Raw genomic sequence first — 57362 nt, 5'->3', positions numbered from 1 at the left:
CGACTGCCCCTTCGCATCGACCGCAGCGAGATTGCCCGCCATGGCCTGAGCGTGCACCATACCCTGAGCTGCGATCAGTTTGACGCCCGCTTCTATGGGGAGCAGCTGACCCGGGACACCCTGCTGCAGCTGCTGGACGAGGCTGATGAATTTGGGGCCAGTTCCCTCGAGATCATGTGCCACCCCTCCTTCATCGATCTGGAGATGCAGGGCAGCTCCTATTGCCAGCCCCGCCTCAACGAGCTCGCCATCCTGACCGACCCGGCCCTGTCGCCACTCATCGCCCAGCGGGGCTATCGCCTCGCCAGTTATCGGGAGTGGCACACTGAGTCATAAACAGGGCTGCCAGCATGAGGGAATGCAGGAAAAGGAAACGGCGGGGGAGCCTGATGGTCCCCCCGCCGCGTTTATGATGAAATCGGTCAATTTGGCTGCTGCATCACTTTTGAGCAGGGTAATTCCTTGTATATTCATTCATTTGCTGCGAAGCAAACCTGCCCGGACGGGACGTGTTCGCCCTTTGCGTGACAGGGTACCGTCACCCTCCTGGGTCATTGTTTACATGGACAATCTGCACGGACAAGGTGCACCGACAACGCGCACGGAGAATGCCAGATGAAACTAGCCCCCATCGCCATCGCCCTGCTGGCCGCCAGCTCGGCTTATGCCGTCAGCCCCGCCAAACCCACCGCCCAGACCATCTACCTCGGGGGCGATATCGTCACCGTCAATGACGCGGCGCCGACGGCCGAGGCGCTGGCCATCAAGAATGGCCGCATTCTGGCGCTGGGCAGCGAGGCCGACATCCTCAAGCTGCGCGACGAGGCGACCCGGGTGATCGATTTGCAGGGCAAGACCCTGATCCCGGGCTTTATCGATGGCCATGGCCACGTCTTCAACACCGGCATCCAGGCGCTCTCGGCCAACCTGCTGGCCCCGCCCGATGGCGCCGTGACCCGCATAGCGGAGCTGCAGCAGGGGCTGCGCGACTGGGCCGCCAAACCGCAAAACAAGGCGCACGGGATTATTTTGGGATTTGGCTATGACGACTCCCAGCTCAAGGAAAAACGCCACCCCACCCGTCAGGAGCTGGATGCGGTATCAGAGGATCTGCCGGTGATCATCATCCACCAGTCGGGCCACCTCGCCACCCTCAACAGCAAGGCGCTGGCGCTGGCCGGCTTCAGCCCGGACAGCAAGGATCCGGAAGGGGGCAAGATCCGCCGTGAAGCGGACGGCAAGACTCCGAACGGTGTGCTGGAGGAGACCGCCTTCTTCGGCGCCTTGCTGCCGATGTTCGCCAAGCTGAACAACCAGGAGAACGAGGCAATCTTCAAGGCGGGCATGGCGCTCTACGCCAGCTTCGGTTACACCACGGCCCAGGAGGGGCGCGCCTCCTCGTCCGCCGTCAAGACCATGTACCAGCTGGCCCAGAAAGAGAAGCTGCCCCTCGATGTGGCGGCCTATCCCGATATCCAGATCGCGCGGGATGTCATCGCACCGCCCTACTATGCCCAGCAGTACATGAACGGCTTTCGGGTCGCAGGGGCCAAACTCAATCTCGATGGCTCCCCCCAGGGCAAGACCGCCTGGCTGACCCAGCCCTATTTCATCCCGCCAGCAGGACAAGAGGCCGGCTACAAGGGCTACCCCAGCATGAGCGACGAGCAGGCCGCCCATTACATCGAACTGGCCCAGCGCAACGGCTGGCAGCTGCTCACCCACGTCAACGGGGATGCCGCCATCGATCAGCTGATCAAGGGGGTGGAGGCCAGCGAGAAACTACATGGCAAGCCGGATCGCGGCTTCGTCGCCATCCATGCCCAGACCGCCCGCAAGGATCAGGTCGCATCGTTCCAGCGGCTCGGCATCTTCCCCTCCTTTTTCCCGATGCACACCTTCTACTGGGGGGACTGGCACAGTGACTCCGTGCTCGGCAAGGAGCGGGCGCAGCATATCTCCCCCACCGGATGGGCGCGGGAGCTGGGGATGATCTTCACCTCCCACCACGACTCGCCGGTGGCGCTGCCTGACTCCATGCGGGTCTATTATGCGACCGTCAACCGGGTCAGTCGCACCGGCCGCCCCATCGGACCGGATCAGCGAGTCTCCGCGCTGGAAGGATTGAAAGCCCAGACCCTGTGGGCGGCAACCCAATACAAGGAGGAGCGCAGCAAGGGATCTCTCGAGGTGGGCAAGCTGGCGGACATGGTGGTGCTCTCGGCCAACCCGCTCAAGGTCAAACCCGAGACCCTGGCCGATATCCGGGTCGAGGAGACAATCAAAGAGGGGGTTCCCGTCTACCAACGTGACGCGCAGAGCGCCGGCACCTCGCAAGGCTGCGCGGACTCGGCACGCTGTAGCGCCGTGGCTACCACGGCAATGGTGGCGGCCGGTATGCTGCATCACCAGCCGCACTGAGTGCAGATTGGCCTGACGCTCTGGCGCGTCGGGCCACCTTGCCCCGAATCGCAGATATGAAAAAGCCCGGTCGAATCATCGACCGGGCTTTTTCATCAATATGGCGGAGGAGGTGGGATTTGAACCCACGGATGGTCGCCCATCGCCGGTTTTCAAGACCGGTGCATTCAGCCGCTCTGCCACCCCTCCGAACGGCGTGCATACTACGTCAAGCCCTTGTTCATATGCAATACATATTTGTTTTGGGATAGTAGGAGGCAATGAGCTGGGGTGTCGCTTGAAATCAGCACTCGTCATCCCAACCTTCAGTGCATACAATGCGATGAACGAAGCGGAATTTGCCGCTTCACCCGGAAATCAAGAGGACACCAAGATGGATACCCGTTCTATCTACACAGGCACCCAAAGTGCCGTACGCGATACCAACAAGGTACTGCGTAACACCTATATGCTGCTTTCCCTGACTCTGGGCTTCTCTGCCGTGGTGGCGGGGGTCGCAACCGTGATGAACATGCCGCCCCTGCACTGGGCCATCTTCCTCATCGGCGTTTACGGTCTGATGTTCCTGACCGAGAAGAACCGCAACAACGGCATGGGTCTGGTGTTCACCTTCGCCCTGACCGGTCTGCTGGGCTACAGCCTGGGCCCCATCATCAACATGTACATGAACAACGGCGGCGGCGAGATCGTGATGACCGCGCTGGGCGGCACCGCGCTGACCTTCTTCGGCCTCTCAGCCTATGCCCTGACCACCAAGCGTGATCTCTCCTTTATCGGCGGCATGCTGTTCGTCGGTTTCTGGGTACTGCTGGTGGCCATGGTCGCCAACATCTTCCTGCAGATGAGCGCCCTGAGCCTGGCCCTGTCCGCCATGTTCATGCTGTTCTCCTCCGGCGCCATCCTGCTGACCACCCAGCAGATCGTGCGCGGCGGCGAGACCAACTACATCTCCGCCACCGTGACCCTGTATGTCTCCATCTACAACATATTCCTGAGCCTGCTGAGCCTGCTGGGCGGCAACCGCAACTGATAGATGTCGATGATGAACAAGACCCCGCTTCGGCGGGGTTTTTATTGGCGCACGATTCTGTCAGGATAAGTTGCAGATCAAGGAGATGAAGCCAAGTGGCCCTGATCCAAATCAGGGCCATGCCGATCCTGGCGGGTTACCATCCCGCACTCGTTTCGTTAAAGGGTTGTTCTCACTTCCATGCCGATGGACTTTTCCGGCCTGCTGCGCCGCCTGTTGACCGACAGCCATATCTACTTCGCCCTCAAGGTGTTGCTGGCCATCCTCGGCCTGCTCGCCTTCACCCTGGCGACCGGCGACATCCAGCTCACCGTGCTGCTCTCCCTCGGGGTAGTGGCGGGAGCCATCGCCGAAACCGACGACAGCCTGTGGGGCCGGGTGAAGAATTTGGGGATGACCCTGCTCTGCTTCCTGTTTGCCTCATTGTGCGTGCAGTACCTCTACCCCACTCCCTGGCTGTTTGCCATCGGGCTGGCGAGCTCCACCTTTATCTTCGTGATGGTGGGGGCGCTCGGTGCCCGCTACGCCACCATCAGCTTCGGCACCCTGCTGATTGCCATCTACACCATGCTGGGGGCCGCCCATGCACCGAGCCTCTTCTACCAGCCACTGGCGCTCGGCGCCGGCGCCCTCTGGTACGGGCTGGTGTCGCTGCTCTGGCTCTGGCTGCTGCCCTACAAGACGCTGCACGAGCAGCTGGCCCAGAGCTACTTCGCCCTTGGCCGCTACTTGCTGGAAAAATCCCGCTTCTTCCCGGCGGACGAGCACGGCGCCCAGGCCATTCGCCACAATCTGGCCCAGCTCAACATCAACCTGGTGAGCGCGCTCAACCTCACCAAGTCGGCCCTCAATGCGCGCCTTTCCCCGCGCCATCCGGCAAGCCCGGAGCTCGCCAGCCTGCTGCGCCTCTACCTGCTGGCGCTGGAAATTCACGAGCGGGCCACCTCCAGCCACTACCCCTACAGCCGGCTGGAAGCCGAGCTCAAGCAGGGCATAGTGCTGGACGGTTTTCAGGAGGTCTTTTTGCAGCTCTCGGAGGCGTGCCAGCGGCTCGGCTACGCCATCCTGGTGCACAAGCCCTATGCCCACAACAAGCGCATCCACTGGACCCTGGAGGCCCTTGGCGATCAGCTGGAATTCACCCACCTCAAGCAGCACTACCCGAAAACCCTGCTGACGCCGATGAAGTTTTTGCGCCGCAACCTGGCCAGCATCAACCAGCTGCTGGGCAGCGCCGAGGGGCTGCAAAACCCGGATCAGGCGCCCCAGAGCCTGCCGCCGCTGGCAAGCCCCCCTCGCCTGCCATTTCTGGCCCAGCTCAAACAGCACTTCACCCTGCACTCCATGGTGTTTCGCCATGCCCTGCGACTCTCGCTGGGGCTGGTGATCGGCTACGGCATACTGCAGGCCTTTGACATGGACAAGGGCTACTGGATCTTGCTCACCGTGCTGTTTGTCTGCCAGCCGAGCTACAGCGCCACCCGCCGCCGGCTGGTGCAGCGGATGCTCGGCACCTTCGCCGGTATTCTGGTGGGGATCCCGGTGCTCTGGCTCTTCCCCGAGCTGCACGTGCAGCTGGTGGTGATGGGGCTCGCGGCCTTCCTCTTCTTCACCCAGGTGCGCAACAACTACAGCGCCGCCGTCTGCTTTATCACTCTCTACGTGCTGATGGCGTTCAACCTGCTGGACGGCATCGGCTTTGCCATCCTGGGACCGCGCCTGCTCGATACCCTGCTCGGCTGCCTTATCGCCTACGCCCTGGTGGCCTGGCTCTGGCCGGACTGGCAATACAAGCGCCTGCCGACCCTGATTGCCAACTCGCTGTCGGCCAATGCCCGCTACCTCTCGGCGGTGCTGGCCAGCCTCAAGCCGCAGCGGGATGAATCCATCGACTACCGGGTGGCGCGCAAGAGCGCCCATCTCGCGGACAGCGAGCTGGCCACCGCCTGGCAGAGCATGCTGGTGGAGCCGCAAAAGCGCCGCCGCTTCCTCGATCTCTGCTTTACCCTCACCTGGCGCAACCACGCCCTGCTCTCCTACATCTCGGCGCTCGGGGCTCATCGCGACAAGCTGGAGGCCATCAGCGGGCTCGATGAGATGCGCCACCATATCTGCCACACCCTGGAGCAGGCGGCAGGTCATCTGGCGGGCACCCCCTCCAGCTCCCTTGGCGGCCAGCGCCTGCTGATCACCCCGGATGAAGCGCAGGAGTGCAGCGAGGAACAGCTGATGCTGACCCAGCAGCTCAACCTCATCAGCGAGCTGGCGGATCAGCTGCTGAACCTTGCCAACGAGAGCCGGTTGCTCACCGGGGATCAAGGCGCTACCATGCCCGCCCAATCCCGATAGCCCCATTAGCGAGGAGCCCCCATGTCTGCCGACAAACATCAGCTGAAATTCAAAGGCCAACTCATCGAGACCGATGCCAAGGGCTATCTGCTCAACAGCAACGACTGGAGCGAGGAGCTGGCGCTGGTGTTGGCTGCGCAGGAGGGGATCGTGCTGGAGGAGCCGCACTGGGAAGTGGTGCGCTTCGTGCGCGCCTTCTATCTGGAGTTCAACACCTCCCCGGCCATCCGCGCGCTGGTCAAGGCGATGGAAAAACAGTACGGCCCCGAGAAGGGCAACAGCCGCTACCTCTACAAGCTGTTCCCGGAAGGACCCGCCAAGCAGGCAACCAAGATTGGCGGCCTGCCCAAGCCAGTAAAATGCATCTGATCCCCTGATGTGCAGGCCCCACGACGGGCGGCCCGAGGAATAGCGACAGGCGGCAGGGGCAACCCTGCCGCCTGTTTTCATCTCAGCCGGCGCGCCCCGTCACCTCTTCTAGCCAGCCGACCAGCCGCTGCCAGGATTTGGCATCCGCCTCCTGGTGATAGCGCTCTCCGCCAAACACGCTAAAAGCGTGGGGCGCCCCGCTGTAAGTGGTCATCTCGTGGCGCACACCCGCCTTTTCCAGCTGCTCGGCCAGGCTCGCAAACTCCTGCAGCGAGACGGACGCATCCGCCGAGCCATGCAGGATAAGCAACGCGGCCCGGGTCTTGCCGTAATCCTGATCCGGCGGCGTGGCCAGACCGCCATGTACGCTCACCACCCCGGCAAGCGGGCTGCCGCTTCGCGCCATCTCAAGGGCCGCGGCACCGCCAAAGCAGTAACCCAGCACCACCACGGGCCCCTCCCCCAGCGCCTGCCTGGCCGCCGTGAGTCCACCTTCCAGCAATTGGCGCATGCGGGCGCGATCCTGATAGAGGGCCCCGGTCGCCTCACGGCGCGCCTCTATCGTTGCGGGCCTGACGCCCTTGCCAAACAGATCGACCGCGAAGACGTTGTAACCGAGCTTGCCCAGCATCTTGCTGCGCTTTATCTCATAATCGGTGAGCCCGTCCCAGTCGTGGATCAGCAAAATAATCGGCCCCCCGTCGCGCCCCCTGGTCTGGTAGCCTTCAAAGTCGCTTCCGGCGACCTGATAGGTCAGACTGGCGGCCCAGAGCGGGGCGGCCAGCAGCGCCGCCATCAGTGCACAGATCCCTTTCATCCCTTCTCTCCCTTTCATTGCGTGGTAATAGGCCGCCGGGCGCCCAATAAAAAAGCTGCCCGCAGGCAGCCCAAGTATGAACGACACCGTCATTTGCACCGGATTGAGGGATGGTTACTCCCCCGCCAGGGCCACCAGTCGCTCCGCCAGCCGGTGGCTGTGCAGGTAGCTCTCAATCAGCGCTCCGTCGGCCCGCCCCGCCTCAATCTGCCGATACCAGTGAGCCAGCATGGCGACAAAGCCCCGGCTCGCTAGCACCGACTGCCAGTCGTTTGGGACCAGCGCCTGCGCCGTCTTGTCGCGGGCGACGATGCCGCGGGTGCAGTTTTCCAAATGAAGCGACAAGTTGTCGCCGTAAGCGTCGATACGCTCCTCGGTGATGCCGGCGCTGCGGTTCATGCTGCCGCTGATGGCGCGATCGCCGCTTTGCCAGGCCACGCTCACCCCGGCCAGCTGGCTGGCATCGGTTGGGCTGCGCCTTAGCACGGCATGTAGCTCCCCGTCCGGCACGCCGCCATAGAAGCAGAGGCCGTCGAGCACATGGATAAAGTCGTCGAACAGAAAATCCCGTGCTCGCCCGGGCAGAACAAATCTGTGTTTCTGCCAGTTGAGTTCGGTGAGCGGCTGGGCGCGGGTAGGCGCCATGGCCGGCAGATAGCGGCGGTTAAAACCGGTAAACAACGCACAGTTTTGCGCGATGGCCAGATTGGCGAGTTTTTCTGCCTCGGCCAGGTTGTCGCACAAGGGTTTGTCGACAAAGGTGGGGATGCCGGCGCGCAGGCATTGCTGGGCAAGCTCGCGATGGACCGCAGTGGCGGCGTGGATCATCACTCCATCGGGACGGCTGGCCAGCATGGCCGTCACCTCGGTAAAGCACTCGGCGACCCGGTACTGGCGGGCCAGCTTCTCCAATACAACCGGATTGCGGGTGCAGAGCAGCGGGGTGATCCGCTCGTCGCTCGCGAGCAGCGGCAGATAGGCTTTCTGGGCGATATCGCCAAGACCAATCAGGGCAATGCGCATTGCAACTCCTTGTCATCAACACTGTGGTGGGCAAGGTAGCACGCCCTCACTCTCGAAGGTATAAGCCAGCGCCTGTGCCCAAGGCGCGGGTAGCGCGATAACAATAAATAATCAGGGCGACCTCTGTCGCCCTGATTATTAGTTCTGTGGTGATGGCTTATGGCTTTGACTGCTTGCCGGCATCGATCCGCTTGCCGATCATGGCCCCCAGTTCGGAGCCAACCACGGCACTGACCATGGCCAGGATCATCGGAACCAGCTCAAACCCGACCTGCGGCCCGAACAGCACGGGCACCAGCATATTGAAGCCGATAATCCCGAATACCAGCCCAAGCCCGCTACCGATCTTCTCGCTTCTGGATTTGCTTTTTACTGCCATCTCACTACTCCTGTGCCGGGGTCGTATCGGTTCTATGTCGCTTATGTGCCGTTTTTTTGCCCGGCGTTATGCCGGAAAAAATGGCTGTGATGCGCTCGGAGACGCCATCAGCTTTCCCTCTGTTAATCGGCCGCCAAGATAGCAAAACCGCCCCCGCCTGGCTGCCTTTATCGATTGCTTCCAAGCGCTTTGATGATTCAGCTCAAAAAACGAGGCTTTTCTGATGGTTACATCACTTTTGTGCTCGCATCAGCAACCTCGCTTGGCTTAACATCCCCATATGGTGCCTATTAATCGGTAATGGGTAACTACCCTGCTGGTTAAGTGAGCATTTTGGAAGCTGTAATCCACGGGCGGTAGCGTGGTTTTGTTGGTTGGTGCTGAGCGCAGCGAAGCCCAACAGGCGAGAATTAGCACCCTACCAAAACGGGACAATCGTGGATGGAATTGATCAGCTCATCAAAATTAAAGACCTATTATCGCGGTAAACGTTGGGCTTCACTTCGCTCAGCGCCAACCTACGATTTTTAGCCCAACATACGGGATGATATTGCTTCTGGTACGGAATAAGGGAATAGCCACCTGATAAACATTGGATGGTTCGGTAACATTGGCGTCGCGCTAAACGTTGAGCTTCACTCTGCCCAGTCACAACCTCCACAAACGGAGGTTGGCGCTAAACCTGTAAAGCCTAACATACGAGATTGGGCTATGAGGAAATTGAATGAGAACAAAGATCAAGGACATCGCCAAGGGGGACCTGTACGCCCTTCTGTCCGCCTGCACCAAGGAAGACTTGGATCCTCTGGTGATCTGCATCACCGAAAAGCTCTCAAACTTACTGGACATCAACGAAGACTACAAGCGACACAGTCCCGACCACACCAAGTACCACAGGCTCATCGCAGACGAAATTCGACTGTTCGGCGGGAACACGCTCCGGAACCTGATGCGCGGCGGAGAAGGGCCCTCTTATGACGAGGTGGTCCTCGACGTCTGCAAGAAACTCGACGTTCCGTGCCGCGATGGCGAGACAGTCAGGAACGAGAGTAACCTGCTGACCATCTTCCTAGACCGACAATGGAAAGCGCTTAGTGAGGAGGAACGAGAGATACTCATCGCGGAGGCTCGTGCCGATGCAGCCAAAGGAACCAATATCAATGCGAAAAACGTCATCCGGGAAGGCGGCACTCTGCTGATGGCACGGTTAGCTCTCGGCCCAATCGGGTGGGGTGCGGCGGTCTTCAGCATCGCAGATCCCGCCTTCTCAGTGACGGTTCCTTGCGTCCTGCACATCGCGTACCTACGCAAGAAGCACCTGGAGGTCACAAGCCCGGCTCGGGTGCATCAGACTGTTGCTAATACGGCACCAGCAGTCCAGTCTCTGGTTCGTTCGGACGCGCTCGTCATCGGGACGTCTGAAGAAGCCCCGGTGCTGTCGCTAGCACGCATCCCGAAGCCGAAGGTGGTTGAATGGAACCCTGCTGACGGTGACGATGGCATTAGCAGGCTCAATTCTCTCCTCCAGGGAGTACCAAGCCTAGCGACGGCTGGCGAGGTCGCGACAGGTAAATATATGGAGGTCGTGATCAACGGGCCGCTACTGAAGGCCAAGGGGCAGGATGGCTACAGGCTCATAACAATGATCGATGGTAAGCCCAGCCACGGCACCCTTATGGATCCCGACAAACTTTCCACAATCGTAAACGCATCGGCCTTGCTCCAGGTGGCATCGGTGGTAGTTGCACAGAAACACTTGGCGGACATCAGCAGGAAGCTCTCCGAGATAAAAATGAGCGTCGAAAGGATCCTTGACTTTCAGAAGAACGAGCGCTGCTCTGTTATAAAGGGCGCTACTCGCTACTTCGAGCAGGTGGCACAGGCAGTCCTCTCTGGTGAGCTATCCGAAAGCGTTCGGAGCCAGATTGAGCACCATGAAGCCCAACTGATCCAGGTCCAAGAGCACCTTATGGCCGACATCCGACACGAGAACCAGGCAATCCTGAACGTGAAAGACGAGACTATGTTCGGGTCGAAGGGCATGGAAGATGCTATCCGCGGGCACCAGAATCTCCTGAATGACCTGTACCAGCAGTTGCTGCTCTGCATCCGAGCAAGAGCTTGCGGTTTGCAGCTCCTGGCCGCCTATCCAGGTGAGGACCGCCTGAAGGAGACCAGGAAGCGGAGCATCGAGGAGGCCATAGAGGAGCTGGTGGAAGGCGGCGATCTGCTTTCCAGCACCGACGCATTCATGCGACGGAAGGTGAAGTCTATGTCGGCGCTCTGGAACAAGAACCTCACCGTGAACGAACGTAAGCTCTCGCTCTTGGAATGGAACGACCGGCTGGTGGCTGAAGTCTCACAATGCAAAGAACAGATCGCCAAGGATCTACGGGCTGTGGAAGCAGTCATTGCCAAGCAACTCCAACCTGTGACTATGTTGGTGAAGATCGAGAATGAGCAGATCGTGGCCACTTGCCCGGTGTAGTCAGCCGTATCAATGGTACATATACTGCCCGTCTATAGTTAAAAACATTAAATATAAATAAAAACATATAGTTATCGATACCAACCGCTATCTTGAGCGACTGCTTCCTCCTGCCAACATACGAGATACAAATAAAACAAGGGCGACCATCTGGTCGCCCTTGTTATTTCTGGCCCTTCCCAAGCACGGAAATATCAGCGAGCCGGTCGCTTGGCTGCCCCGCCTTTTACGGCAGGCTTGCCGCCTTGAGCAGCGGGTTTAGCCCCCGGCTTGGCGGAGCCTGCGCGGGTCGGGGCCTTGCCCTTGTGGGCGGGTTTGCCGGCCGGTTTACTCTGCCTAGCCCCCTGCGTGACAGACTTGTCGTTACCAGCCCCTTTCTGCAATTGGGAGCCGACCGGTTTACCATTGCCTGCCTTGCCGCCAGCAGCCTTATTGCCAGCCCCATTACCACGCTGGTGACTGATGTTGCTATGGCGAGTCAGGGCCGGTTTCATCCCTTTACCTGAGGCTGCGCGCTCGTTGCGACCTTCCGGCGGCACCAGGCAGTCGGGGCCGTTGCCGATGAGGTGGCCCTTGCCCATCTCCAGCAGGGCCTCGCGGATCATGGGCCAGCCGGCCGGATCGTGATAGCGCAGCAGCGCCTTGTGCAGGCGACGGCGACGCTCCCCTTTCACCACGAACACGTCCCCGCCCTGGCGACTCACCTTGTTTAACGGGTTTTTCTCCGTGTAATACATGGTGGTGGCGTTGGCGAGCGGCGACGGGTAGAAGTTCTGCACCTGATCGAGCTTGAAGCGGTTGGATTTGATCCAGAGCGCCATGTTCACCATGTCTTCATCCGTGGTGCCCGGGTGGGCGGAGATAAAGTAGGGGATCAGGTACTGCTGCCTGCCCGCCTCCTTGGAATACTTGTCGAACAGCTCCTTGAAGCTGTAGTAGCTGCCCATGCCCGGCTTCATCATCTTGGAGAGCGGGCCCTCTTCGGTGTGTTCCGGCGCGATCTTGAGGTAGCCGCCCACGTGGTACTTGGCCAGCTCCTTGATGTAGCGCGGATCTTCCACCGCGATGTCGTAGCGCACGCCGGAGGCGATCAGGATCTTCTTGATGCCCTTGAGGTCGCGCGCCTTGCGGTAGAGGTTGATGGTCGGGCTGTGGTCCGTGTCCATGTGCGGGCAGATGGTCGGCCAGACGCAGGAGGCGCGGCGGCAGGTCTGCTCGGCCTTGGGGCTCTTGCAACGCAGCTTGTACATGTTGGCGGTGGGGCCGCCGAGATCCGAGATAACGCCGGTAAAGCCCGGCACCTTGTCGCGGATCTCTTCGATTTCTTTCAGAATTGACTCTTCCGAGCGGCTCTGGATGATGCGCCCCTCGTGCTCGGTGATGGAGCAGAAGGAGCAGCCGCCGAAGCAGCCGCGCATGATGTTGACCGAGGTCTTGATCATGTCGTAGGCCGGGATCTTCTCCTTGCCATAGGCCGGGTGCGGCACCCGCTGGTACGGCAGGCCGAACACCCCGTCCATCTCGTCGGTTTCGAGGGGGAAGGCGGGCGGGTTGACCCAGATGATGCGATCGCCGTGGGCCTGGGAGAGCGCACGGGCGCAGCCCGGGTTGGTCTCGTGGTGCAGGATGCGCGAGGCGTGGGCGTAGAGCACCTTGTCCTCTTTCACCCGCTCGAACGCCGGCAGCTTGACGTAGGTCTTCTCCCACGGCTTTTGCTTTGGCGGCTGCACCAGGATGGGCTTGGCCTCTTGTTCACTTGGCGCTGAGCCCTCGTCGTCGCTGCAGGGAGCCCCTTCCATATAGGGATTGGGGATGGGGTCGATGCGGCCAATCTGGTCGAGCTTGCTGGAATCCACCCCGCGCCAGCCCGGCAGCGGTTCGCGGCGAATGACGGCGGTGCCGCGAATATCCTGCATGGTGTCGATGGTCTCGCCGCCTGCGATGCGGTGAGCCACCTCGATCAGCGGCCGCTCGGCGTTGCCGTAGATGAGGATGTCGGCCTTGGCGTCGATCAGGATGGAGCGACGGATGGTCTCGGACCAGTAGTCGTAGTGAGCGATGCGGCGCAGGGATGCCTCGATGCCGCCGATGACCACCGGCACCTCTTTATAGGCCTCTTTGCAGCGCTGGGTATAGACCAGGGTGGCGCGGTCCGGCCGCTTGCCGCCCACGTCCCCCGGGGTGTAGGCGTCGTCGTGGCGCAATTTTTTGTCGGCGGTGTAGCGGTTGATCATGGAGTCCATGTTGCCCGCGGTCACCCCGTAGAAGAGGTTCGGCTTGCCCAGGCGCATGAAGTCATCCTTCGATGACCAGTCCGGCTGGGCGATGATGCCGACCCGAAAGCCCTGGGATTCAAGCATGCGGCCAATCACCGCCATGCCGAAGCTCGGGTGATCCACGTAGGCGTCGCCTGTCACCAGCACGATGTCACAGCTGTCCCAGCCGAGCTTGTCCATCTCCGCGCGGGACATGGGCAGGAAGGGCGCCGTGCCATAGCACTCGGCCCAGTAGCGGGGATAGGAGAAAAGGTTGGGTACCGGCTGCATTTTAACCACCTGGAACAATTCGGGTCGCGCATTATACCGATTGCTGCCAAGGGGAGCGATGGCTTTTTGCCCCCATAAGTCGCGCGGGATAAGGGGCTTCACGATGAAAAAGGGCACCCGCAGGCGCCCTTTTGATGATGGAGGCTGGCAACTTATGCAGCCGGGGGTTGCTGCTCCTTTCCCCCCCTGACAGCCAGTGCCTCGTCCACCTGGCGATCCCGCGCCCCCGTCATGCCGGCGTGGCGGGCGATCAGATGGTAGATGGCGGGCACCACCAGCAGGGTGACCAGGGTCGCCAGGGAGAGGCCAAAGAAGACCACAGTCCCCACCGCCATCCGGCTCTCGTAACCCGCCCCCATGGAGAGCATCAGGGGCACGGCGCCGATAATGGCGGTAAGCGAGGTCATCAGGATGGGGCGCAGACGGCGCACCGAGCCTGCGATGATCGCCTGCTCGAACGACTCACCCCGCTGGCGCAGCTGGTTGATGAACTCGACGATGAGGATGCCGTTCTTGGTCACCATGCCGATCAGCATGATCATGCCGATCTGGCTGTAGATGCTCATCTCCTGCCCCGTCAGCCAGAGCCCCAGCAGGCCGCCGAAGATGCCGAGCGGCACCGTCATCATCACCACCGCCGGGGTCAGGGTGCTCTCGAACTGGGCCACCAGCACCAGATAGACCACCAGCAGGGCGAGGCCGAACACCAGCGCCATCTCCCCCTGATTGTCGCGATAATCCTTGGAGTCGCCGGCGTAATCCACCGTCATGCCGGTGGGCAGATGGGTGTTGGCCCAGCCATCGAGAAAGTCGAGCGCCTCCCCCAGGGTGTGATCCGGGTGCACGTCCGCAGTCAGGGTGATCGCCTTTTGCCGCTGGTAGTGGTTGAGGCGGTTGGCGGTGGCTACCTGCTTGACGGTGGCCAGGGTCGAGAGGCTCACCATCTCGCCGTTCGCAGCCTTGAGATAGATGCGGCCAAGATCCGAGACGCCGTTGAACTCCTGCTGGTTGCCGCGCAGGTAGACGTCATACTCCTCGCCCCGGTCCACATAGGTGGTCTTGCTCACCCCGCCCAGCAAGGCCTGCAAGGTGCTCGCCACGGTGGAGACCGGAATGCCGAGCTGGCTGGCGCTGTCGCGATCTATGGTCACCCGAAGCTCCGGGGTCTTCTCGGCGTAGTCGAGATCCGGCGTCAGCATCAGGCCGTTGCCCTGGGCTGCCTGTTGCAGCGCCAGCCCCTGCTGGTAGAGCTCGTCATAGTCGTTGCCCTGCAGCACGAACTGCACCGGCGCGGTGGAGCCGCCGCGAAAACCCGGCTGGAAGGTGCGGATCATCACGTCGGGAATGCCCGCCAGCTTGCCCCCCAGGGAGCGGGAGAACTCGGTGGCGGTGACGTCGCGCTCGGCCCAGTCGGCGAGCTGGATGATCACCATGCCGGTCTGATCGCCGCCGCGACCAAAGGCCGGGGTGCTGAAGCTCATGGCCTGCACCAGCCCCTTGCCCAACATGGGCATGATGGCCGCCTCCACCTGCTGCATGTTGCGCTTCATCCGCTCGATACTGGTCCCCTCTGCCCCCTTGACGAACACATAGACCACGCCTCTGTCCTCGGTGGGGGTCAGACTGGTGGGCAGCTGCTGGAACAGGGCGCCGATGCCGCCCAGGCAGAGCAGCAGTACCAGCGGCGTCCAGCGGGAGCGGCGCAGCACGGCGCCGAGCAGGGTGCGATAGTGCCCCTCCACCCAGCCGAGGCCGCGATCGAGGGCCGCAGTCAGGGCGTTGGGCCTGTCCAGCGGACGCATCAACCAGGAGCCCATGGCCGGGGTCAGGGTGAGCGCCACCAGGGAGGAGCAGAGCACGGCGAGCGACAGGAGGATGGCAAACTCGGTAAAGAGCCTGCCCACCATGCCATCCATAAAGGCGATGGGCACAAACACCATCACCAGCACGGCGGTGGTGGCGATGACCGCAAAGCCCACCTCGCGGGTGCCGTGCCAGGCGGCCAGCAAGGGAGATTCCCCCCGCTGCAGATGGTGGTGGATGTTCTCCACCACCACGATGGCGTCATCCACCACCAGACCGATGGCGAGAATGAGCGCCAGCAAGGTGATGAGGTTGATGGAAAACCCGAAATACCAGGCGCCGATAAACGCCGAGATGAGCGATACAGGCACAGTCACCGCCGGAATAAGGGTGGTGCGCCCCTGGCCGAGGAAGAGATAGAGCACGGCCACCACCAGCACGGCGCAGATGGCCAGGGTCTCGTACACCTCGTCGATGGCCTGCTTGATGAAGATGGTGGAGTCATAGTCCACCTCGAGCACGGCTCCCTCCGGCAAAAAGCGTTGCATTTCGCCCAGCTTTTTCTCTATGCCTTGCGCCACCGCCAGCGGGTTGGCGGTGGATTGGGCGACTATGCCTATCCCCAAGCTCTCGCGGCCATTGCGCTGGTAGGCACTGTCTTCGTTCTTTGCCCCCACCTCGACATCGGCGATATCCGCCAGATAGATGCTCTGGCCGTTGCTGGCGGTGGTGATCTGCAGGTTCTGGAAATCTTCGGCGCTGTGGTAGAGACGGGCAATCTGCACCGACATGGTCATGCTGTTGTTGCGAATTTCCCCGCCCGGCAGCTCGATATTCTCCCGCTTGAGGGCATCCTCCACGTCTGCCATCGTGATACCGCGGGCCGCCATGTCGGCGGGGCGTAGCCGCACATACATCACCTGGGTGAGATCGCCGGAGAGCATCACCTCGCTCACCCCGTCCACCAGGCTCAAGGGATCGACCAGGATCCGGTTGGCGTAGTCGGTCATGGCGGTGCGGTCCATCTGGCTGCTGCTGAAGTTGAGCCAGACCGCCACATCGCCGTTGCCGCTGTCCTTGGTCACCAGGGGCTCGTCTACCTCATCGGGCAGCCGCGGCCGGGCGCGGGAAAGAGCATCGCGCACGTCCGAGATCCCCTCCACCATGTTCCAGCCGAGCTTGAACTCGACGGTGATCATGGAGCGCCCCTTGCGGGTCACCGAGTTGATGTTCTTGATACCGCTGATGCCGGAGAGCTGATCCTCAATGGGCTTGGTGACCTGGCTCTCCATCACCGAGGGGGCCGCCCCCTCATAGGTGGTGGTGATGGAGACGGAAGGGGTCTGCACGTCCGGCATCTCCCGCACCGTCAATTTGGAGAATGCCACCAGACCGAACACGGTGAGCAAGGCGCTGAGCACGACCGCCACCAGCGGGCGGCGGACCGAAATATCCGAGAGCCACATCAGCCATTGACCTCCGCCAGATCGTGCACCAGCACCCCATCGCGCAGGTTGACCAACCCCTCGACCACGATGCGATCGCCGATCTTGAGCCCCTCGGTGACCCAGACGGTCTCCCCTTCGGTTTCACCCAGCACCACGGGTATCCGCTTGACCCGACCATCGGCCTCGAGACGATAGACAAAGCGCTGCTCACCCACGTACTCCACCGACTGGGCGGGGATCAAGGTCAGCTGGCGGGCCGGCAGGGCCAGCACCACATTGAGCAGCATGCCGGGACGCAGCTGGCCATTGGCGTTGGGGATCATCACCCGCGCCTTGATGTTCTGGCTGTCGTTGGAAACCCGGCTGTCCAGGGTGGTGAGGGTGCCGGCAAAGTGCTGATCCGGCCAGGCGCTGCTGGTGGCGGTCACCGCCATGCCGGGGTGCAGCAGGGAGAGGTAGCGCTCCGGCACCGCCAGATCGAGGCGCAGCTTATCCACTTCATCCAGATGAAGCAGGTTGTCGCCGCTGTTGACCAGGGCCCCTTCGCTGAGATCGATAAGACTCACCCGGCCTGCAAACGGGGCCTGCAGGGTACGAAGGGATAGCTCGTAACGGGCGGCATCGAGCCGCGCCTTCGCCTGATCGACCGCGGCCTGCTGCCCCTCCAGCTCGGACTGGGTCACGGCGCCGCGGGCCACCAGCTTGCGCATCTCATTCAGTTTGCGGGTCTCGTCGCGCAGGCTCGCGCTCTGCTCGGCCAGTTCCGCCTGCTGCTTGCCCGAGTCCAGCGCGATCAGGGTCTCGCCCCTGGCCACCGTCTGACCTGATTGCACCGCTATGTTGACGATGCGACCCGTGACCTCCGGGCTGATGATAACGGAGCGGTTGGCGGCGAGTTTACCCACCAGCTTGAGGGTCGGCTCCGCCAGACTCTGGGTCACGGTCTGGGTACGGATATTGATTTGTCTGGCGGGTGCCTTGGCGGCAGGCTCACTGTGGCGATACGCCCAGACGGCGGCCACCACGACACAAAGAAGTCCCAGGCTGAGCCAGATACGCATTTTCATCGAACGATCCATGGAGAGTAGAAGGAAAGAGATTCCGGATAGGGGCCATTTTAGCCCCTGACTATGCCGTGACTATGAGCAAATGTGACAAAACGTAACAAAAAGGGAGGAAGATCATCGTGTTGGTGATTAAATGATTAATTCCTCAACAGATTGGCATAAAATGGAGGCTCTCCATTACCAACAGGTGTGGACACCTTGTTCCTATCGACGTTGTTTGATCGCCGCTTCTTCTCCCCTTTCACCTGGCCCTTGCTGGCGCTGGCCGCATTGCTCATCATCCTGGCTCTGCGCCAGTCGCTCAGGCAGATAGAGGATGTCTACCAGAGCGACACCCTCAACAGCGCCATCCATCTGCGGGATCAATTCAGGCAGAGCCAGGTGTTTCTGGAGGCGATGCACGGCCAGGCCGAGGAGCGGCTGCGCAGCACACCCCAGTCAGCCCTGACCCGCCAGCTCTATCACTATATCGAAGCACTACCGGACCAGGGGTTGGCGCTTGACCATCGACCACTCGAGTTGCCCCGGAAGCTGGTAGGCAACCTGACCGGCGCAGGTCCCTTGCCACCACCGGGGAGCAAACGGGAAGCCAGACTGCATCTGGCCCTGAGTCTCTCGCCCCTGCTTTCCACCGCGAGCCGGGAGTTTGACAATGAGATAGCCTGGGTCTACTTCACCGGAGTGGACCACTTTATCTACCTCTATCCCTGGGTCCCCTCCAGCCGGTTTCGCTTCTCTCCCTCGCTCTACCAGAGCACCTATTGGCAGGATGCCCTGGCAGCCCATAACCCGGAGCGGGGCACCATTATCTCGCGCCCGTTCAACGACCTCGCAGGGAAAGGCCAGCTCATCACATTGTCACGCCCTCTCTATCAGGAGGGGCATCTGGTGGGGATGCTCAGCATGGATATCCAGCTCTCGCGCTTGCATCAGCAGCTTGACGAGCTGATCCCGGAACTCGGGGACTACATGCTGGTCAACCAGTATCGCCAGGTGCTGGCCAGCAGCGCGGCAAACGCGGTCGCGCCCGCCGATCTGACTCCCTCCTCGAGCTACCTGTGGCAGCAGGGCACTTTGCGCCTGATCCTGGCCATTCCGGACACCCCCTTGCGGCTGATCCACACCATTTCCCTCTGGCCCCTGCTGCAGGCCATGATCTGTCAGTCGGCCCCCACCCTGCTGGCCATCCTCTTCATGCTGCTGGCGGCGCTCTCCAATCTCAGGGCCAGGCGGCTCAACCAGCGACTCAACTACCTCTCCTGCCACGACAATCTGACCGGGGCCTTCAACCGTCATTACCTGGCGCAGCTGGAGCAGCAAAACACCCTGACGCCGGCGCAGCAGACCGGTTTTCTGATGTTCGATGCGGATCACTTCAAACGGGTCAACGACACCTTCGGCCATGCTGTCGGCGACGCCGTGCTGATCCACCTGGTGCGACTGTGCCAGGGGCAGCTCAGGCGCGAGGATTGCCTGATCCGTTGGGGCGGCGAGGAGTTTCTGGTGCTGATCGCCCAAAGCGACGGTGTCCTGCTAGCCGAGGTTGCCGAGCGCCTGCGCGCCGTCGTCGCCGGGCATGACTGGGGCGCCATCGCTCCCGGTCTTGCCGTCACCATCAGTCTGGGCCACCACGCCTGTTGCGAGGACATCCCCCACCACGAGGCCGTGCGCCGCGCCGATGTGGCGCTCTATCAGGCCAAGGCCAACGGTCGCAACCGCAGTGAAAGATGGCAGAGTGACGCCTGCGAACACACGGGGTAAGCTGGTGTTCCAACCCCTTTCAGGAGGAAAGTCGTGCCACGAAAACCCCGCATAGGGCTCGCGCTGGGGAGCGGAGCCGCCAGAGGATGGGCCCATATCGGCGTCATCCGTGCCCTTGAACGCCTCGGCATCAAGCCGGATCTCATCGCAGGTTGCTCCATCGGCAGCTTTGTGGGGGGAGCCTACGCCGCCGGCGAGCTGGATCGGCTGGAGGCCTGGGTGCGCGACTTTACCCGGCTGCAGGTAGTGAGCCTGCTCGATCCCGCCCTCTCCGGCGGCTTGTTTCGCGGCGAGAAGGTGTTTGGCATCGCCGCCAACTACCTGGGTAACCCGGATCTGGAAGACCTTCCCCTCCCCTTCGCCTGCGTCGCCACCGAACTCGATACCGGCCGCGAGGTCTGGCTGCAGCAGGGGTCGCTGCGCCAGGCGGTACGCGCCTCCTGCGGCATGCCGGGGATCCTGACCCCGACCCGGGTCAACGATCACTGGCTGGTGGATGGCGCCGTGGTCAACCCCGTGCCCATCTCCCTGGCGCGCGCCATGGGGGCCGAGGTGGTGATTGCGGTCAACCTCAATACCGACATGCACCAACCCTGGACCGACCAACCGGATCAGGTCAGCAACGGCGGCCTGCTCAGCCAGTGGCTCAACCGGGGCGAGAGCACACCCGCCACCCCGGGCATGTGGAGCGTGATGACGGGCTCCATCAACATCATGCAGGAGCGTATCACCCGGGCCCGGATGGCGGGGGATCCGCCGGAGATCCAGCTCTGCCCGCGCCTTGGCAGCTTCTCCATCATGGATTTTCATCGCGCCGTCGATGCCATCAACGAAGGGGAGGCCTGCGTCGAGCGCAGCCTGGATCAGCTCAAAGACGAACTGGGGCGACTCGGGGTGCTCTAATCATCCTCCGACACACAAGCAAAACAGAAAGAGCGCCTTGCGGCGCTCTTTTGCTATTCGGCTCAGCGAAACCTAGAAGAGTCCCAGCCCCTTGAGCATCACGATCAGGATCAGCAACGGCGATACGTAACGGATGATAAAGAAGAGCGGCTTGAGGATGGGCAGTGCCAGCTCGCCGCCATTGGTCAGGGCCTCTCTCATCCGCTCCTCGCCCCACACCCAGCCAACGAACAGGCAGAGGAAGATGCCCCCCAGCGGCATCAGGACGTTGGAGGAGAGGTAGTCGAACAGATCGAAGAAGGTTTTGCCGGCGATCTGCACGTCCGCCATGGTGCTGTTGGAGAGCGCACAGGTGGACCCCACCACCCCCAGCACCAGCAGGTTGATCAGGGTGGCCCGGCGGCGGCTCATGCCAAAGCGCTCGGAGAGCACCGAGACCGGCACCTCCAGGATGGAGAGCATGGCACCGGTGGCCGCGATGGCGGAGAGCACGAAGAAGAGCACCATGAACAGATGGCCAAACGGGATGCTGGCAAAGACCGCCGGTATGGTGATGAACAGCAGGGAAGGGCCGGCGGTCGGTTCAAAACCAAAGGCAAAGACTGCCGGGAAGATGGCGATGCCGGCCAGCATGGAGACGAACAGATCGGCGCACATCACCCGAAACGCGGTCGCGGGGATGTTCTGATCCGCCCGAAAGTAGCTGCCATAGGTCATCATGGTGCCCATGCCGATAGAGAGCTTGAAGAAGGCCAGCCCCATGGCGGTCAGCACCACGGCACCGGTGATCTTGGAAAAGTCCGGGGAGAACAGGAAAGAGAGCCCTTCGCTCGCCCCCGGCAGGGTCAGGCTGCGAATGCCGATCACCAGCAGCAGGATGAAGAGCACCGGCATCAGCTTCTTGGTCACCGCCTCAATCCCCTTGGAGACCCCCATCAGCAGTATGCCCCCCATCAGGATCAGCACCAGCCACTGCCACAGCAGACTCTGCAGCGGATTGGTGATGAGCGCCGTGAACGCAGCGCCGGTGACTTCCGGGTTGGTCGAGAGGATGGAGCCGTCGATCGCCTTGAAGATGTAGGCAAAGACCCAGGCCGCCACTTCGGAGTAGAACGACATGATAAGGAAGGCGGCCAGCACGCCCATGGCCGCGATCAGCCACCAGGGTTGCCCCTTGGGGGCCAGTTTGGTCAGGGTGCTGACCGCATCTGACTTGCCTTTGCGACCCAGCATGATCTCGGAGATCATCACCGGCAGCCCCACCAGCAGGGTGGCGATCACATACACCAGCAGAAAACCGGCGCCACCGTTTTCACCGGTCAGATAGGGAAATTTCCAGATATTGCCGAGACCAACGGCAGAGCCTAGGGTCGCGGCCAGCACGCCGAATTTGCTGGTAAAGCCGTCTCTGGCCTTGGGGGTGGTTTGACTCATTATTGTCTCACTCTCTGTCGCATCATGCGGGGTAGCGGATTAAAGGGTAGGAAGTTTCTGAGGTTTGTAATTGATTGCCAATATTTTTCAGGGGAAAGCGCTATCTGGAGCACGATTTGCGCTACATCCGGTTATCAACCCTGTTTTCCAGACAAAAAAATGCCGCCCGATGGCGGCATTTTCTGTCACAGTGACACTCACGCCTTGGCGAGGTCGTCCGGTCCGATCTGGCCGATTTCGGCGACTTTTTTGTCAGCCAGCAGCCAGAGGGTGAACTTGTGCAGCTCGGGGTGGTGAGCCAGGGCAACCAGGAAGGCGCCACCAACTTCACGATAACCCAGCTCGTAGTTCTTCAGGGTTGTGGGGGGAACACCCAGCAAATCAGCAAATTTAGGACGGCTCAAACCGACTGCTTCACGGATCTGACGGATCTTCTTGCCAACAGTGACGATATTTGAATTCATATTGTTCCATACTCCGTTTGGCGGATGTACTCCGCCTTTTATTTTTCGCGACGACTCGTAGTCAAGTGTATCAGTTTTGTACGGACTCGTTATGGTCGAGTCTCTATCTTTATGAGCGCCTTTCGGCGACAACCCTTGCTATCAACGGGGATGGTAATCGCTCAGCCGCCTCAGGTAAACAGTCTCGAAAAGAAACCCTTATTGTTGGCAACAGAATTGCTCGTATAATTCGCCAGCTACCCATAAAGAGGAATTAGTATGGCGTTTCCCGGCATTATTTCCCGCCTGCACACCGTCCCGAACGTATCCCAACTGCAACAACAACTGACCCAGGGTGAACAGTATCGCGCCGAAGCCTTCTGGCTCCCTTCGGCATTGCAGCATCATGCCAACGAGGTACTGGCCCAGCTGTCAAACAAATGCAGCCTCTATCTGGAACAGGATGAACCGACCCTTTCCCTGCGTAGCCACGATGGTGGTCAGGACAGTCATGGTCGTCTGCTCACCCGCAACGGTCAGGTTCTCGGGCTGGCCGTGACCCCTGGCGATGGCGGCCTGGTCCCCGTCTCCGGCATGCCGGACATGGCCACCTGGCTGGAGGCAGGTCACCTTCATTTCATCTGTCCGGCGGCGGTCCAACCGGTGGCTCGGGCCATTCTCAACATCTGGCCACTGGACCCTTATCTGGCGCGTCATTTTCTGACGAGCTTCATTCCGCTGTTACAAAGCGCAACAGAGGTCGATTATCTCGCCGTTTTTGCCGCTAGGGAAAATCAGGCCAACCCGCATTCCGACTGGGTTCAGGCCTATATGAGACTGGAAAAAAAGCTGCACCGTGCCTACCTGGATCACTAATTAATCAGCATAAACAGCCAGTTATCCCTTCCTGATAATTTTGTATTCGGTGCATTTGTGAGCTTGATCATGTTTTAAAAACGGCATAGAGTGCGCCTCGTCATCGGAATGACACCTGCTGCCTGGTCGCGGTTTTCACCTTTGCGTGCCCGACCAAGTTGCTCGACACACCAGGAGAGTGTGCAACCCGGAATCTGCCGGGTCATCTGCCAGACTCGACGCCAGCCGTTCGGCGGAGCCTGCAGCTTACATAAATGACAAAGTGCGAAGCATGTGAATAACGTGCGCTCTCAACGAGGATTTTTTTATGATGAAAATGGCTCCTTCCCTGATCGCCATCGCCATGGCTGCCATGGGTGCTACTGCTGCTCACGCTGCTGAAGATATCTACTTCGGTGCCGGTGTCGGTGCTGCTCACTTCAACGGTCTGAACAAGATCGAAGGCGTGAACAACGGTGAAGAAGACGCGGCTGCTGCCAACGCATTCGTGGGTTACAACTTCAACGAATACTTCGGTACCGAGCTGGGCTACCAGTACGCTGGCCGTGGCAACACCGAAGGTCTGCGCTACGAGAACCAGGGTGCCACCCTGTCCGGTATCGCTCGTCTGCCGCTGGGCAACGACTTCTCCCTGTTCGCTGAAGGCGGCGCCTACTGGGCTCACACCGATGGTCTGGGCATCAGCGATACCAAAGTATCCCCGCTGGCCGGTGCCGGTGTGACTTACAAAGTCAACGACGCCCTGGATCTGCAAGCTCGCTACCGCTACATGTGGGACGTGGCTGACCTGAACGTAGAAGGCACCCACTACAAGTCCAACCAGAGCGTGGCTACCCTGGAAGCCGTATACCATCCGTTCCGTACTTCCTACGTAGCACCGGCTCCGGCTCCGGTTGTTGAAGAAGCTCCGGCTCCGCAAGTTGTCGAGAAGAGCTTCGCCCTGAACTCCGACGTGCTGTTTGCCTTCGGCAAAGACACCCTGAAGCCGGAAGGTGCTCAGGCTCTGGACGCTCTGTACCAGCAAATCGTTGAATTCCAGCCGAAAGATGGCAGCGCTGTTGTCGTTGGTTACACCGACCGTATCGGTTCCGACGCTTACAACCAGAAACTGTCCGAAGCCCGTGCCCGCACCGTTGCCAACTTCCTGGTAAGCAAGGGTATGGCTGCCAGCAAGGTTGCCATCGAAGGTCGTGGCGAAGCTGACCCGGTTACCGGCACCAAGTGTGACGGCGTGAAAGCCAAGGCTCAGCTGATCTCCTGCCTGGCCCCGGACCGTCGTGTAGAAGTTCGCGTATCTGGCGTACAAGAAGTTCAGCAATAATCTGAACTGCGCAAGATAAAGTGCGAAATGGGGATGCAATAGCATCCCCATTTGTTTATCCCCTCTTCCTTCCTGACATCCCCCTGTCACATTTGACTCTTAGCTTGCCTGTACTACCTCAAAAGCATAAAGTAGCTAAGCCTCTAAGGCATTGGATAAGCACTAAAAAGCGCTTCTGTCCGGCCTGTTGTCCATGATGTAGACGCATCATGAGTGTCCCGAAGCCATCTGCTATCCATCTTGTTGGCAATTTTTTCGCCACCATAAAAACAAGTGCACAGAATGCCCTCAAGGGGCTCACGCAACGAGGATAAAACGATGAAAATCAAAATGGCTCCCACTCTGATTGCGCTGGCAATCGCGGCCACCGGTACCACTGCCCAGGCGTCTGGTGACTGGTATACCGGTATCGGTGCAGGCTGGGCCTATGCCCACGATCTGGATAATGTTCAGGGTCTGGATGTAGACAAGGACGCCACTGCCCTGAGTCTGTTCGGCGGCTACAACTTCACCGAGAACTTTGGTGCCGAGCTTGGCTATCTCTATGCCGGCAAAGGCGGCATTGATGGCGCCGACTTCAAGACCCAGGGTGCCACCCTGTCCGGTATTGCTCGTCTGCCCATGGGTGACGTCTTCTCCCTGTTTGCGGAAGGTGGTGCCTATTTCAACCACGTCAACGGCAATGGCGACAGCGACAACGGCACCGCACCGCTGGCCGGTATCGGTTTGACCGCCAAGCTCTCCGACCTGATCGACGTACAGGCCCGTTACCGCTATCTGTGGAACCTGGGCGACGAGCCGAAGACCTGGGAAACCGACATGAGCGTGGCGACCCTGGAACTGGTACTGCACCCGAACCGTACCTCCTATGTTGCACCGGTTCCCGCTCCCGAGCCCGAGCCTGTCGCGCCGGTCGTTGTCGACAAGAACTTCGCCCTGAGCTCTGACGTGCTGTTTGCCTTTGGCAAATCTACCCTCAAGCCAGAAGGTGCCGCAGCGCTGAACACCCTGTATCAGGACATCGTCGACGTGCAGCCGAAAGATGGCAGCGCCGTGGTCGTCGGTTACACCGACCGCATCGGCTCTGATGCCTACAACCTGAAACTGTCCGAAGCCCGTGCCCGTACCGTGGCCGACTTCCTGGTCGGCAAGGGCCTGCCGGCTGGCAAGGTCTCCATCGAAGGTCGTGGCGAAGCCAACCCGGTCACCGGCAACCAGTGTGACGGCGTCAAGGGCAAGGCCGAGCTGATCTCCTGCCTGTCCCCGGATCGTCGCGTAGAAGTACGCGTCACCGGCGTACAGCAAGTGACCGAATAATCTCGCAACCCGATGCATACAAGCCGAGGGGGCCCGCAAGGGCTCCCTCTTTTTTGCGCGCCATTCGGCCACTCCCGGCCACCCATTGCCCCATGAGTGTTCCCCCTCGCAGTGCCTGACTGGTTAAACAGTCGGTATCACCTATAACTAAGAGCGGCAACTACCTGAAAACTGGAATGCTGCCCCAGATAACAACAAATGAGGATACAAGATGAACAAGACACCCAAACCCGTCTGGCTCGCGGTGGCGCTGGCCGTGACACTGCCCTCGGCGGCCCATGCCAACGACTGGTACGGCGGGATCGGTGGCGGCGTCGCCATCGCCCACGATCTGGATGACTTCAGCCAGGATGCCGACAAGAACGCGACCGCACTCTCCCTGTTCGGGGGCTACAACTTCAACGAGAACCTGGGCGCTGAACTCGGTTACCTCTCCACCGGTGACTGGGATATCAATGGCACGGACTTCAACAGCAAGGGGGCGACCCTCTCCGTCATCGGCCGCTTGCCTCTCAACGATATCTTCTCGGTGTTTGCGGAAGGGGGTGGCTATATCTACCACGTCAATTCCATCAACGGGGGGGATGACAGCCTGGCCCCGCTGGCCGGGCTCGGGCTGACCGCCAGAGTGCACGACTGGATCGATATTCAGGCGCGCTACCGCTACATGGTGCGAGTCGGGGATGATTCGGACAACGACAAGATCGGCAGCGGCACCCAGCGCTGGGTCAGTGACATCAGCGCAGCCACCCTGGAGCTGGTAATCCATCCCAACCGCAGCAAAACGGTCGAACCTGAACCCGCTCCCATGATGGTGCCCGTACCACCGCCCGCCCCCGAACCGGTGGATCAGACCTTCAACCTGAGTTCGGACGTGCTGTTTGCCTTTGGCAAGGCGGACCTCAAACCGGAAGGCATGCAGGCGCTCGATTCACTCTACCAGCAGATCGTCGACGTTAAACCCAAGGATGGCAGTGCCATGGTGATGGGCTATACCGACCGTATCGGCTCGGATGCCAGCAACCAGATCCTGTCGGAGGCGCGCGCAACGACGGTCGCCAACTTCCTGATTGAAAAAGGGTTGCCCGCAGATCAGGTCAGTATTCAGGGCAACGGCGAGAGCAACCCGGTCACCGGCAGCCAGTGTGATGGCATCAAGGCCAGAGCCGCGCTGATCGATTGCCTGGCCCCGGATCGCCGGGTCGAGATCCGGGTGACCGGTACCCAGCAGGTCGGTGAGTAGTCCCGCTTCATGAGGCCATTACGATGACAGAGGTGCACAAAAAAGGGATGCTGCTGCATCCCTTTTGTTTTACTCGCACGACCGGATCAGAAGGAGGTCCGGCGATAGCGACGGTACTCGGGGTGCCAGAAGTTGGCCTCGATGGCCTGATCGATCACCTCATCCGGGGTCTGCACCGCCTTGCCCTGCAGCATGGCTGTCTTGGCTACCATCTTGGCGATGTAACGGGAGACCTCATGAATGTCCGCCAGATCCGGCAGCAGTGACCCCTCTTCCCCTTTCACCAGCGGCGAGCACTCGGCCAACGCGCGGCTGGCCGACATCAGCATGGCATCGGTCACCCGGGTCGCACCGGAGGCGATGACGCCAAGGCCGATCCCCGGGAAGATAAAGGAGTTGTTGCACTGGGCGATGACGTAGCGCTTGCCCTTGTACTCCACGGGTGCAAACGGGCTGCCGGTCGCCACCAGAGCCTGACCATCGGTCCAGCGGATCAGATCCGCCGGGGTCGCCTCAACCCGGGAGGTAGGGTTGGAGAGCGGGAAGATGATGGGACGGGCACAGTGCTTGTGCATGGTCTTCACCACCTCTTCGGTGAACAGCCCCGGCTGGCCGGAAACCCCGATCAGGATGTCCGGGCGACCGTGTTCCATCACCTCCAGCAAGGAGATGTTGTCCCCCACCGGCCAGTCGGCAATGCGTTCCACCGGCTGGGAGAGGCGACGCTGGAAGTCGAGCTGGTTCGGGATCTTGTCGGTGATGAGACCGAAGCGATCCACCATGAAAACCCGGCCGCGCGCCTGCGCATCCGTCAGCCCCTCGGCCTTCATCTGGGCCACGATCTGCTCGGCGATACCACAACCGGCGCTGCCGGCGCCGAGGAAGGCAACCCGTTTCTCGGAGAGCTTGGCACCGGAGGCCTTGCAGGCGGCGATGAGGCTGCCCAGGGTCACGGCGGCGGTGCCCTGGATGTCATCGTTGAAGCAGCACAGCTCGTTCTTGTAGCGGTTGAGCAGCGGCATGGCGTTGTTCTGGGCAAAGTCCTCGAACTGCAGCAGGATCTCCGGCCAGCGGCGCTTGACCGCTTGGATGAAGGCATCGACGAACTCGGCGTACTCTTCACCCGAGATACGCGGATTGCGCCAGCCCATGTAGAAGGGATCGTTGAGCAGTTGCTGGTTGTTGGTGCCCACGTCCAGCACCACCGGCAAGCAGTAGGCCGGCGAGATACCGCCACAGGCGGTGTAGAGGGAGAGCTTGCCGATGGGAATGCCCATGCCGCCGATCCCCTGATCCCCCAGACCCAGGATCCGCTCGCCATCGGTGACCACGATCACCTTGACGTTCTGCTTGGTGGCGTTTTGCAGCATGTCATCGATCCTGTCCTTGTCCGGATAGGAGATGAACAGACCGCGCGCGCGGCGATAGATGTTGGAGAACTCCTCGCACGCCTTGCCCACGGTCGGGGTATAGATAACCGGCAGCATCTCGGTCAGGTGGTTGTGCAGCAGACGGTAGAACAGGGTCTCGTTGGTATCCTGGATGTTGCGCAGGTAGATGTGCTTGTCCATGTCGTTGCCAAACGCCATGAACTGACGGTAGGCCCGCTCCGCCTGCTCCTCGATGGTCTCGATGTTGTGGGGCAACAGTCCTTCGAGGTTGAAGTTGCTGCGCTCTTCGCTGGTGAAGGCACTGCCCTTGTTGAGCAGCGGGGTCTCCAGCAAGGCCGGACCGGCGTAGGGAATGTAGAGAGGACGTTTCTGATTATTATCTTCAAACATGGGTCTGGTACCTAAACGTTGGGGCCAGCCGATCCTATGGGCTTGCGCCGTTAATTTCAAAGAGTTTGCACATCCGTTGCAAAAGGTTTGCGACCCAGGCGACGAAAGGCGCCCGGTGTCTGGCCGGTCAGCCGGCGAAAGCGGTTGGCAAAGTTGGCGCCATCGCTGTAACCGACCCGGCCGGCCAGTTCGCTGAGCGGCCAGTTGGTATAGAGCAGCAGCTGGCGCGCCTTGTTCATCCGTAGCTGGGTGAGCCAGGCCATGGGCCCCATGCCGAACACCTGGCGACAGAGCCGATGCAGATGGGGCACCGAGCAGGCCATCTGATCGGCGAGTAGAACCACGCTCCAGGGCTCGTCGAGATGCGCCTCCACCCGGCGAAACAGCGCCTTCAACCGGATCTCGGGAGTGCCACGCACCTCACCCTGCAGGGTACGCTCTAGGAGCGCCAGCAACAGGCTCAGCAGTTGGGGTTGCAAGGGCGAGCGGACCCCCTCTCCCTGGATCAGGCTGAGCAGATGATGGAGCTGCTCCCCGCCATCCCCCTGCCAGATGCGATGACCGAGCCGGTGCAGATGCTGCCAGCGCGGCACATCGTCGAGCAGGATCCAGCTGGTGTGCCACTGCTCGCCCACCAGCTTGAGGCCACCCGGCACGGCTGCGGGCAAAAAGATAAGCGACCCGGCAGGAATGGGTTGTTCTCCCCCGTCGGTGAGCAGTGCGCCCCCCTCGTCGTGGCTCACCATCAGGATGTGAAACTCGGGCCGGTTGCGACGAATAAGGTAGTGTTCACGGATCACCGACAAGCCGGTCAGGAAGATGCCCGCCTCGCCGAGCAGGGGCAGACCTTCACGCCCCAGCATCCGCTCTTCGCAAGACGGTGCAATTTCCAGACACTCGCTGACAAATCCCATAACACCCCAACAGGATAGTTTTGCACAAGAAAACCGAGACTCACTCACAGTGAGGATACCCGCTTAGCCTCTTATCATACCTCTGACAAGCCTTGCTTTTCTTATACCCGGTTAACACAAATGAATTATTGGCAAGCAATTTTAAAACAAACCACCGACCGCGAGTTCATGTCCAGACTGTGGCGACTGGCCCTGCCCGTCTCACTGCAGTCCATGATGTTCTCCCTGCTCGGTCTCATCGACATTATGATGGTGAGCCAGCTTGGCACCACGGCAGTGGCGGCAGTCGGCTTGGGTAACCGGGTCTTCTTCTTCAATCTGCTGGTGATAGCGGGCCTCGCAGGCGGGGTCTCGGTATTGGCGGCACAATATTACGGTCGCGGCGAGATGGCCGGGGTGCGCCGCTCCCTGGCGCTGGCGCTGGTGGGGGCCACCCTGGTGAGCCTGCCGTTTGCCCTCGTCTACCTGCTCTCACCGGGTAGCGTGCTGGGCTTTGCCAGCCAGGATCCCGAGTTGCGCCCGCTCGCCGACCACTATCTGATGATCACCGGCGCCACCATCCTCTGTACCGCCATTGTGGTGCCGCTGGAGTCGGCTCTGCGTTCCATCGGCAACGCAACGGCGCCGACTCGCATCGGTATCATCGCCATCATTGCCAACGTCATCCTCAACTATGTCCTCATCTTCGGCCACTTCGGCTTCGAGGCCATGGGGGTGGCCGGCTCGGCCTGGGGCACCACGATTTCTCGACTGCTGCAGACCGCCTTGCTCTTGCTCTACGTGAGACGTCACGAGTCGCGCCTTGTTCCGCGCGCTGTCGACTGGCTGGCCGCCTTCAAACGCAAGGAGGTGGTGCGTTTTACCCTGATCGCCCTGCCGCTCTTGTTTCATGACGGTCTCTGGGCCTTCGGCATGCTGCTCTACGGCTTTCTCTATGCCCACCTTGGCACGGATTCGCTCGCCATCATGACCACCCTCGGGACGCTCGAGAGTATTCTCATCTCCCTCTTCTTCGGGCTGGCGGTGGCCTGCTCCACCCTGCTCGGCCACCGGCTCGGGGCCGAGGAGTACGAGGCGGCCTGGCAGCACTCCCAGCTGTTTCTGGTGATCGCCCCCGTGGGCGCCCTGCTGGTTGGCGTTGCGGTCTGGCTGCTGCAAACCAGCCTGCTGCAGTGGGTCGGCAACCTCCCCCCCGAGCTGATGGGCGAGGCGGGGCAGGTGCTCGCCATCATGTGTCTTGGCATGCTGCTCAAAGTGTTCAACATGGTGGGCATCATAGGGGTGCTGCGCTCGGGGGGTGATGTGAACTACAGCATCTTCATCGACATCGTCGGCATGTGGTGCATCGGCCTGCCGCTCGCCTGGGTGGCGGTGAGCCTGCTCGGCTGGCCTCTCTCCTGGGTGGTCGCCGTGGTGCTGCTGGAAGAACTCAGCAAGGTACTGCTGGTGCAGCACAGGATCCGCCAGCGCCGCTGGCTCAGAAACCTGGTGATGGGATAGGAGAGAACAAACCCGGGGTCATATCAATGACAGAAAAACCCCGTTTGCAGTATGCTAGCCCCCTCTTCAATCAGAGGCAGGGCCTGCTATGCCCCTGTCCAGTAGTCGTTTAAGGAGACGAGCATGCAACCACAGAAAGAGCTGATCACCGAGACTGCCCTGCTGGAGATGGCCAACAAGATGATCCGGGAGCACGAAGACTTCATCCACGGCATGCGTGCCGACTCGGTGGAGCAGAAGGGGGAGATCCTGGTGTTCAAGGGGGAGTACTTCCTGGCCGAAGATGGCACCCCGACCGGCAAGACCATGGCGGTGTTCAACATGTTCAAGCTGCTGGCCCAGCAGCTCTCCGGCAAATACCGCCTGGGCTGACCCTCACGCCCAAGCAAACCACAGGATGCCGCCCTCAGGCGGCATCTGCTTTTTCGGCCTGCGGGCGTTCCACCACCACGCAGTTGCGCCCCGCCATCTTGGCCTGATAGAGGCTCTCATCGGCCCGGTTGATAAGGGCATCTATGCTCTCGCCTCTCCGCGCCAGAGCGATGCCAATACTGACCGTTACCTCCAGCAACTCGTCAGACGTCGGGCTCTTTACCAGACGCGCCTCGACCGATACCCGCAGCCGTTCGGCGATGCGGGCAGCCTCCGATGGATCGCCGCAATTGCGCAGCAGGATGGCAAACTCCTCACCGCCATAACGCCCCAGCACCATACCGGACTCCAGCTGTTCATCCAGGGTAGTAGCCACCTCCTTGAGCACCGCATCCCCCGCCAGATGGCCATAGATATCGTTAATTCGTTTGAAGCGGTCGAGATCCAGCAGCAGCACGGCAAACGGCTTTTGTCTGGTCAGCAACCGGGCCCGGGCCTGCTCCAGCTGCTTGAGCAACAGGCGGCGATTCATCATGCCGGTCAGCTCGTCGGTAGTGGACTCCCGATAGAGGCGCAGCAGCATGTTGAGCTGGCCGCACTGCACCCAGCAGCTGGCCATGGCAAACAGGCTGAGCACCCACACCTGGTTCAGGGTGGCCTGGCTCCACAGAGTCTGCCCCACCAACAACCAGCGCCCCAGTACCATGGTCAGCAGCACCACGCCGGCCAGTTGCAAACCGCGCAGGAGGGGAATGGGGAAGATGGCAAACAGGGTGATCAAGAGATAAGGGAACACCACATAGCCTACCTGCAGCTGCTGCTCGGTCCCGAAGCTGTGCAAACTGACGAGTGAGAAGAGCATCATCACCACCATCAGGTAGCCGAGCGCCAGCTTCATGCGCTGCAGTCTGAAGTTGATGAGGTAGGAGAGCGGGATCAGTGGCGAGAGCGCCAGGGCACAGAAGATCCTGGCCTGAAGCAGCTGCTCGAAATGGGCGCGGGAGAGGGTCAGCCAATCCACCAATGCCCAGGCGGGCAAACCGACGATCAGCAGGCAGGTGAGCAAACGCAAACGCACCGTCATGAATCCCATGCGCGTGCGGGTAAAGTCTTCGGAGTGTGCCCTGGCACTCCAGAACTCTGACAACTTGAGCATCCAGCGGCTCCACATCAAGGTCGGGGGCCCATTTTACACCTACTAAGTGGTAAGAATGTCATTTGCGCAATGAATAAAAAGGAGATCTGGCTCACACAAAGCGACATATCATAATCGCCGCGCGCAAACGTTTCAACCCACCGAAAAATAAACCTTTTTCTGATTAATAAACGCTGGTCAGCGGCGTGCCAATCTCTACAATAGCGCCCAATTTTTCTCCCCATCCCCACACACGTTGAGGTTTTTATGGAACAGGTTGCCACCACGCAGACCGCCCCCGAGGCCCATCCCCCCAGGCGGGCACACAGCGAACTGGTCTACGGCATAGACGATGTCCCGCCCCTGCCCCAGACGCTGTTCGCCGCCCTGCAGCATATGCTCGCCATGTTCGTCGCCATCATCACTCCGCCCCTCATCATCGCCAACGCCCTGGGCCTGCCCGCCGAAGATACCCGTTATATCGTCTCCATGTCGCTGGTCATGTCCGGCATCGCCTCCTACATCCAGACCCGCCGCTTCGGTCCCGTCGGCTCCGGCCTGCTCTCGGTGCAGGGCACCAGCTTCAATTTCCTCGGTCCCATCATCGCCTCCGGCCTCGCCCTCAAACAGGCAGCCATGCCCACCGACGATATGCTGGGCACCCTGTTCGGCACCATGCTGGTGGCGGCCCTCACCATGGTGATCCTGAGCCGCTGCCTGCACCTGGTGCAGAAGGTGATCACCCCGCTGGTGACCGGCATCGTCGTGCTGCTCATCGGCCTGACCCTGATCAAGGTGGGCCTCATCAGCATGGGGGGCGGCTACGGTGCCCTCGCCGATGGCAGCTTCGCCAGCCACAGCAACCTGTTTCTCTCCCTGCTGGTGCTTGGTCTCATCGTCCTGCTGCAACGCAGCCGCAACCCCTGGCTGCGCCTCTCCGCCATCATGATCGCCATGCTGGTGGGCTATGCCGTGGCGCTGCTGCTTGGCAAGATCAACGCCCCCACCTTCGAGGGGCCGATGTTGATGGTGCCCCTCCCCCTCAAGTACGGTCTCGGCTTCGACTGGCAGCTGTTCGTGCCGCTTGCCATCATCTTCGTGGTGACGACGCTCGAGGCCATCGGTGACATGACCGCCACCTCGGATGTCTCCGGCGAGCCTGTCTCCGGCAAGGTCTACATGAAGCGGATCAAGGGCGGCGTGCTGGCCGACGGCTGCAACTCCATGCTGGCGGCGCTCTTCTCCACCTTCCCCATGTCCACCTTCAGTCAGAACAACGGGGTCATTCAGCTCACCGGCATGGCCAGCCGCCACGTCGGCCTCTTCATCGCCGCCATGTTGGCCCTGCTCGGTCTGTTCCCGGCGGTGGCGACCCTGGTGCAGCAGATCCCGGAGCCCGTGCTGGGCGGTGCCACCATCGTCATGTTCGGCACCATAGCCGCCGCCGGGGTGCGCATCATTGCCCGCGAAGAGCTCGACCGCCGTGCCCTGATGATCCTGGCTGTGTCGCTGGCCATGGGGCTGGGGGTCGCCCAGGTGCCGGAGGTGCTGCAGCATCTACCGGAGCTGGCCAAGAGCGTGCTCTCCTACGGCGTCGCCACCGGCGGCCTCACCGCCATCGTCCTGAACCTGCTGCTGCCCAAACGCAGCAAGCCTTGCGCCCAAGCTCCCCGTTAACGGCCATCAAGCCCCGCCATGCGGGGCTTTACCTGGCTACCCGCCACGGGTAGTGTGCAAAGCCTGTCATGCTTCAGGATGCCACCATGCCCTACTCCCTGCTTCCCCCTCTGCCTGAAAGCCATACCCCGGATCAAATCCTCGCCCGGGAGCAGCACTGGCTGCGCGATTGCGCCCACACGGGTACGGCCATGGCTCACCTCTGGCAGGCGCCCCAATGCCTCATCGTCACCCGCAAGGACACCCGATTGCCTCACTATCAAAGCGCCTGCGAGCAGCTCGCCACCGAAGGCTGGCCCGTGTTTGTGCGCGACAGCGGCGGCACCGCCGTGCCTCACGGCGCCGGCATCCTCAACCTCTCCCTGCTGCTGCCCCGCACCACCACGGATCTCGCCCACTACTACCGGCTGCTGGGTGCGCCGCTGCTGAGTTTGCTGGCGCAATACGGCCTTGAGGGGAGCTATGACTTCGTGCCCGGCTCGTTTTGTGACGGCCAGTACAACCTGGTGATCGGGGGGCGCAAGATAACCGGCACCGCCCAGCGCTGGCTGGCGCCGGGTCAGGATCACGGCGGCGCCGTGCTGGCCCAGGCCATGCTGCTGGTGACGGGGGATGTGGATGAGGGTACCCGGATGGCGAGCCGCTTCTACGAGCTGGCGGGCGGGGAGCAGCGCTTTTTGCCGGGCACCTCCACCACGCTCGCGCAAGCCATCCATTGGCAAGGGAGCGATGGCGAACTGGTGGCCGAGGTCAACCACAGACTGCAACGGTTGCTGACGACTGACTGACCCCTCCTCTGTGCAGCTCCCCTGAGCCCCCGCCCCTTGGAGGCACCCACAAAAAAGCCACGACCCTGGGTCGTGGCTTGCTCTTTTCAAGGGGAATGTGAGACGCGGTGGCGAGATCAGGCGGTCTGCGGCTCAGGCTCGGACTCCGTATCCCGGTCACGGCTGAAGTAGGCCCGGGTCTCGGCAATCACCACGTGGCGCAGGCCGATAAGACCGATGAGATTGGGCACCGCCATCAGGCCGTTGACGATATCGGCCAGCAGCCAAATCATGTCGAGATGCAGGAAGGCGCCGCACGCCACCAGCACCAGATAGACCAGGCGGTAGGGCTTGATCGCCTTGACCCCGAACAGGTACTCGGTGCAGCGCTCGCCGTAGTAGTTCCAGCCAAGGATGGTGGTGAAGGCAAAAAACAGCAGGCCGATACTCACCAGATACTGACCGATATGGGCATCCAGCCCTTGGGCGAAGGCCTGGCTGGTCATGGCGGCGCCGCTGAGATCCCCGCTCCACACTCCGGTCACCACCAGGGTCAGGCCGGTCATGGTACAGATGATGATGGTGTCGAAGAAGGTGCCGGTCATGGAGACCAGCCCCTGCTCCACGCAGGAATTGGTCTTGGCCGCCGCCGCGGCGATGGGGGCCGAGCCCAACCCGGACTCGTTGGAGAAGACGCCGCGCGCCACCCCGGACTGGATCGCCAGCATGATGCCGGCACCGACGAAGCCACCGGTGGCCGCATGGCCGGTGAAGGCGCTCTGCAACACCAGCGCCACCGCATCCGGCAAGGCAGCGGCATTGGCAAACAGCACCCCGAGACAGGCGGCGATGTAGAAGAGGGCCATGAAAGGGACCACCTTGCTCGATACGCTGGAGATGGACTTGATCCCCCCCAGAGTCACCAGGCCCACCAGCAGGGTCAGTACCACGGCGGTCGCCTCGCGGGGTACCGAGAACGACAGTGTCATGGCATCCGAGATGGCGTTGACCTGGGGGAAGGTCCCGATCCCGAAGAAGGCCACGCCGATGCCAAACAGGGCGAACAGCTTGGCGAGCACCCTGGAGCCAAGCCCCTTTTCCAGATAGTACATAGGGCCACCGGCCATCTGGCCGTTGGCATCCTGCTGGCGATATTTGACCGCCAGCAGGCACTCGGCGTACTTGGTGGCCATGCCAAACAGGGCTGCCATCCACATCCAGAACAGGGCGCCCGGACCACCGAGCTTGATGGCAGTGGCAACGCCGACGATGTTGCCGGTGCCTATGGTGGCAGAGAGGGCGGTGCACAGAGCGCCAAAGCTGGAGACATCCCCCTGCTTGCCCTGGCCCTGATCACGGCCGAATACCAGACGCAGCGCAAGCGGCAGGCGCACCAGCTGAAGCAGTCCCAGACGCAGGGTAAGGTAAACGCCGGTCCCGACCAGCAGGATCAGCAGGGGTGGCCCCCAGACAAAACTATCGATGGCGGTGAGCGCCGCTTGAATTGATGACATGCATCCTCCTTAAGAAACAGAAATTAAGGAGGAGAAGGATGATCTTCCCATAGGTGTCGCGATCCCCAGAGGCGATCGGATGCGGGCTAAGAACGTGTTCACACTCTTACTGCGAGGCCGTGATCAAGACTCATGCGCGGCTCGGAAGCCTCATGTATTTACATACACTCCGGTTCCTGCGCTGCTCCTTACCTTGCTGACGACCTCTCGTTACAGATCGTGAACAGTTCCAAGCTCAGGTACAACCATCCCATCCCCTCTGTCCTTTTGCCTGAGAGTTTCCGGCGCTAGATTGCGATGCAATCATGGTGCCTTGCTCCTTCGGCGCCCGATTCAACGGGTCTCTCCAGAGTATCGTCCAGTAGCAGTCCACACCGGTTGCCCAGTACCTGAAAGATTCACTTCTTCGGTGGATGGTTGCCCATCGCTCTCCTGCTACCTTCATCCGAACTAATTTGGATTAGGAAGCGGGCATGGTAATCCAAAAATTGTGAGCTGTCTCGCACTTGCAGGCTCGCTCCCGCACTTTTTTCATGATCGGCCATCCCATCGGTAAAATGTTAAATACTAGTTAATAATCATGGAGTTAACCTGACATGCATCAAACGTGTCCCAACGCACAAGATGACGGGATAAAAAGCAATTCTCTATCTCGTATCATGCAGAAAAACTCAACAACATATCCAATCAAAATGCTTGCACAGAAACTCAATAAGCCGATAATCCCGCGCATAACCAAGCACTTTGCCCTCAATTTATGCACTGTGCCCGGTTGGTCCCGCCGGACCGCTCGCCTGACCCGGCCGTCGCCGGTTCAATCGCATATGGCTTGGGCATATCACGCCCCCTAAGGATGACCAAAAGAGAATGAACGAGACCCTGGTTGCACAAGATTACCGTCAGCTGGTTGAACAATTCGGCTCCCCCCTGCTGCTGCTCGACAAGGCAGCCGTCCGCAAACAGTATCGGGCCCTGGCGGCCGCCCTGCCCGATGTGCGCTTGCATTATGCACTCAAGCCCCTGCCCCACGAGGCGGTGGTCTCTGTCTTGAAGGAAGAGGGGGCCTGTTTCGATCTGGCCACCAATGGCGAAGTGGATCTGGTGCGCAGTCAGGGGGTCCGCCCGGGGCGCTGCATTCATACCCACCCCATCAAGCGCGACAGCGACATCCGTTACGCGCTGGAGTACGGCTGCACCGTGTTCGTTTATGACAACCCGCTGGAGCTGGAAAAGTTCCTGCCCTACAAGGACGAGGTCAAGCTGCTGCTGCGGGTGAGCTTCCCCAATCCCGAGACCAAGGTCGACCTCTCCAAGAAGTTCGGCTGCACTCCGGAGCAGGCGCTGCCCCTGCTGCAGCTGGCCCATGCCAAGGGGATCAAGGTGATGGGGCTATCATTCCACGTCGGCTCCCAGGTGCCTCACGCCCGTCGCCACGTGCAGGCCATCGACGCCTGCCGCGAGATCATGGAGCAGGCCTGGGAGCTCGGGCTCAAGCCCTGGGTGCTGGATATCGGCGGCGGTTTCCCGGTGGATTACGACGGCGGCGAGTTCGACATCGACGGCTTCTGTGCGCCGATCCGCGAGGCGCTGGCCAAGCTGCCCGCCACCGTGCAGAAGATCGCCGAGCCGGGCCGCTTCATCAGCGCACCGGCCATGACCTCGGTGGCCAGCGTCATGGGCAAGGCTCACCGCGGCGACAAGATCTGGTACTACCTGGATGACGGTCTCTACGGCAGCTACAACGGCCAGCTCTATGACCACGTCACCTATCCGGTCAGCACCCCCTATGCCCACGGCGAGCTGCACAACGCCGTGCTCTCCGGCCCCACCTGCGACAGCGTGGACGTGATCCGCGACAGCATCATGCTGCCGGATCTGGCGATTGGCGAGCTGGTGGTGGGCCGGGTGATGGGGGCCTACACCTGGGCATCGGCCTCCACCTTCAACTTCTTCCCCAAGGCGAGCATCCTGATCCTGGACAGCGCCCAGCAGGAGCAAAAGCTGGTGGCCGTGGCCTGATTGGCCTTCGCCAAAAACAGAAGGGGGAAGCCGATGCTTCCCCCTTCTGTTTATTGTCTGGCGAATCGTCAGATAAACTGGCTGGTCAGCAACCAGCCGGTGTAACCCACGAAGCAAGAGAGCAACACGCCCCCCTCCAGCCGGTTGATCCGCCCCTGCCCCTTGCGGCCCAGGCACATCACCAGCAGCAGCAGGGTCAGGCCCATCATCAGGCTCCAGTCGCGGGAGAGCACTTCCGGCGCCACATCCAGCGGATGGATCCCTGCCGCGATCCCGACCACCGCCAGAGTGTTGAACAGGTTGGAACCCAGCACGTTGCCGAGGGCCAGATCGTGCTCATTCTTGCGAATGGCGATAAGCGAAGAGGCGAGCTCCGGCAGCGAGGTGCCGATGGCGACTATGGTGAGACCAATCACCAGATCGCTGATGCCAAAGCCCTGGGCGATGGTCACCGCGCCCCATACCAGCAGACGGGAGGCACCGATGAGCAGCACCAGCCCCACCACCAGCCAGAACAGAGCCAGCTTGAGGGACATGCCTTCGCTCTCGATGTCCTCTTCGGTCTCCGCATCCAGCGCATCCCCTTTGCCGTTCATGCCGGCCCAGATGGACCAGCCCATCAGCGCCACGAACACGACGCCCAGGATGGCCGCATCGGTGCGGCCCAGATGACCGTCGATGAGCAGGGCACCGGAGAGCAGGGTGATGCCGAGCAGGATGGGGATCTCTTTGCGCACCACCTGGGAGGCAACGGCAATCGGGCTGATGAGAGCCGTCAAACCCAGGATCAGGGCAATATTGGTGATATTGGAGCCATAGGCATTGCCGAGCGCCAGCCCGGGGTTGCCCTGGGAGGCGGCCAGGGCCGACACCACCATCTCGGGGGCCGAGGTACCAAAACCGATGATCACCATGCCGATGAGCAGCGGTGGCATGCCGGCATAACGGGCGGTTGCGGCGGCGCCATCGACAAATTTATCCGCACTCCAGACCAGCAGCGCCAGTCCGGCAATCAGGGCAACAAAAGCCAGGGTCATATCGTCTCTATTCCATGGTCTGCAAACACAAAAGCCAGGCACGGGCCTGGCTTCTTCCAGAAGCGGGCCCAGTGTAGCGGGCCGCCTTTCTATTTCAAGGGGAAATCAAACGACGATTGATGATTTCACAGCGCCGCCAGCAGGCTCTGGGCATCCGAAACCTCGAACTTGCCCGGCTCCTCCACAAAGAGCTGCTCGACCACACCATCGTTGGCGATGAGAGCAAAGCGCTGGGCACGCAGGCCGCCAAAAGCCCCCGTCTCCTTGGCAAGGCCAAGGGCTCGGGTCCAGCTGCCGTCGCCGTCTGCCAGCATGGTGATGGAGTCGGCGTTCTGCCCCTCCTGCCACGCCTTCATCACGAAGGCATCGTTGACCGACAGACAACAAATTGCATCCACCCCCTTGGCCTGAAACTGATCGGCCAGCACCACATAGCCCGGCAGATGGGCGTTGGAGCAGGTGGGGGTGAAGGCACCGGGCACCGCGAACAGCACCACTTTCTTGCCGGCAAACAGGGTTTGGACATCCTGTACCTGCTTGCCCGCGGCTGTGATGAAGGTAAATTCGCCCGAAGGCAAGGGTTGGCCAACTGCAATCATGATCTCTCGTCCCGAGTCGATTGGTGAAGCTCCAGTCTAGCGCAGCCATCCGTCATATCCCATCGCAACGACCCGCTCCCCGGCAGGCATTTTTCCGGCAGGCAGACTAATCTTGAGCAGGTTTCACGGCGCCAGGAGGCCCCATGCAACACTACTACGATGGTCTGGAAATTCGTCCCCCCGCATTGCGTGCACAACAGCAACTGGACCAGCTTAATCATCAACTTACCCACGTCAGCCAGTATTGCGCCGGTTACTCCAGTGCCTATCGTCAATGCCGTCTCGAGGATCTGGCCGAACTGGCCACCCTGCCCCTGCTCGACAGCGCCGAACTGTTTGCCGCCCAGCAGGCCCATCCGCCGTTTGCCGGACTCACCGGCCGCCCCGCCAGCCAGGCACTGCGCGCCTTCGCAAGCCCGGGCCAGCTGGCCATTCCCGAATATGCGGGGGCGGACTGGTGGGGGGCCGCGCGCGCCCTGTTTGCCGCCGGCTTCAAGTCCGGCGAGGTGATGCTCAACGGCCACGACTACCACGCCGGCCCTACCGCCTTCATCTTCGACAACGGCGCCCGCCAGCTCGGCGCTCCCGTGGTGCCCTGCGGCCCTCATGACACCCAGCGCCAGCTGGAGGCGCTGCAACGCTACCAGCCTACCGGCTTTGTCGGCCCGCTGGTCACTCTGCTGGATCTGCTGGAAGCCGCCGAGGCAGCCGAGGTGGCCACCGACTCCCTGCACACCGCCCTATTGTGCGAGGTTACCCACCCCGAGACGGCCCCGCTGCAAGCCATCTATGGCATTCAGGCGTTCAACTGCCTGGTCTGGCAGGACATAGGCATGGTGGCCTACGAGAGCCAGCCCGGCGAGGGCTTTATCGTCAACGAGAGCTGCCTGGTGGAGATCATCGACCCGGCCAGCGGCCAGCCGGTAAACGCAGGGGAAAGCGGACAGCTGGTGGTGACCAGACTCGATCTGGAGTATCCACTGCTGCGCCTTGTCACCGACTGGCAGGGGCACTGGCTGGTGGCCCCCAGCCCCTGCGGGCGCACCAACCGGCGGCTCAAGCTGGACTAGGATCGCAAACGGGCAACCAGTGGCTGCCCGTATTGTTCCGGATGGGATTGCTGTTAGCGCCGAGCCTGCCAAGTGGCGATGGCGAGCAGGGAGTCCGGAGTAAACTCGTCGGCCCGTTCGGCGATCTCGGCCTGACTCATCCAGTGCACCTCGCTCACCTCTTCGGCCTGCAGCTGAAGCGGCCCCTGATAGCGGCAGCTGTAAAGACTACCCCAGACCCGATACCCCTCCCCCTCGGCATAAAAAGTACCGAAGCCTTGCAGCGGTACATCGTGGATCCCCAGCTCTTCGGCCAGCTCGCGCCGGGCAGAGGGCTCCATCTGTTCGCCTGCGGTCACCACGCCACCGGCGCAGGCATCCAGCATACCGGGGCAGAAATCCTTGCAGAGTGTGCGTCGCTGCACCAGGATGCGATCTGCCTCGTCGAGTATCAGGATGTAGCTGGCACGATGGCAGAGATTCTCCCGCCGCACCTTGGCCCGCTCGGCCACCCCAATCACCCGGTTCTCTTCATCCACCACATCAACCCATTCCACGTGCAGGCCCTTTTGCTCATTCCATTCGACTGCCCGCAGTATATCGGTGCAAGGGATTGTGATGGCACTACTTTTTCAAATGGTGCCCTTGCTTTGCCCGAAGGGATCACCAAAAAAGGATTCATGCAAAACTCGATGAAACGTCACATGGCTGTCATCAACCGCCCCCATAGTGTGCCCTGTTCAAGCAAGCAGGTAACGTTGTGATGAAGGTTTTCAAGCAGTTATCCCCGCGGCAAATCGCAAGATACATCAAGAGTTTCCACCGGGGCTCCTTTGCCATCGAGTCATGGGGAACATTTGAATTCAGCGCAGGCAGGCTCAGTCTGCACGGGTTGAGCTGCCACCGGCGCCTGAGACTGGCAGGCCAGATCAACCAGGCACTGCGCCAGCTCAGTCACGCCGAGCCCTTGCCGGAACAGTGAGTCAAGGGGAGTTGCCCTCCTGTCCTTAATGCTTCCATGCTGTTTGCCCGCCGGCTACTCGCCGCGCGGGCCGTTTTCGATATCGGTGATGATGCCGTTGCGCACGGTGACGAAGCGCATGAACTCGCTCTTGCCGAAGTTGTAGGTCCAGCGCTCGCCATACTTCACCGGCACCAGATAACCGAACTGGTTCTCCTCATTGCGACTGAGCTCTTCGCGCAGCATGGGTTCTCCACACTTGAGCAGCATCAGGGCCGTGCTGTCGCCCTCGGTGATCAACGCATTCTTGCAACGCATCGCATCGGCGCTGGCAGGCAGTGTGGCAAGCAGCACAGCCATGGCCGCCGCCACCTTCATCATCTTGTTCATGGGACACACCTCAACTGGGGTTCAGTTGCAGTATGACGGTTCCCGGCGGCGAAAAAAGCCCCCCATGGGTGCTCGTCGCCACCTTTTAACCCACCAGCAAACTCGCCCAAAAACAAACGGCGACCCGAGGGTCGCCGCTTGCATCACGCCAGCCGGATCACAGGATGTCCAGCAGCTCCACTTCAAATACCAGAGCGGAGTAGGGCGGGATGGAGCCGGCGCCACGGGCACCGTAAGCCAGATCCTGCGGAATGTAGAGCTTCCACTTGGAGCCAACCGGCATCAGCTGCAGGGCTTCAACCCAGCCCTTGATCACGCCGGTCACCGGGAACTCGGCCGGCTGGCCGCGAGCGACCGAGCTGTCGAATACGCCACCGTGGGTGAAGGTACCGTGGTAGTGAACACGCACGGACTGACCGGCTACCGGTACGGCGCCGTTGCCTTCGACCAGCACTTCGTACTGCAGACCGGAGTCGGTCACGGTCACTTCGGCGCGCTTGGCGTTGTCAGCCAGGAAGGCTTCGCCTTCGGCAGCAGCTGCCTTGGCGACCGCTTCCTGCTCTTCCTGCATGCGGGCGGTGATGACCTGGAAGGCATCATTGATATCGTCACGGCTTACCGCGAATTCCAGACCGTTCAGGGCATCCGCCAGGCCTTGTTGCAGGGCCGGGATATCCAGACCGGCGAAGGCTTGCTGCGCCAGCTGATCACCCATGTTGCGGCCGATGCCATAGCTGGCCTTCTGTTCGATAGAGTCGTATTGGGACATTGAGATGTTGCTCCGGGTCCTGATGTAAAAGAGTCGGGATGATATCAGACTTTTGTGCCAGGTGCTGCCGGCGCCGCCCCTGATTTCCCCGTCCGTGGGAGTGAGTTCACATGCCGCGACAAAAACGCCGCCCGCAGGCGGCGTTGATCAGAGGATCAAGGTCGATCCAGCAGGGCCCGTACCGTCGCCACCTTGGCACCATCGGTAATATTGACCCGGCCATCGTCCGATGGTGCCCATGTTGACTCCATACGATAGAGAGACACCATGCCGCCGCGCGGCCTGCATTAGATCTTGTCCAGCAAAGCCCGCACCGCCGCGACCTTGGAACCATCGGTAATATTGACCCGGCCATCGTCCGAGGTGCCCATGTTGACTCCATGAGGCACCATGCCGCCACGCCAGCCCATGCCGGACATATGTACCTCGCTCACCCCGGTAAATTCGATGATGGTGCGCACGTTGTCAGCATTGACTCCGGCCCCCGGCATCAGGCTGGCACGGCCCGCCAGCGCCTGCTGCATGGCCTGCAGAGTCTCAAGCCCCGCCAGCGCGGTCGGCGCATGGCCTGAGCTCAGGATGCGCTCACAACCGGCATTAACGATGATTTCCAGATCCGCTCGCCAGTCGGAGGAGAGATCGATGGCGCGGTGGAAGGTGACACCAAGGGGGCCTGCCGCTTCCACCAGTTGCTTGAGCCTGGCGGCGGGCACCCGCCCCTCTTCATCCAGCAGACCGACGACGACCCCCTGCAAACCGGCCGAACGCGCCGCGGCGATATCCTGCAACATCATCTCGAACTCGCCATCGCTGAAACAGAAGTCGCCGGCACGGGGACGGATCATGGCATAGACGGGCACGGTGGCATGGCGCGCCGCCAACTGCATGAAGCCATGGGAGGGGGTCAGGCCACCCAGCCCCAGGGCGGAGCAGAGTTCGATGCGATCCGCCCCCGCCTGCTGGGCGGTAAACAGGGATTCCAGGTTGTCGATGCAGATTTCAAGACGGGTCATGACGATTCCTTTATCGGGGAGATCAGACCCCACATCCGATCTCACAGGTTGAGCAAGGCTGCACCACGCACGCCACCGGCACCGCCGAAGCGGGCCTGGCGGATCTCGGGCAGGGCGACCCCGGGCAATAGATGGCCGGGCAGGCGCAGCGGCAATTGTTCGTAGAGAGCGGGCAGGCCGCTTAGCCCCCCACCCAGCACCACCACCTCGGGATCGATCACCGAGATGGCAGTAGCCAGGCCGGCGGCCATGATCTCCAGCCAGCAATCGATCGTGGCCACCGCATGGGGCTCATGGGCCTCGAAACGTGCCACAATCTGGCGCCCCGTGGCACGCTGACCGTGAAAATGATGATAGAGCCGCTCCAGCCCGGTACCGGAGGCGTAGGTCTCGAAACAGACCAGACGACCACAGCCACAGCGGGGACGGGGCAGCTCGGGGTATTTCATCAGGATGGTGGCCGGCAGCGGGTAGTGGCCTATCTCGCCGGCCAGCCAGTTGCGCCCCTGGATGAGGGTGCCTGCGAGGTAGACGGCGCCGCCGATACCGGTGCCGATGGTGACCCCAAGGGCACTGCCGGCACCATCCGCCGCTCCTTTGTGCACTTCCGACCAGAGGAAGCAGTTGGCATCATTGTCCACCTTGACCGGGCGATCCAGCAGTTCCACCAGATCGGCCCCCAGATGGCGACCGTTGATAGCGGGCAGGTTGGCCGCCACTATGCTGTGGTCGTGACGATTGAGGATGCCGGGAAAGCCGATGCCGACCGCCCCCCTGGCACCGAAGCGGGCGTCTGCCTGCTCGACCCGCTCGCGGATCAGCTGCTGCAACGCCTCGTAATCATTGCCCGGTGTGGCCACCTGCTCCTCATGACAGAGATTCAAGGCCCCGTCATACACCGCAAAGGCAATCTTGGTACCACCGATATCAAAGCCGTAATACATGCCCGCACTCCCTTGTCTGTTAGCTGTCATCCGGATCAGTTCTGGGGGGACATTGTATTAATTCGCAAAAAAAAAAAAGTGACACGGGGCGTAAAACCAAAGCGGGATCAAAGCAGACGGAACATTTGCCGCTGTAGACAGGGTTGGCCAAGGCTGGTCAGGGTCCGCTGTTTGCCGTCGAACACGAAGCCGCGGCGCAGGTAAAACCCCTCGCCTATCCGGTTGCCATCGAGCAGCCACAATCTGACGCACTCGCAGCCACTGCGCCGCATCTGCATCGCCACCGCCTGCCACAGTCGCTTGCCATACCCATGGCGCCAGTGATCCGGGTGTAGATAAAGCGCCCGGATCCTGGCGGTGGCGAGGCCCTCCTCCTGCTCCTGCTGCCAGTAAAGAAGGCCTATCACCACCTCATCCAGGCAGAGCAGCATGGGGCGCGGACCTGGTTCGGCGAGCCGGCCCTGCCAGATCTGCAGATGCTCGGTCACGTCCAGCTGGGCCAGCATGTCCTGGCCCAGCACCTGGCTATAGGCGGCGAGCCAGCTGGCCCGCTGCATCACCGTCATGGCGGCGGCGTCATCGGGCCGCGCCATGCGCAGGCTTATGCCTTGCATTGGGGCACCAGGCCGTTGGCACGTGCCTGCTGATAGAGAGGCTGCACCTCGGCTTGCTGCGCCTGCAGCTCGGCAATGCGGCTCTCGTTGCTGGGGTGAGTGGAGAGCAGCTGGGGCGGATTCTTGCCGCCGGAGGCCGCGCTCATGTTTTGCCACAGGGGAATGGCGGCGGCGGGATCAAAACCGGCGCGGGCCATCAGATCCAGCCCCAGACGGTCTGCCTCACTCTCCTGCTCGCGACCATAGGGCAGCAGTACCCCGACTTCCATGCCAAGGCCAAGGGCCGCCATGGTGGCGCCGCGATATTCGCTGGTGCCCATGGCAATGTCCGCCACCGACAGACCGATATCCGCCAGCTGGCTGCGGGAGAGACGCTCGTTGGAGTGCTGGGCCAGCACGTGGGTCAGCTCGTGGCCGATGACGGTGGCCAGCTGATCCTGATTCTTGGCTACCTTGAGCAGGCCGCTGTAAACCCCGATCTTGCCACCGGGCAGGGCGAAGGCGTTGACCTGCTTGGAGTCAAACACCACCACTTCCCAGTTGCTGATGCCGTAGCTGGCGGGCACCTGGGCGGTCACCGCCCTGGCGACGCAGGAAACATAGGCGTTGAGCCTCGCATCCGTGCTCACCTTCTCCTGCTTCTTCATCTGCTCGAAGGAGTCTGCTCCCAGCTGGCTCATCTGCTGGGGGGAGTAGAGCAACATCTGGCTGCGACCGGTCGGTGACTGGGCACAACCAAGCAGCAGAGACGTGCACAGAGCTGCCAGGCCAAACTTGTAAAACGGGGCGGTCATGAAAGACTCCTTAACCATAACGTTGCCCTATTTTCGGAAATGCCGACTCGGGACGCAAGGGAGTGCATTTTTCAATAGCCGAAAAATGGCCGAGAAGATCCTGCCCGACTTGCCAAAACGGCGTCCCATAAAACAAAACGAGCCCGCAGGGGGCTCGTTTTTGCGTCACGGGCTGGCAGCAGTGTTACATGATGTCCAGCTTCTTCAGGTCGGCCATGGCGACCTTGGCCGGTACCGGCACATAACCGTCCTTGGCGACAATGCTCTGGCCCGCCTTGGACAACATCATCTTCACGAACTCCTGCTCCATCGGGGAGAGCGGCTTGTTCGGGTGCTTGTTCACGTAAACGTACAGGAAGCGGGAGAGCGGATACTTGCCGGTGATGGCGTTATCTGAGTTCGCCTCGACGAAGGTCTTGCCATCCTTGGAGAGCGGTACGGCGCGCACCCCGGAGGTGACATAACCGATGCCCGAGTAGCCGATGCCGTTCAGGGAGGCGGAGACGGACTGCACCACGGAGGCAGAACCCGGCTGCTCGTTCACGCCGCTCTTGAAGTCGCCGTTGCACAGGGCGTGCTCTTTGAAGTAGCCGTAAGTACCGGAGACGGAGTTGCGGCCGAACAGTTGCAGATCCTTGCTGGACCAGTTGCCCTCCAGACCCAGATCAGACCACTTGGTGGCAGCCTTGGCTTCGCCGCACTTGAGGGTGCTGGAGAAGACGGAGTCAACCTGCTGCATGGTCAGCCCCTTGATGGGGTTGTCCTTGTTGACGAACACCGCCAGGGCATCGACGGCCACACGGATGGCGGTCGGCTTGTAACCGTAACGCTTCTCGAACGCCTCGATCTCACCCGCCTTCATGGCGCGGCTCATCGGGCCAAACTGGGCAACCCCTTCGGTCAGGGCGGTCGGCGCGGTCGAAGAACCGGCGGCCTGGATCTGCACGTTGACGTTGGGATAGACACGCTTAAATTCTTCGGCCCACAGGGTCATCATGTTGGCCAGGGTGTCCGAGCCGACGGAAGACAGGTTGCCGGAGATGCCGCTGGTTGGGGCGTACTCTGGCAGATCCTTATCGACACCATAGGCCAGGGTGCTGGCAGAAAACAGGGTTGCAGCGGTGAATCCGATAACACCAGCCAGTTTGTTGAGTTTCATCCAATCTCTCCAAGTCCAAGGTTGCAGAAGGCAATCGTCAGTATGACGTTGATACATGGTTCAAACCCGATCACCCTCTCCAAAGTTACAGAAGGTCCGTTCTTGAAACGGCGCCAGTATCTGACCTGGCAGTGACAAATTTATGGATTTAATGTGACACTTTAATGACATGGGCAAGGATTTGCACAAATGCAGGAAGGGCTGCGAATGCAGCCCTTCTTTCGTATCTAACTCATTGTCTAAAAAGATTATTTAATCACCACCATGCGTGCCGGGATGAGGAAGCTGAAGCGGCTGCCAAGGCCGATCCGGCTCTCGATGTCGAGGTGACAGTCGTGATGACTGAGGGCATGCTTGACGATGGCAAGGCCGAGCCCGGAGCCACCGGTATGGCGCGAGCGGGCCTTGTCGACCCGATAGAAACGCTCGGTGAGGCGCGCCAGATGCTCGGGGGCAATCCCCTCCCCCTCATCCTTGACCGCAAACAGCGCCATGGTGCCTTGGGTACGCCACTCCACCGTGATGTTGCGCCCCGCCGGGGTGTAGTGGATGGCGTTGTAGACCAAGTTGGACACCGCGCTGCGCAACTGCTCCTGATCACCGCGCACGAACAGGTTTGACTGCACGTTGAACTCGATCTGGTGTCCCCGCTCGCCGGAGAGCGCCCTGGCCTCCAGCTCCAGCAGCCCCAGCATGGCGGGCATGTCCACCAGATGGGAGAGATCCACCGACGGCGCCGCCTCGATGCGCGACAGGGTGAGCAGCTGGTTGACCAGGTTGTCCATGCGGATGGTCTGCTCCATCATCACCCTGTGCGCCTTGGCCCACACCGCGGGGGGCGGCGGCTCCTCGGTCATCTCCAGATAGCCCTTGAGTACGGTGAGCGGGGTGCGCAGCTCGTGGGAGACGTTGGAGACGAAATGCTTGCGGGTCTTCTCCAGATGGCGCAGCCGGGTCACGTCCCGCACCACCAGCATGGCCTGATCCTCGGCGTAGGGCATGATGCGAAACTCGAGAAACTTCTCCTCGTTGACCGGGGAGTTCATCTCGAGGGGCTCGTCATACTCCCCCTTGCCGAGGTAGGCGCCGAAAGCCGGATTGCGGATGAGGTTGCCCACATGCTGACCCGCGTCCTCCGGCCAGCGAAACCCCAGCAGCTGTTCGGCCAGCCGGTTGCACCAGAGGATGCTGCCGTCGGTACGGATCACCACGGCCGCATCGGGCAGCGCCTCGGCCCCTTCGCGAAAGCGGCGGATGAGGCCCGCCAGCTCGCGCCGTCTGGCCCGGTGGCGCTGCTGCAACTTGTAGATACCGTTGAAGATATGCTCCCAGCTGCCACTGCCATGGGGGGGAACCAGGCTGCGATCGTGCCACAGCCAGTCCGACAGGCGCTTCTGGAAGCGGTAGTGCCAGCCGAGGTGGAGCAGGGCTGCCACCAGCAGGCAAAGGGCAAGATGATCAATCAACCAGCCGACCAACACGAACGGCGAATAGAAGAATACCATTCGCCACAACTGTCGCCGCCAGGCGTAAGGTTGCAACATAATTGCCTCTTAGAGACGGGTTGAGAAACGGTATCCGGCTCCACGTACCGTCTGGATCAGTCTGTCGTGTCCAGTCTCTTCGATCGCTTTGCGCAGGCGACGAATGTGCACGTCCACGGTTCTGTCCTCGACATACACATTGGTCCCCCAGACATTGTTCAGCAGTTGCTCGCGGCTGTAGACCCGCTCGGGATGGGTCATGAAGAAGTGCAGCAGTTTGAACTCGGTCGGCCCCATGTCCAGCGCCTTCTCCTCGGCACTGACCCGATGAGAGACAGGATCCAGCTTGAGCCCCTGCACCTCGATCACCTCGTCCACCGAGGTGGGAGAGACCCGGCGCATCACCGCATGCAGGCGAGCAGTCAGCTCCTTGGGAGAGAACGGCTTGGTGATGTAGTCATCGGCCCCCGCCTCGAGACCTCGGACCTTGTCCTCTTCCTCGCCACGAGCGGTGAGCATCACCACCGGGATCTGGCGGGTCACCTCATCCTGCTTGAGCTGCTTGATGAACTGGATACCGCTGCCACCGGGCATCATCCAGTCCAGCACGATGAGTTCGGGGTAGGGTTCACGCACCTTCGCCAGTCCATCGGCAAAATCTTCCGCCTCAATCGTCTCGTATCCCTTCTGCTCCAGCACGAAACAGAGCATTTCGCGGATCGGTGCCTCGTCCTCAACCACCAGAATTCGCTTAGCCATTCCCTTCTCTCTCCTCTGTGAAGATGGGTGCGCCAATTATTAGAATTTTCTGTGACACTTTTATGACTCGATGACAGGGCGGATGATAAACGTTTTCAGATTCAGTTGGCAGCCGTGCGTTGCAGCAGATCCCAGCGGTTGCCACTGATGTCCTCAAATACCACCACAGTGCCGTAAGGTTCGCTTCGCGGCTGCTCGCAAAAATGCACGCCATGGGCCAGCATCCGCTCGTAATCCCGCCAAAAGTCATCAGTCTCGAGAAACAGAAAGACCCGCCCGCCGCCCTGCCGGCCGATGGCGGCCTGCTGCTCCGGGGTAGCCGCGCGGGCCAGCAACAGGGCCGAGCCCTGCCCGCCCGCCGGGGCGACCCGCACCCAGCGCTTGCCCGGTTTGCCCGGCTCGTCAAGTTGTGTGTCTTCCAGCAGCGTAAAGCCAAGCCCCCGGGTGAAAAAGGCGATGGCCTCGTCGTAGTCGGCCACCAGCAGGGTCAGTGCACCGATTGTTTGTCCCGTCATGTTGTTTCCCTTGTCGTCAGTATGGAGGGAGAGACTGGCGAGCTTGTCTCCACCCGGTTGCGGCCCCGTTGCTTGGCCTGATAGAGGGCGGCATCTGCCCGCCGGATCACCTGCTCCAGCGGATCGCCGGCGCGCTCGGCCACCCCGAACGAGACGGTCACCCTGAGCGCTTCGGGCCAGTGGGGATCCGCCGCCAGCATCAGGCGCAGCCGCTCGGCCAGTGCGCAAGCCTGCTCCTGATCGTAGTGAAGGCAGATCAGCACGAACTCCTCCCCGCCCCAGCGCACCAGGTGGCAGAAAGTATCACAGTGGCGCAGGATCTGGCTGACCAGATGCTTGAGCACCTCATCCCCCACCGGGTGGCCATGGCCATCGTTGATTTGTTTGAAGTGATCCACATCCAGATAGATGAGAGAAAAAGCACGCTCACCCAACCCCTCCAGCAGCTCTTCTCCGCCCAGCCGGTTGAAGGCGCCGGTCAGGGGATCATGAGTAGCCTCCTCGCGGGAGCGGCGACTCTCCTCGCAGAGGGTGCGATTGTGTTCCTCCGCCGCCAGTCTGGCCTGATGGGCATGCTGCAGGCGCTGTTTCATATGCCGATGGTTGGCCACCAGTATGATGCAGCCATAGATAAACCAGACCGCCAGGATCAGGCGATAGAAGAGGCTGGCATCGAGCCAGGGGCCATGAAAATGCAGCTCCTCGATAATGGCCCCGTGTGTGCCAGGCTGCATGTCGTAACCGGCGGCGAGCTCGATGGCATAGACCCGGTGCAAGTCAGGCCCCTGCTGTTGCAGCGGCACATTGTATTGCTTGATCCACCAGGTTGCCGGTGCGAACACGTCAAGGGGCACCTTGTGGAGCCTGCCGTAATCCGCCGGACGAAAGATGATCTCGTTGAACTTGGGGGCAAGGGGATCCTCGGGCAGATCGCTGGCCGGATCATGATTGCGCAGATAGAGACGCCAGTCCTGACCTCCTTCGCCAGTCACGCTCAGGCGCACATGCAGGGTATCGAAGCGGGCGAGATCGATCCCCTCATCGGGGGGCGTCAGGGTCAAGGTCAGTCTGCAGCCCGGCACGATGTGCTGGCGGGCGGGCAGGATGCATTGCACGCCAGGTTTGCCTTCCGGCGACGAGAGATAGCGCGCCTGCTCCGGCGTCACATCCGCCGCCCGCTGCACGGTGACGATAACGGGCCACTCCTGCAGATCCAGTACCCGCTCCGGGCCGAATTCGAACAGCAGGATGATGGCAAGGGTCAGCCCCAGCAGGGCGCGAAAAGAGCGGTCGACAAGACGAATGTAGGAAGAGGTCATGCTTAGCCTGGCATCACGATTGACGCAGCTGTCCAACGGGGCAGGGTCGCACTGAATCCACTCATGGTTCAGCGCCGTTCTGGTCCGACATGATACAAAGGATGGCGGGAACAAGCATGCAATTAATGGAAAATACTTAAAATTCCATCAGTTACATGCTTTCAATGCCCGATATAGGGTGGTGCGGCTGATGCCGAGCCGGCGCGCAGCCTCACTCACGTTGCCACCACAATCCGCCAGGGTCTGCTGCACCCGCTGGCGGCTCTGGGCGCGCAAGGTGGTGATGCCCGCAGTCACTGAAGTGGATGGCGGAACAGGTATCAGCGCGGGCGCGGCAACGACCGCAGGCAGATGCAGGTGAGAGGCTTCAACCCATTCTTGCCCTTCCGCCAGCACGCAAGCTACTTCGAGTGCCTGTTTGAGCTGGCGCACGTTGCCGGGCAAGGGATGAGCCAGCAGTTGCTGCTCCGCCTCCCGGGTCAGCTGCAACGCTGGATCCATCTCGGTGAGCAACCGCAAGATCAATGCCCGCCGCTCGTGGGCCGGCCAATCCCGCAGCGGCGCCAATTGCTGGCGCCAGCCGCAGATGCGGTAGTAGAGATCCTCGCGAAAACTGCCGGCCACCACCATGGCCGCCAGATCCCGGTGGCTGGCACTGACCAGCCAGAAATCCACCGGCTCGGGCTTGTGGCTGCCGACCGGGGTAACGGCGCGCTCCTGCAATACCCGCAGCAGCCGGGTCTGGGCCGACAGCGGCAGTTCGCCAATTTCGTCCAGCATCAGGATGCCGCCGTGGGCGGCGCGCAGATAGCCCTGGCTGCCCTGGCTGCGGGCACCGCTAAAGGCCCCACCCACATAACCGAACAACTCTGCCTCCACCAGATCCGCCGGCAGGGCGCCGCAGTTGACGCACACCAGGGGTTTATCCTGGCGGCTCGACTGACGATGCAGCGCTCGTACCAGATGCTCCTTGCCACTGCCGGTCTCCCCTTCGATAAGCAGGGAGATACCACGCTCCAGCATCTTGAGCGGTACCTGTGAAGGTTCTGGCAAGGATTCCTGCCCGCACCCCAATGGCGGAAGCGACGAGGGCCCTTCGACCGGCTCGGGCACCAGCCGCAGGCCGCGTCCCTCGCGCAGCAGTTGCTTGCCATCGAAGGAGTGTTGGCCAAGCCAGAGCCGGCCGGCCCGGTTGGCACCGAGCAGCTCGCCGGCTTCCCCCAGCAGCAGGCGGGCGGACCAGAGACTCTGGGGATCGAGATCCACCAGCCAGCCCGGCTGGCGCGCCAGCAGCGCGTTTTCCAGGGTCATGGCCAACAGCCGCACCGTGCCCAGCATATCGCCGCCGTGGTGGGCCGCCTCGGTGGAGATATCGAGCACCCCGAGCAGTCTGCCGTCGGGCCCGAGCAGCGGGCAGGCGCTGCAGCTGAGAAAACTGTGCTGGGCGAAAAAGTGCTGGGCACCGAGCACCTGTACCTCGCTCTGCTCGGCGAGCGCCGTGCCGATGGCGTTGGTGCCCTTGCTCCCCTCTCCCCAGCGGGCACCGCTGCGCAGAAAAATACGCTCGGCATGGCGGGCGAAGCCGTCGTCACCGCTGGCGGCCAGAATCGCCCCTTCTGCGTCGCACAGCAACAGGCGGCAGGGTCGCCCCGCCAGCAGCTGGCCAAACAGCGGCAGCACGAAGCGCTCAAAGCAGGCGATCAGCTCCCTGTGCCCTTCCAATCTCGCCGTGAGCTCTCCTCTTGGCAACAGATCCAGCTCGGCGCTCTGCTGGCGGCTCAGCCCTTGATGCAGGCAGCGCTGCCAGGAGCGCTGGATAGGGCCAGATTGGGGAAATTCGCTCATCACGCCTCCTGTTCACAAATGGCACGACTGTCACGACCACTGTCCAGAATCGGCACAGTTGTATCGCCACCGCCGCGGTCATTGGTTAACCAAGATACGCTGCCGCACCCCGTTTGATAACGTTTTTGTAACTTTTGAAGCGCTGGTCAGACCCTCTGGCACGCCCCTTGCGATACACAGCAGCAACCGGGCTGCCCGCCAGCCCGGTCAGGACCACACACATAAGGATGATGAGATGATTTATACCGCTCCCGGTCAGGCAGGTGCCCTGGTCAGCTTCAAGTCCCGTTACGACAACTTCATCGGTGGTGACTGGGTGGCGCCGCGCGCCGGCCGCTACTTTGAAAACATCTCGCCGGTGGATGGCCGCGTGTTCTGCGAAGTGGCCCGCTCTGACGCCGCCGATATCGAGCTGGCGCTCGACGCCGCTCACAAGGCGTTCGCCAGCTGGAGCAAGACCAGCGTCACCGAGCGCAGCAACCTGCTGCTGCGCATCGCCGATCGCATCGAGCAAAATATCGAAGTGCTCGCCATCGCCGAAACCTGGGAGAACGGCAAGGCGGTGCGCGAGACCCTGGCCGCCGACCTGCCCCTGGTGGTGGATCACTTCCGCTACTTCGCCGGCTGCATCCGCGCTCAGGAGGGCTCCGCCGCCGAGCTGGATCAGCACACCGTCAGCTACCACTTCAAGGAGCCCATCGGGGTGGTCGGCCAGATCATCCCGTGGAACTTCCCGCTGCTGATGGCGGCCTGGAAACTGGCCCCCGTGCTCGCGGCCGGCTGTTGCAGCGTGCTCAAGCCCGCCGAGCAGACCCCGGTCACCATCATGCTGATGATGGATCTCATCAAGGACATCCTGCCCGCCGGGGTGGTCAACGTGGTCAACGGCTTTGGCGCCGAGGCGGGCCAGGCGCTCGCCACCAGCAACCGGATCCAGAAGCTCGCCTTCACCGGCTCCACCGAGGTGGGCGCCCATATCCTGCGCTGCGCCGCCGACAAGCTCATTCCCTCCACCGTGGAGCTGGGTGGCAAGTCCCCCAACATCTACTTCGCCGACGTGATGCAGCACGAGAGCAGCTACATCGACAAGGCGGTGGAAGGCATGCTGATGACCTTTTTCAACCAGGGCGAGGTGTGTACCTGCCCCTCCCGCGCCCTGGTGCAGGCCAGCATCTATGACGACTTCATGGACAAGGTGCTGGCCCGCGCCCGCACCATAGTGCAGGGCAACCCCCTCGACACCGCCACCCAGGTCGGTGCCCAGGCGTCCCGCGAGCAGTTCGACAAGATCCTAAGCTACATGGAGATCGGTCGCGGCGAAGGGGCCAAGATGCTGATCGGCGGCGGCGCGGCCAAGGTGAACGGGCTGGAAGGGGGCTTCTACATCCAGCCCACCATCTTCCACGGCCAGAACAAGATGCGGGTGTTCCAGGAGGAGATCTTCGGGCCGGCCCTCGGGGTGACCACCTTCAAGGACGAGGCGGATGCGCTGGCGATTGCCAACGACACCCAGTACGGCCTGGGGGCGGGCCTGTGGACCCGCGACAGCAACCTGGCCTGGCGCATGGGGCGCGGCATCCAGGCCGGCCGGGTCTGGATCAACTGCTACCACGCCTACCCCGCCCACGCAGCCTTCGGCGGCTACAAGAAGTCAGGCATAGGCCGCGAGACCCACAAGATGATGCTGGACCACTACCAGAACACCAAGAATCTGCTGGTGAGCCACGGCATCAACCCCCTCGGCTTCTTCTAAGCCGGCCATCGCTGATAAAAGGGCGCCTGTAAGGCGCCCTCTCTTTTTTCCGTCGAACGCTTCCCGACTGCCACAGGGATCACCCGGGCTGACCCAGCTGCTGGCGATAGCGCTGGGGGGCACAGCCCTGCTCGCGCTGGAACATGGCGATAAAGGCCGAGGTGGAGGTGTAACCTAACCGCCAGGCGATCTCCTGCACCGGCATCTCACCGCGCAGCCAAGACAGGGCACGCACCATGCGCAGCCGGGTACGCCACTGACCGAGGCTCATGCCAAGCTCCTTCTGGCAGCGCCGCGCCAAAGTGCGCTCCGTGGTGTGCAAGACACTGGCCCACTCGGCCTGGGTACGGTTGTCCTCCGGCGCGGCCTGTAGCGCCGCCAACAAGGGAGCGAGCAGGCGATCGCAACTCTGGGGCAAATAGCTCGGCTGGCAGCGGGTGCGGGCCAGCTTCTCGATGAAGAGCTCGCCCTGGCGCCGGTCCCACTCATCCTCCATGTGGCCGAGCCGGCGCTGGGTGAAGTCCTCCAGCAGGGCACGCAGCAGGGGGGTCAGCGCCAGCAGCACGGGTTCCCTTGGCAGGCGTTCTGCCAGGGTGTGTCCCACATAGATGGAGGTGTAGTCCAGGGTCTGTTCGTTGAAGGCGCTGTGGGGCAAGTTGGCCGGCACCCAGATAAGGTAGTCGGGCGGCGCCACCAGCCGCAGCCCCGCCACCTCCACCACCATGACCCCCAGACTGATGAGGCTGAGCTGGCCCCAGGGGTGGGCGTGCTCGGCGCAGGCGTTGCCTCCCTGGATCTGGCTGTAGCGAAAGTAGAGAGGATTGGGAGTGGCCAGCAGGCGATCCTGCTCGGCCATCGTGAGGTCACCCATGAAGAATGTCCCAAAGCGGTTATGAGATGTCTTATTTACGCTACTTACATAGTTCAAGACAAGGCTAGACTCTCACCATCGTATCAAGGAGTGCCTATGCCCATTCTCTTCCCCCTGCTCGCCATCCTGATCTGGGCCGCCAACACCGTGGTCTCCAAGGCCGCCGCCGGCGTGGTGGATCCCGCCGCCATCTCGTTTTACCGCTGGGTGATCGCCGCCCTGGCCCTGAGCCCCTTCTGCCTGCCCGCACTCTGGCGCCGGCGCAGCGAGATCCGCCCCTGGTTCGGCAAGCTGCTGGTGCTCTCCCTGCTCGGCATGGTGCTCTACCAGTGCCTCGCCTACTACGCCGCCCACTCGACCTCGGCTACCAACATGGGGGTCATCGGCTCCCTGCTGCCCCTGCTGACCCTGCTGCAGGGCGCGCTCTTCTTCGGCCAGCGCCCCGGCAAGCAAGCATTGCTGGGAATGAGCCTCTCCCTGTTCGGGGTGCTCTGGCTGCTCGGCCAGGGCCAGCCGCTGGCGCTGCTGCACACCGGCATCAACCCGGGGGATGGCATGATGCTGCTGGGGGCCGCCAGCTATGCGCTCTATGGCCTCTTGATCCGCCGCTGGCAACTGCCGTTTGGCCCCTGGCTCAACCTCTACCTGCAGATCCTGCTGGCGGTCCTGCTGCTGATCCCGGTCGCCCTCAGCGCCGAGTCGCTCGCGGTGCCCGCCGAAGGCTGGGGCTTGGTGCTGTTTGCCGGCATCGCCTCCTCCCTCTTCGCCGC

49 protein-coding genes, 1 tRNA gene, 1 pseudogene and 1 riboswitch (2 of these 52 cut by a window edge) are annotated in these 57362 nt (G+C 61.6%); of the genes and pseudogenes, 21 read left to right on the top strand and 30 right to left on the bottom strand.

What is annotated here, in order from left to right:
- Together chbG and I6L37_RS10460 are read left to right on the top strand one after the other, a co-directional pair.
- A protein-coding gene (gene chbG / locus I6L37_RS10465) for a chitin disaccharide deacetylase (RefSeq protein WP_216993996.1) crosses the window boundary here: on the top strand, nt 1–336 show its end. Its footprint begins 438 nt before the window's first position; the window shows 336 of its 774 coding nt (coding positions 439–774); its start codon lies beyond the left edge, outside the window; it ends in the stop codon at nt 334–336.
- A 279-nt stretch (nt 337–615) separates the two neighbouring features.
- Complete coding sequence (locus I6L37_RS10460; protein WP_216993995.1) at nt 616–2421, top strand: amidohydrolase; 1806 nt, start codon at nt 616–618, stop codon at nt 2419–2421.
- Between the two features lie 101 nt (nt 2422–2522).
- Here I6L37_RS10460 and I6L37_RS10455 read toward each other — a convergent pair.
- Nucleotides 2523–2610: transfer RNA gene (locus I6L37_RS10455), tRNA-Ser, on the bottom strand.
- Nucleotides 2611–2794: 184 nt separating this feature from the next.
- On the opposite strand from I6L37_RS10455, the gene I6L37_RS10450 reads away from it, so the two are divergent.
- The 3 genes from I6L37_RS10450 (at nt 2795) to I6L37_RS10440 (ending at nt 6169) form a co-directional block, all read left to right on the top strand.
- Nucleotides 2795–3451, top strand: a complete 657-nt coding sequence (locus I6L37_RS10450) for a Bax inhibitor-1/YccA family protein (protein WP_026457102.1) — start codon at nt 2795–2797, stop codon at nt 3449–3451.
- 180 nt (nt 3452–3631) lie between these two features.
- Nucleotides 3632–5800, top strand: coding sequence for a YccS family putative transporter (gene yccS, locus I6L37_RS10445; RefSeq protein WP_216993994.1), 2169 nt, complete (start codon nt 3632–3634; stop codon nt 5798–5800).
- A 21-nt stretch (nt 5801–5821) separates the two neighbouring features.
- The gene (locus tag I6L37_RS10440; RefSeq protein ID WP_216993993.1) at nt 5822–6169 is read left to right on the top strand and encodes a TusE/DsrC/DsvC family sulfur relay protein; all 348 of its coding nucleotides are present in this window, start codon (nt 5822–5824) and stop codon (nt 6167–6169) included.
- Between the two features lie 82 nt (nt 6170–6251).
- Here I6L37_RS10440 and I6L37_RS10435 read toward each other — a convergent pair whose 3' ends face one another.
- From I6L37_RS10435 to I6L37_RS10425, 3 genes are all read right to left on the bottom strand, one after another.
- Complete coding sequence (locus I6L37_RS10435; protein WP_216993992.1) at nt 6252–6986, bottom strand: dienelactone hydrolase family protein; 735 nt, start codon at nt 6984–6986, stop codon at nt 6252–6254.
- Between the two features lie 114 nt (nt 6987–7100).
- Nucleotides 7101–8009: a Gfo/Idh/MocA family protein gene (locus tag I6L37_RS10430; RefSeq protein WP_216993991.1), complete on the bottom strand. Its 909-nt coding sequence runs from the start codon at nt 8007–8009 to the stop codon at nt 7101–7103.
- 157 nt (nt 8010–8166) lie between these two features.
- A complete protein-coding gene (locus I6L37_RS10425) occupies nt 8167–8388 on the bottom strand; it encodes a hypothetical protein (RefSeq protein WP_216993990.1) in 222 nt (73 codons plus the stop codon).
- Between the two features lie 724 nt (nt 8389–9112).
- On the opposite strand from I6L37_RS10425, the gene I6L37_RS10420 reads away from it, so the two are divergent.
- On the top strand, nt 9113–10876 hold the full coding sequence (locus tag I6L37_RS10420; RefSeq protein WP_216993989.1) for a hypothetical protein: 1764 nt from the start codon (nt 9113–9115) through the stop codon (nt 10874–10876).
- A 194-nt stretch (nt 10877–11070) separates the two neighbouring features.
- On the opposite strand, the gene I6L37_RS10415 is transcribed toward I6L37_RS10420, so the two are convergent.
- The 3 genes from I6L37_RS10415 to I6L37_RS10405 all read right to left on the bottom strand — a co-directional run bounded on the left by I6L37_RS10415 (nt 11071) and on the right by I6L37_RS10405 (nt 17740).
- Nucleotides 11071–13422 (bottom strand): YgiQ family radical SAM protein, encoded by a 2352-nt coding sequence (locus I6L37_RS10415; RefSeq protein ID WP_216993988.1) that lies wholly within the window; start codon nt 13420–13422, stop codon nt 11071–11073.
- Between the two features lie 152 nt (nt 13423–13574).
- Nucleotides 13575–16691: an efflux RND transporter permease subunit gene (locus tag I6L37_RS10410; protein ID WP_216993987.1), complete on the bottom strand. Its 3117-nt coding sequence runs from the start codon at nt 16689–16691 to the stop codon at nt 13575–13577.
- Entirely contained in the window at nt 16691–17740 is a 1050-nt protein-coding gene (locus tag I6L37_RS10405) for an efflux RND transporter periplasmic adaptor subunit (RefSeq protein ID WP_216993986.1), read from the bottom strand. Before I6L37_RS10405 ends, I6L37_RS10410 begins: the two co-directional genes overlap by 1 nt.
- A 198-nt stretch (nt 17741–17938) precedes the next feature.
- Between I6L37_RS10405 and I6L37_RS10400 the strand changes: the two genes are divergently transcribed.
- A complete protein-coding gene (locus tag I6L37_RS10400) occupies nt 17939–19501 on the top strand; it encodes a diguanylate cyclase (protein WP_216993985.1) in 1563 nt (520 codons plus the stop codon).
- A gap of 33 nt (nt 19502–19534) precedes the next feature.
- Nucleotides 19535–20404, top strand: coding sequence for a patatin-like phospholipase RssA (rssA, locus tag I6L37_RS10395; RefSeq protein ID WP_042027780.1), 870 nt, complete (start codon nt 19535–19537; stop codon nt 20402–20404).
- Between the two features lie 72 nt (nt 20405–20476).
- Here rssA and I6L37_RS10390 read toward each other — a convergent pair whose 3' ends face one another.
- Entirely contained in the window at nt 20477–21838 is a 1362-nt protein-coding gene (locus I6L37_RS10390) for a sodium-dependent transporter (RefSeq protein WP_216993984.1), read from the bottom strand.
- Between the two features lie 197 nt (nt 21839–22035).
- On the bottom strand, nt 22036–22302 hold the full coding sequence (locus tag I6L37_RS10385) for a DNA-binding transcriptional regulator (protein ID WP_026456659.1): 267 nt from the start codon (nt 22300–22302) through the stop codon (nt 22036–22038).
- Between the two features lie 258 nt (nt 22303–22560).
- On the opposite strand from I6L37_RS10385, the gene I6L37_RS10380 reads away from it, so the two are divergent.
- From I6L37_RS10380 to I6L37_RS10365, 4 genes are all read left to right on the top strand, one after another.
- A complete protein-coding gene (locus I6L37_RS10380) occupies nt 22561–23157 on the top strand; it encodes a hypothetical protein (protein WP_216993983.1) in 597 nt (198 codons plus the stop codon).
- 307 nt (nt 23158–23464) lie between these two features.
- Entirely contained in the window at nt 23465–24478 is a 1014-nt protein-coding gene (gene ompA, locus I6L37_RS10375) for a porin OmpA (protein WP_026456661.1), read from the top strand.
- A 318-nt stretch (nt 24479–24796) separates the two neighbouring features.
- Entirely contained in the window at nt 24797–25795 is a 999-nt protein-coding gene (locus I6L37_RS10370; RefSeq protein WP_026456662.1) for a porin OmpA, read from the top strand.
- Between the two features lie 211 nt (nt 25796–26006).
- The gene (locus I6L37_RS10365; protein WP_216993982.1) at nt 26007–27038 is read left to right on the top strand and encodes an OmpA family protein; all 1032 of its coding nucleotides are present in this window, start codon (nt 26007–26009) and stop codon (nt 27036–27038) included.
- Between the two features lie 86 nt (nt 27039–27124).
- Here I6L37_RS10365 and I6L37_RS10360 read toward each other — a convergent pair whose 3' ends face one another.
- Together I6L37_RS10360 and I6L37_RS10355 are read right to left on the bottom strand one after the other, a co-directional pair.
- Complete coding sequence (locus tag I6L37_RS10360) at nt 27125–28819, bottom strand: NAD-dependent malic enzyme (protein ID WP_042027788.1); 1695 nt, start codon at nt 28817–28819, stop codon at nt 27125–27127.
- Nucleotides 28820–28875: 56 nt separating this feature from the next.
- On the bottom strand, nt 28876–29733 hold the full coding sequence (locus I6L37_RS10355; RefSeq protein ID WP_216993981.1) for an AraC family transcriptional regulator: 858 nt from the start codon (nt 29731–29733) through the stop codon (nt 28876–28878).
- A gap of 120 nt (nt 29734–29853) precedes the next feature.
- Between I6L37_RS10355 and I6L37_RS10350 the strand changes: the two genes are divergently transcribed.
- Both I6L37_RS10350 and I6L37_RS10345 read left to right on the top strand, forming a co-directional pair.
- Nucleotides 29854–31233 carry an MATE family efflux transporter gene (locus tag I6L37_RS10350; RefSeq protein WP_216993980.1) on the top strand — a complete coding sequence of 460 codons (1380 nt, stop codon included), beginning with the start codon at nt 29854–29856 and terminating at the stop codon, nt 31231–31233.
- A 123-nt stretch (nt 31234–31356) separates the two neighbouring features.
- Nucleotides 31357–31605 (top strand): YciN family protein, encoded by a 249-nt coding sequence (locus I6L37_RS10345; protein WP_026458620.1) that lies wholly within the window; start codon nt 31357–31359, stop codon nt 31603–31605.
- A gap of 34 nt (nt 31606–31639) precedes the next feature.
- On the opposite strand, the gene I6L37_RS10340 is transcribed toward I6L37_RS10345, so the two are convergent.
- The gene (locus tag I6L37_RS10340) at nt 31640–32761 is read right to left on the bottom strand and encodes a diguanylate cyclase (protein ID WP_216993979.1); all 1122 of its coding nucleotides are present in this window, start codon (nt 32759–32761) and stop codon (nt 31640–31642) included.
- 246 nt (nt 32762–33007) lie between these two features.
- On the opposite strand from I6L37_RS10340, the gene I6L37_RS10335 reads away from it, so the two are divergent.
- Nucleotides 33008–34417 carry a nucleobase:cation symporter-2 family protein gene (locus I6L37_RS10335; protein WP_216993978.1) on the top strand — a complete coding sequence of 470 codons (1410 nt, stop codon included), beginning with the start codon at nt 33008–33010 and terminating at the stop codon, nt 34415–34417.
- 86 nt (nt 34418–34503) lie between these two features.
- A complete protein-coding gene (locus I6L37_RS10330; protein WP_216993977.1) occupies nt 34504–35205 on the top strand; it encodes a protein ligase in 702 nt (233 codons plus the stop codon).
- 116 nt (nt 35206–35321) lie between these two features.
- On the opposite strand, the gene I6L37_RS10325 is transcribed toward I6L37_RS10330, so the two are convergent.
- On the bottom strand, nt 35322–36698 hold the full coding sequence (locus I6L37_RS10325; protein WP_201940855.1) for a sodium:alanine symporter family protein: 1377 nt from the start codon (nt 36696–36698) through the stop codon (nt 35322–35324).
- Nucleotides 36699–36947: 249 nt separating this feature from the next.
- A riboswitch (glycine riboswitch) is annotated at nt 36948–37058 on the bottom strand.
- A gap of 507 nt (nt 37059–37565) precedes the next feature.
- Here I6L37_RS10325 and I6L37_RS10320 point away from each other — a divergent pair.
- Nucleotides 37566–38717: a type III PLP-dependent enzyme gene (locus tag I6L37_RS10320; protein WP_216993976.1), complete on the top strand. Its 1152-nt coding sequence runs from the start codon at nt 37566–37568 to the stop codon at nt 38715–38717.
- Between the two features lie 68 nt (nt 38718–38785).
- On the opposite strand, the gene I6L37_RS10315 is transcribed toward I6L37_RS10320, so the two are convergent.
- Together I6L37_RS10315 and I6L37_RS10310 are read right to left on the bottom strand one after the other, a co-directional pair.
- The gene (locus I6L37_RS10315; RefSeq protein WP_042027804.1) at nt 38786–39754 is read right to left on the bottom strand and encodes a calcium/sodium antiporter; all 969 of its coding nucleotides are present in this window, start codon (nt 39752–39754) and stop codon (nt 38786–38788) included.
- A gap of 125 nt (nt 39755–39879) precedes the next feature.
- On the bottom strand, nt 39880–40353 hold the full coding sequence (locus I6L37_RS10310; protein WP_216993975.1) for a peroxiredoxin: 474 nt from the start codon (nt 40351–40353) through the stop codon (nt 39880–39882).
- Between the two features lie 143 nt (nt 40354–40496).
- Here I6L37_RS10310 and I6L37_RS10305 point away from each other — a divergent pair, with 143 nt between their 5' ends.
- Nucleotides 40497–41423 (top strand): phenylacetate--CoA ligase family protein, encoded by a 927-nt coding sequence (locus tag I6L37_RS10305; protein WP_216993974.1) that lies wholly within the window; start codon nt 40497–40499, stop codon nt 41421–41423.
- Between the two features lie 53 nt (nt 41424–41476).
- Here I6L37_RS10305 and yfcD read toward each other — a convergent pair whose 3' ends face one another.
- Nucleotides 41477–41959, bottom strand: a complete 483-nt coding sequence (yfcD, locus tag I6L37_RS10300) for an NUDIX hydrolase YfcD (protein ID WP_254203559.1) — start codon at nt 41957–41959, stop codon at nt 41477–41479.
- A gap of 206 nt (nt 41960–42165) precedes the next feature.
- Between yfcD and I6L37_RS10295 the strand changes: the two genes are divergently transcribed.
- Nucleotides 42166–42384 (top strand): DUF1107 family protein, encoded by a 219-nt coding sequence (locus tag I6L37_RS10295; RefSeq protein WP_042027810.1) that lies wholly within the window; start codon nt 42166–42168, stop codon nt 42382–42384.
- Between the two features lie 54 nt (nt 42385–42438).
- On the opposite strand, the gene I6L37_RS10290 is transcribed toward I6L37_RS10295, so the two are convergent.
- From I6L37_RS10290 to I6L37_RS10230, 13 genes and pseudogenes are all read right to left on the bottom strand, one after another.
- The gene (locus I6L37_RS10290) at nt 42439–42753 is read right to left on the bottom strand and encodes a DUF2845 domain-containing protein (RefSeq protein WP_216993973.1); all 315 of its coding nucleotides are present in this window, start codon (nt 42751–42753) and stop codon (nt 42439–42441) included.
- 157 nt (nt 42754–42910) lie between these two features.
- The gene (locus I6L37_RS10285; RefSeq protein ID WP_026458368.1) at nt 42911–43522 is read right to left on the bottom strand and encodes an FKBP-type peptidyl-prolyl cis-trans isomerase; all 612 of its coding nucleotides are present in this window, start codon (nt 43520–43522) and stop codon (nt 42911–42913) included.
- A 155-nt stretch (nt 43523–43677) separates the two neighbouring features.
- Nucleotides 43678–43780 (bottom strand): annotated as a pseudogene (locus tag I6L37_RS10280) (copper homeostasis protein CutC); the annotation flags it as partial.
- A gap of 29 nt (nt 43781–43809) precedes the next feature.
- The gene (locus I6L37_RS10275) at nt 43810–44535 is read right to left on the bottom strand and encodes a copper homeostasis protein CutC (RefSeq protein ID WP_216993972.1); all 726 of its coding nucleotides are present in this window, start codon (nt 44533–44535) and stop codon (nt 43810–43812) included.
- Nucleotides 44536–44576: 41 nt separating this feature from the next.
- A complete protein-coding gene (locus I6L37_RS10270; RefSeq protein WP_042073071.1) occupies nt 44577–45479 on the bottom strand; it encodes an ROK family protein in 903 nt (300 codons plus the stop codon).
- Nucleotides 45480–45586: 107 nt separating this feature from the next.
- Complete coding sequence (locus tag I6L37_RS10265; RefSeq protein ID WP_042027816.1) at nt 45587–46093, bottom strand: GNAT family N-acetyltransferase; 507 nt, start codon at nt 46091–46093, stop codon at nt 45587–45589.
- Nucleotides 46081–46887: a M48 family metallopeptidase gene (locus I6L37_RS10260; protein ID WP_026457721.1), complete on the bottom strand. Its 807-nt coding sequence runs from the start codon at nt 46885–46887 to the stop codon at nt 46081–46083. Before I6L37_RS10260 ends, I6L37_RS10265 begins: the two co-directional genes overlap by 13 nt.
- A 184-nt stretch (nt 46888–47071) precedes the next feature.
- On the bottom strand, nt 47072–48046 hold the full coding sequence (locus I6L37_RS10255) for a PstS family phosphate ABC transporter substrate-binding protein (protein WP_124238748.1): 975 nt from the start codon (nt 48044–48046) through the stop codon (nt 47072–47074).
- A 248-nt stretch (nt 48047–48294) separates the two neighbouring features.
- On the bottom strand, nt 48295–49590 hold the full coding sequence (phoR, locus tag I6L37_RS10250; protein WP_216993971.1) for a phosphate regulon sensor histidine kinase PhoR: 1296 nt from the start codon (nt 49588–49590) through the stop codon (nt 48295–48297).
- A gap of 9 nt (nt 49591–49599) precedes the next feature.
- Nucleotides 49600–50289 (bottom strand): phosphate regulon transcriptional regulator PhoB, encoded by a 690-nt coding sequence (phoB, locus tag I6L37_RS10245; protein WP_026457670.1) that lies wholly within the window; start codon nt 50287–50289, stop codon nt 49600–49602.
- Nucleotides 50290–50390: 101 nt separating this feature from the next.
- Entirely contained in the window at nt 50391–50804 is a 414-nt protein-coding gene (locus I6L37_RS10240; protein ID WP_026457671.1) for a VOC family protein, read from the bottom strand.
- Entirely contained in the window at nt 50801–52123 is a 1323-nt protein-coding gene (locus I6L37_RS10235; RefSeq protein ID WP_216993970.1) for a diguanylate cyclase, read from the bottom strand. The genes I6L37_RS10240 and I6L37_RS10235 overlap by 4 nt, the downstream gene beginning before the upstream one ends.
- Before the next feature lie 147 nt (nt 52124–52270).
- Complete coding sequence (locus tag I6L37_RS10230; RefSeq protein WP_216993969.1) at nt 52271–53968, bottom strand: sigma-54-dependent Fis family transcriptional regulator; 1698 nt, start codon at nt 53966–53968, stop codon at nt 52271–52273.
- Between the two features lie 235 nt (nt 53969–54203).
- On the opposite strand from I6L37_RS10230, the gene I6L37_RS10225 reads away from it, so the two are divergent.
- Nucleotides 54204–55721 (top strand): aldehyde dehydrogenase family protein, encoded by a 1518-nt coding sequence (locus I6L37_RS10225; protein WP_216993968.1) that lies wholly within the window; start codon nt 54204–54206, stop codon nt 55719–55721.
- Nucleotides 55722–55800: 79 nt separating this feature from the next.
- Here I6L37_RS10225 and I6L37_RS10220 read toward each other — a convergent pair whose 3' ends face one another.
- Entirely contained in the window at nt 55801–56592 is a 792-nt protein-coding gene (locus I6L37_RS10220; protein WP_216993967.1) for a helix-turn-helix transcriptional regulator, read from the bottom strand.
- 96 nt (nt 56593–56688) lie between these two features.
- Between I6L37_RS10220 and I6L37_RS10215 the strand changes: the two genes are divergently transcribed.
- Nucleotides 56689–57362, top strand: partial view of a DMT family transporter gene (locus I6L37_RS10215; RefSeq protein ID WP_216993966.1) — the 5' portion only. 214 nt of this gene lie beyond the right edge of the window; the window shows 674 of its 888 coding nt (coding positions 1–674); it begins with the start codon at nt 56689–56691; the stop codon falls past the right edge of the window.

The sequence above is a fragment of the Aeromonas sp. FDAARGOS 1407 genome (assembly GCF_019048725.1).
GTDB lineage: Bacteria > Pseudomonadota > Gammaproteobacteria > Enterobacterales > Aeromonadaceae > Aeromonas > Aeromonas enteropelogenes.
Note: the sequence above shows the minus strand (reverse complement) of the source record. Positions and strands in the feature narration are given on the sequence as shown.

Bases quoted from the DNA above. Each gene is read 5' to 3' on its own strand.
- I6L37_RS10460 (WP_216993995.1), top strand. From the start codon at position 616: ATGAAACTAGCCCCCATCGCCATCGCCCTGCTGGCCGCCAGCTCGGCT.
- I6L37_RS10450 (WP_026457102.1), top strand. From the start codon at position 2,795: ATGGATACCCGTTCTATCTACACAGGCACCCAAAGTGCCGTACGCGAT.
- yccS (WP_216993994.1), top strand. From the start codon at position 3,632: ATGCCGATGGACTTTTCCGGCCTGCTGCGCCGCCTGTTGACCGACAGC.
- I6L37_RS10440 (WP_216993993.1), top strand. From the start codon at position 5,822: ATGTCTGCCGACAAACATCAGCTGAAATTCAAAGGCCAACTCATCGAG.
- I6L37_RS10435 (WP_216993992.1), bottom strand. From the start codon at position 6,986: ATGAAAGGGATCTGTGCACTGATGGCGGCGCTGCTGGCCGCCCCGCTC.
- I6L37_RS10430 (WP_216993991.1), bottom strand. From the start codon at position 8,009: ATGCGCATTGCCCTGATTGGTCTTGGCGATATCGCCCAGAAAGCCTAT.
- I6L37_RS10425 (WP_216993990.1), bottom strand. From the start codon at position 8,388: ATGGCAGTAAAAAGCAAATCCAGAAGCGAGAAGATCGGTAGCGGGCTT.
- I6L37_RS10420 (WP_216993989.1), top strand. From the start codon at position 9,113: ATGAGAACAAAGATCAAGGACATCGCCAAGGGGGACCTGTACGCCCTT.
- I6L37_RS10415 (WP_216993988.1), bottom strand. From the start codon at position 13,422: ATGCAGCCGGTACCCAACCTTTTCTCCTATCCCCGCTACTGGGCCGAG.
- I6L37_RS10410 (WP_216993987.1), bottom strand. From the start codon at position 16,691: ATGTGGCTCTCGGATATTTCGGTCCGCCGCCCGCTGGTGGCGGTCGTG.
- I6L37_RS10405 (WP_216993986.1), bottom strand. From the start codon at position 17,740: ATGAAAATGCGTATCTGGCTCAGCCTGGGACTTCTTTGTGTCGTGGTG.
- I6L37_RS10390 (WP_216993984.1), bottom strand. From the start codon at position 21,838: ATGAGTCAAACCACCCCCAAGGCCAGAGACGGCTTTACCAGCAAATTC.
- I6L37_RS10385 (WP_026456659.1), bottom strand. From the start codon at position 22,302: ATGAATTCAAATATCGTCACTGTTGGCAAGAAGATCCGTCAGATCCGT.
- I6L37_RS10380 (WP_216993983.1), top strand. From the start codon at position 22,561: ATGGCGTTTCCCGGCATTATTTCCCGCCTGCACACCGTCCCGAACGTA.
- ompA (WP_026456661.1), top strand. From the start codon at position 23,465: ATGATGAAAATGGCTCCTTCCCTGATCGCCATCGCCATGGCTGCCATG.
- I6L37_RS10370 (WP_026456662.1), top strand. From the start codon at position 24,797: ATGAAAATCAAAATGGCTCCCACTCTGATTGCGCTGGCAATCGCGGCC.
- I6L37_RS10365 (WP_216993982.1), top strand. From the start codon at position 26,007: ATGAACAAGACACCCAAACCCGTCTGGCTCGCGGTGGCGCTGGCCGTG.
- I6L37_RS10360 (WP_042027788.1), bottom strand. From the start codon at position 28,819: ATGTTTGAAGATAATAATCAGAAACGTCCTCTCTACATTCCCTACGCC.
- I6L37_RS10355 (WP_216993981.1), bottom strand. From the start codon at position 29,733: ATGGGATTTGTCAGCGAGTGTCTGGAAATTGCACCGTCTTGCGAAGAG.
- I6L37_RS10350 (WP_216993980.1), top strand. From the start codon at position 29,854: ATGAATTATTGGCAAGCAATTTTAAAACAAACCACCGACCGCGAGTTC.
- I6L37_RS10345 (WP_026458620.1), top strand. From the start codon at position 31,357: ATGCAACCACAGAAAGAGCTGATCACCGAGACTGCCCTGCTGGAGATG.
- I6L37_RS10340 (WP_216993979.1), bottom strand. From the start codon at position 32,761: ATGCTCAAGTTGTCAGAGTTCTGGAGTGCCAGGGCACACTCCGAAGAC.
- I6L37_RS10335 (WP_216993978.1), top strand. From the start codon at position 33,008: ATGGAACAGGTTGCCACCACGCAGACCGCCCCCGAGGCCCATCCCCCC.
- I6L37_RS10330 (WP_216993977.1), top strand. From the start codon at position 34,504: ATGCCCTACTCCCTGCTTCCCCCTCTGCCTGAAAGCCATACCCCGGAT.
- I6L37_RS10325 (WP_201940855.1), bottom strand. From the start codon at position 36,698: ATGTCATCAATTCAAGCGGCGCTCACCGCCATCGATAGTTTTGTCTGG.
- I6L37_RS10320 (WP_216993976.1), top strand. From the start codon at position 37,566: ATGAACGAGACCCTGGTTGCACAAGATTACCGTCAGCTGGTTGAACAA.
- I6L37_RS10315 (WP_042027804.1), bottom strand. From the start codon at position 39,754: ATGACCCTGGCTTTTGTTGCCCTGATTGCCGGACTGGCGCTGCTGGTC.
- I6L37_RS10310 (WP_216993975.1), bottom strand. From the start codon at position 40,353: ATGATTGCAGTTGGCCAACCCTTGCCTTCGGGCGAATTTACCTTCATC.
- I6L37_RS10305 (WP_216993974.1), top strand. From the start codon at position 40,497: ATGCAACACTACTACGATGGTCTGGAAATTCGTCCCCCCGCATTGCGT.
- I6L37_RS10295 (WP_042027810.1), top strand. From the start codon at position 42,166: ATGAAGGTTTTCAAGCAGTTATCCCCGCGGCAAATCGCAAGATACATC.
- I6L37_RS10290 (WP_216993973.1), bottom strand. From the start codon at position 42,753: ATGAACAAGATGATGAAGGTGGCGGCGGCCATGGCTGTGCTGCTTGCC.
- I6L37_RS10285 (WP_026458368.1), bottom strand. From the start codon at position 43,522: ATGTCCCAATACGACTCTATCGAACAGAAGGCCAGCTATGGCATCGGC.
- I6L37_RS10275 (WP_216993972.1), bottom strand. From the start codon at position 44,535: ATGACCCGTCTTGAAATCTGCATCGACAACCTGGAATCCCTGTTTACC.
- I6L37_RS10270 (WP_042073071.1), bottom strand. From the start codon at position 45,479: ATGTATTACGGCTTTGATATCGGTGGTACCAAGATTGCCTTTGCGGTG.
- I6L37_RS10265 (WP_042027816.1), bottom strand. From the start codon at position 46,093: ATGCAAGGCATAAGCCTGCGCATGGCGCGGCCCGATGACGCCGCCGCC.
- I6L37_RS10260 (WP_026457721.1), bottom strand. From the start codon at position 46,887: ATGACCGCCCCGTTTTACAAGTTTGGCCTGGCAGCTCTGTGCACGTCT.
- I6L37_RS10255 (WP_124238748.1), bottom strand. From the start codon at position 48,046: ATGAAACTCAACAAACTGGCTGGTGTTATCGGATTCACCGCTGCAACC.
- phoR (WP_216993971.1), bottom strand. From the start codon at position 49,590: ATGTTGCAACCTTACGCCTGGCGGCGACAGTTGTGGCGAATGGTATTC.
- phoB (WP_026457670.1), bottom strand. From the start codon at position 50,289: ATGGCTAAGCGAATTCTGGTGGTTGAGGACGAGGCACCGATCCGCGAA.
- I6L37_RS10240 (WP_026457671.1), bottom strand. From the start codon at position 50,804: ATGACGGGACAAACAATCGGTGCACTGACCCTGCTGGTGGCCGACTAC.
- I6L37_RS10235 (WP_216993970.1), bottom strand. From the start codon at position 52,123: ATGACCTCTTCCTACATTCGTCTTGTCGACCGCTCTTTTCGCGCCCTG.
- I6L37_RS10230 (WP_216993969.1), bottom strand. From the start codon at position 53,968: ATGAGCGAATTTCCCCAATCTGGCCCTATCCAGCGCTCCTGGCAGCGC.
- I6L37_RS10225 (WP_216993968.1), top strand. From the start codon at position 54,204: ATGATTTATACCGCTCCCGGTCAGGCAGGTGCCCTGGTCAGCTTCAAG.
- I6L37_RS10220 (WP_216993967.1), bottom strand. From the start codon at position 56,592: ATGGGTGACCTCACGATGGCCGAGCAGGATCGCCTGCTGGCCACTCCC.